Genomic DNA, 57,671 nt, shown 5'->3' on the forward strand with positions numbered 1-57,671 from the left:
GGCACCCAGCACCTCAAGACCCGCCCTCTTGAGGGAAAGCGCCATGCCAAACCCCATGGAACCGAGGCCGATCACGGCAGCGACCCTTGGCGTGCTGACAGAGTGAGAAACGGACATGTAATGTCTCCTTGAACATCGGAACATTCATCCGGCCCGGGGGGCCGGATGGGGCAGAACAGTCTAGAGCACTGCTGGAATTGGATATGCGCTCTAACCCTTTGTTTTTACAAATTTCCCGGCAGAAAATCGCTATAGACTTCTCCTGGAAATGCTCTAGTGCACTGACGCATTCACGTTGTTCATGCTAACGTGCACTAGATCTTTGTTTATGCATTGATTTTTCCAAACCAAGATGAATCCTTTGTTTGGATCAATGCACTAGCGATTCACCGTTTTCGCGGGAACACACAGCGTTGCAATGCAGCCGATCACCAGCGCGACGGCCAGGAAATACATGCCGATGGCGTTATTGCCGGTCATGTCTTTCAGGGTGCCGATCATGAAAGGCCCGAGGAAGCCCGCAAGATTGCCGAGCGAGTTGATCCAGGCGATGCCGGCGGCAGCGCCGGTTCCGGCGAGAAATGCAGTGGGCAGCGACCAGAAGAGCGGCGCACAGGAAATCGCTCCGGCGGCGGCAACAGACAGGGCGGCAATGGCCAGCGGAATACTCGGCGCCACGGTGGCTGCGACGAAGCCGATGCAGGCGAAGCCCGCCGGAACCACCAGATGCCAGCGCCGTTCGCGGAAATGATCGGCGGAGCGGCCAAGCGCCAGCATCACGATGAAGGTGCAGATATAGGGAATGGCAGAGACGAGGCCGACATTGAAATTGCCCACCACGCCGGACGCCTTGACCAGCGTCGGCATCCAGAAATTCAGGCCGTACTGGCCAAGCACGAAGCAGAAATAGATGAGGCTCATCAGCCAGACGCGGCCATCGCGAAGCGTATCGCCAAGGCTGTGTGGGCTGGACGATTTAACCCGGTTTTCCGCCTCCATATTGGCAAGAAGAACGGATTTTTCCGCCCCACTCAGCCAGCGCGCCTCCTCTATGCGGTTATCGAGATAGAAAAACACGGCAACGCCCAGCAGCACGGCCGGAAGCGCTTCGATCAGGAACATCCACTGCCAGCCCGAAAGACCGTGGGCCTTATGGAAGCTATCCATGATCCAGCCCGAAAGCGGATTGCCGAAGATTGCAGAAACCGGAATGGCCGACATGAAGGTCGCGATGATCCGTGCCCGCCGGGCCGACGGATACCACGCGGTCAGATACAGGATGATGCCCGGGAAAAAGCCCGCTTCGGCAATCCCCAACAGAAAGCGCAGCAGGTAGAAAACCGTTTCCGAGGTGGTGAAGGCAAAGGCTGCGGAAATGATCCCCCAGGTGACCATGATCCGGGCGATCCAGATCCGCGCGCCCACCCTGTTCATCAGGAGATTGCTCGGCACTTCAAATAGAAAATAGCCGATGAAGAAGATACCGGCCCCGATACCATAAGCGGCATCCGAAAGGCCAAGCTCGCTCGACATCTGCAATTTTGCGAAACCGACATTCACGCGGTCCAGATAGGCCACGACATAGCATAGCATCAGGAACGGCACGATCCGCCAGAAGACTTTTCGATAGGCAGTGTTTTCCACGGCATCGGCCACGCTCAAGGGCGCTGCCGATGCCTGTTCGAGCATCGTCATGATCATCCTCCTCCAATGAACCAACAGGCGCGCTGAACCCCCACGCGCTGGCCGCTGCCTGAAAATCCTCCGATTGGCAGCGCTGCCAATTCCTGTATCGGATTTTGGCAGCGCTGCCAAGAGTGAATCTGGCAGCGCTGCCATTGAACATCGATGAGAGGAACGTGATATGCTGGCACCACGATTCCTCCGCTTGCACGGCCCGCCCCATGGATCAGAAAACCAGCCTCATTACCCTGACGGACGTTGCCGAGGCCGCCGGTGTCGGCGAAAGCACGGTGTCACGCGTGCTGCGCAATCACGGATCCTTCTCGGAAAAAACCCGGATGCGTGTGATGGAGGCGGTGGAGCGGCTGGGTTACGTGCCGAACCGGATCGCCGGGGCGCTTGCCTCCACGGGCACGCCTCTCGTTGCCATTCTCGTGCCGTCGCTGTCCAATATCGTCTTTGCCGATCTGATGAGCGGTATCACCAGAACGCTGGAAGCGCGGCAGCGTCAGGCGGTCTTTGCCGTCACCGATTACGATCCGGAAAAGGAAGAGGCGCTGGTGGCTGCCGTGCTTGCCTGGCGGCCGGCGGCGGTGATGCTGGTTGGGCTTGAACACAGCGAGGGCACGCGCCGCATGCTGCGCGCCTCCGGTTGCCGCATCGTGGAATTGCTGGACATCGATGGCGAGCCTCTCGATATCGCCGTTGGCTTTTCCCATCGCGCCGCAGGCCGCGAAACGGCAGCACGTCTTGTTGCGGCGGGCCGGAGCAAGATTGCCTATGTCGGTCACGATCTGGAGCGTGACACGCGCAGCGCCAAGCGTTTCAGCGGCTTTTTGGAGGGCCTTGCGGCGGCAGGCCTCACCCTCGCGGCCCGGGAGATCTGTGATGCGCCCTCCTCGGTTGGCGCAGGCAAGGCCGGGCTTGCCGCCCTGCTGGCGCGGCATGCCGATCTCGACGCCGTCTATTTTTCCAATGACGACATGGCGCTGGGTGGCTATTTCCACTGTCTCGCTGTGGGCCTTTCGGTGCCGGGCGATCTCTCCCTCATCGGCTTCAATGCGCTCGATATCTGCCGCCATACGCCGCAGCCCATCGCCAGCGTGCTTACGCCGCGCATCGAAACCGGCCAGCGCGCTGCCGAACTGTTTTTGAACGACGCGCCGGCACAGACGCTCGATCTGGGCTTCACGCTGATCCCCGGCGGCACGCTGTAGTCACATCCCGCAGGCGCTGAAGTAGGCAAGCGTCTCTGCTTCCGAGACGACATCGGCATATTTGGCATTCATATCGAAAAGATTGGCTTCGTGCGGGGCGGGGTGGCGATCGCCGCAGGCATCGCGAACGACGGCGGTTATGAAGCCGTGCGACATGGAATCCACGCAGGACGCCCTGACGCAGCCGCTGGTCGTCAAGCCGGTCAGCACCACGGTATCGATGCCCATGGCCGTCAACGTGGAGGAAAGCGACGTGCCGAAAAAAGCGGAAGGATATTGCTTGGAGACGATGATATCCTCCGGGCCGGGCACCAGGCCTTCTGCGAATTCGGCGGTTTTCTCACCCTTGACGAAACAGGCAAGGGGTTTTGCCTTTTCAAAGAAGCGCCCGCCATTGCGCCCGCCGGGTTGATAGGTCACTTCCGTCAGCACCACGGGAATATGGGCCGCATGCGCCGCGGCGCGGAGCCTGAGCGCCGAAGCAAGCGCTGCGTCCACGTCGGCATAGAGCACGCAATCCGGCTCGAAATAGGCCTTGGCGAAATCAATCAGCACCAGCGCCGGACGCTTGCCGAAGCCCACCCTGTTGCCATAGGCGATGCGGTAATTTTCATCGAGATCCTGCATCAAAGCCATTCCTCTTTATAATTCCGCATAGCGCCGCTCGAATTCCCAGACATCCTCGAAGCCCAGCAGTGTGTTGAAGTCCGCAAAGGAATAGAGATCGATCTCCGGCGAGGTGATGCCGTTCTCCTTGAGGTCGCGATAGGCATTGGCGAGAGCGGCTCCCGCACTCAGGAAGCCGAGCGCCGGGTGGATGGCCACTGCATACCCGATCTCCTCCAGCCGTTTGGCCGACAGAAGCGGGGTGCGCCCGCCATTGACCATGTTGGCAAAGAGCGGTGCATCAATGCGCGCGGCAATGGTCTGCATTTCCGCCTCGCTTTCCGGCGATTCCACGAAGAGAACATCCGCGCCCGCCTGGGCATAGGCCTCGGCACGGCGCAGCGCCTCATCCAGCCCCAGACCAGTTCGGGCATCGGTGCGGGCGATGATCAGGAAATCGGCGCTGGAGCGGCTGTCGCAGGCCACCTTGATCTTGCGCACCATGTCTTCCAGCGCAATGACGCGCCGGTTGGGCGTGTGGCCGCATTTCTTGGGAAATTCCTGGTCTTCGATCTGGATGGCCGTGACGCCCGCCGCCTCATAGCCACGGATCGTATGCCGCATGTTGAGAAGGCCACCATAGCCGGTATCGGCATCGGCGATCACCGGCGTTTTCGTCATCTTCACAATCTGCCCGATGCGCTCGATCATGTCGCGATAGGTGGCAAGGCCCGCATCCGGCAGGCCGAGATAGGAGGCAACAGTGCCGTAGCCGGTCACATACAGCGCCTTGAAGCCGCTGCGGTCGGCAATCAGCGCCGAAATAAGGTCGAACACGCCGGGCGCGAGGATGAATTGCTTTTGCGCAAGCGCCTGTTTCAGCCTGGGATCGGCCATGGTTTCCTCCTGTTTTTATAGAGTCTTGAGTACAGGCAGCATACAGCGCCGTGCGTTTATCAAACGCACAAAGGACGCTGTAACACTTTAAATCTACTGCATAATTCCTTAAATCCATTCCGATTTAAGGAATTATGCAGTAAGGGGGGCGCCGACCCTTGCAAGCCGACAGGCTTCATCGGCGCGAAAGTGTAGGCCTGTTCCGGTGATGGCTGGTGAGGGATTGATAGAACATGCCGAGTGAAAGGCACAGATGATCCGCCCCCGGCGGCCCGGCGATCTGTAGACCTGTCGGCAGGCCCTGCGTCCCAAGGCCCGAAGGCAGCATCAGGGCGGGAAAACCCAGATAGTCGAAGATCATGGTGTTGCGCGAAATGATCTCCTGAAAGGGTAGCGCCGCGCCATTCACATCGACCGTCAGTGTTTCCAGTGATCCGGCCTCGCCGCCCACCCCAGGCGTGACGATCAGATCCACCGTCTCGAACACGGCCAGAAATTGCTGTTGCGCGGCCAGGCGCTGTTGCAGCGCCGTGCCGTAATCGGCAGCCGAAAGGCCCATGCCCTGTTTGAGGCGGATGAGAAGCCCGGCGTCGAAATGCTCTGCCTGATCGACATGGCGCGCCTGCAAGCTTGCCAGTTCCGAAAGCAGGATCGTCCATCCGGCAGAATGCATGCTGGCGATATCGAGCGGCGGCAGGGCGATGAGCTCGCAGCCCTCCGCTTCCAGCAGGGACAGTGCGGCCTGCCAGTTTTCCAGCACGCACGCATCGACCTTTTCGATAAACCAGTTGGACGGGATGCCGAGGCGCAAAGGTCTGCGCGGCATTTCCGGTGGCGCAGGCCTGCCTCTTGCCGTCATGAAGGGCAGGACATGGGCGAGGTCACCGACACTGCGCGCCATCGGCCCCACATGGTCCAGCGTCCAGGAAAGCGGTGCTACGCCTTTTCGGGAAACGAGGTCGCGGGTGGGTTTGAGGCCCGACGTGCCGCACCAGCAGGAGGGCACGCGAATGGAGCCGCCCGTATCGGTGCCAAGCGCCAGCGGCAGTAACCGGGCGGCGAGCGCCGCACCCGAGCCGGTGGAGGAACCGCCGGTCCAGCGCGTGTCATCCCAGGGATTGGAGACGGCGCCAAAGCGCGGATTATGCGGCCCGCCGCAGGCAAATTCCGTGGTGGCGAGCATGGCCAGCGGAATGGCCCCCGCCGCCCTCAGGCGCGCCACCACCTCTGCATCGGCAGGGGCAATGCGGTTGCCGGTCAAAAGCGACCCGCAGGTTGTTGGGGTATCGGCAACATCGATGATGTCCTTGACGCCGAAAAACACGCCCTCCAGGGGCCGTGCCGTACCATCCGCCCAGCGCCGGTCACTTTCGGCAAGGCTTTCCTCCAGCCCTGCGGTCAGGCGCAGCACCGCTTCCGTGCCTGCGCGGCTGCCGTCTATTGCTGTCTTCAGGGCGTGGAACGCGGCGGACGGGGTCAGGCCGCCGTCTGCATAGGCTGCGAGAAGATCGGTGGCGCCTGCTTCGCCAACGCTGCCTGCCAAAGCAGAGGCAGCGGGCGCGCTGGGCTGAGGGAGGCTGGCCGCTGCAAGGCCAGCCTCCAGAAGATCGAGCGATTGGCCCGGGTCGATCATCGCCAGCGGATCGATCAAGGCCATTGCCTGGGTGGTGCTGGAACCGTCCACGGGCCCTATTCCGCGGCCACCGCGCTGATCTGGCTGCGGCAGGCCATGAGCGGCTGAATATGCTGGCCGAAATGGTCGAGGCCAGCCAGGAAGTCATCGAAGGTCAGCATGATGCCCTTGGTGCCCGGTACGGACGCGGCTTCATCCAGCATACGGGCAACCTTGGCATAGGAGCCGACCAGCGTGCCCATGTTGAAATTCACAGCACCTTCGGGAAGATTGATATGGCGACCGGTGGATGTTGCATCTGCCGTCACATCCTTGCTGCCCTGATCGGCCATCCAGGCAAGCGCCTCCACATCCTGACCGGCGCGGTATGCCTCCCACTTCGCCTCCGCCTTTTCGTTGGTTTCATCGGCGATGACCATGAACAGCACGTAGGAACCGACATCGCGGCCGCTTTTGGCGGTGGCTTCCAAAAGCCGTTCATTGCCCGGAGCATAGGCGGTGGGGGTATTGATGCCTGATCCCATGACAAAGTTGTAATCGGCATAATCGGCGGCGAAGACCATGCCGCGCGGGCTCTGCCCGGCAGCCACGATTTCGATCTTGTGCTCGGGCATGGGCTTCATATGGCAATCCTTCATGGTGAAGTGCTTGCCTTCAAAGGTGCAGGCGCCAGTTTCCCAGAGCGATTTCATCACCTGCACATATTCGGTGGAATAATCATAGCGATAGCCGAAATAATCATCGCCCGGCCATAGGCCCATCTGGTCATATTCGGCCATCTGCCAGCCGGAAACGATGTTGACGCCGAACCGGCCCGGCGCAACGGAATCAATCGTGGTGGCCATGCGTGCGACGATGGCGGGCGGCAGGGTCAGCACCGCCGTGGAGGCAAAGAGTTTGATGCGCTTTGTAACGGCGGCAAGGCTCGCCATCAGCGTGAAGGATTCGAGATTGTAATCCCAGAATTCCGTCTGGCCGCCAAAACCGCGCAGCTTGATCATCGACAGCGCGAAATCGAGCCCATAGGCCTCTGCCTTCTGCACGATCTCCTTGTTCAACTCGAAGCTTGGCTTGTATTGCGGCGCAGCCGTCGAAATCAGCCAGCCATTGTTACCGATGGGAATGAAGACTCCGATATCCATTGCGGTTCCCCTTGTTGTCGGTTTCGGACCTGCTCGAAGTTTGTATGTACGAACTAATGCAAAATTTGCTCCGGCTGTCCAGAGTGAAATTGTTACAAATTTAGGCTTGATTATTTTTTAGTCATATCGCTGAAAACCATGCCAAACCCATGGCGCGAATCCTGCGCAAATGCGCAAAGCAGCGGCGATCAGGGATTGAGTTCAGAATGGGGAGGGCGTGGCCGTCAGGTTTCGGCGCGCAACGTCGTGGTGTAGGTAAACCGGTCCGCCGGCAGAATCTGGAAGGCGTATTCGATCAGCCGCCGCCCGCTGGCATAATAGCGGCGGGTCACCTGCAAGGCGAGGTCGCCTTGCTTGCAGCCGATTCGTTCGGCGATGTCTGCGGTCAGTGCCACGGGCTTGATGTCCTGCTGGATCTCATGGATCATCTCGCCGGTATATTCCTCGATCAGGTGGAAGATGGCTGACTTCGCCACTTCGACATCCTTGACGGCAGGCGCAAGCCTTGCATCGACATAGACCTCGTTCCAGGAAAACGTCTTCTGTCGCCCGGCGGTATAGCGCACGCCGGTCATGTGCAGGAAGCGGCGGCCTGCCCGGCAACCCAGTTCCACCGCAAGCCGCCCCTGGGCGGAAATTTCCTGTCGGGTGGAGATGACGAATTCCGTATTGCTGGCCACTTCGAACAGTTCGGAGCGGGAATGGGCGATAAAGTGGCGGCGGGCAACATCCATGCCCGCCTCGACCCGGGTGCCAACGCCCTTTCGCGCGGAAAGCCTGCCGCCGGAGCGCAGGGTCGCAATGGCCTGGCGCACGGTCTGACGGCTGACGCCAAGGGTCGCGGCAAGGTCGTTCTCGGTCGGCAGAAGCGAGCCCACGGGAAATTCGCCGCTGCGGATGCGCGCCTCCAGATGGTGGGCCACCTGCAGGTAGAGCGGCGCAGTGGTCAGCTCCGGCCGCCACTCCATGTCGCTGGTTTCTGCCTCGTCCGCTTGCGCCTGCCTGTCGATTGCTGTCATGCCCAGATCCATTCGATTGCTCCTATGAACAGGTTTTCAGCAAGAGAATCAAACAGTTTCCGGCAGGCCTGCTTCTGCGGCCCAGATGTTGCGCTGCATGCCGAAATCAGTTAGTACGGACAAATACCAGTTTTTCCCGATCAATCCAAGGCTCCCACCATGTCGGACATCCTTGCCGGAGAGCGGCGTCTTGCGCCGGTATCCTCGCTTTTCCAGACGCTGGCCGTCGCCACGCTCATCCAGGTGGTGGCCACGGCCAGCGTGCTGGCGCTGACGGCAATTGCGCCAACCGTGGCGGGCGACATGCAGATTGGCGCGCATTGGATCGGCTATCAGATCAGCCTGATCTATACCTCCGGCATGCTGTCTTCGGCGGTCGCGGGAAGCCTTGTGCAGCGCTATGGCCCGGTGAAAGTGGAGCAGGTGGCGCTGGCCTCAGTGGCGCTGGGCTTTGCTGGAATTGCCACCGGCTGGGTGCCGGTCATGGTGCTGGCCTCGCTGTCCATCGGACTCGGTTATGGCCTGAACAATCCGGCCTCCTCGGAAATGCTGAGCCGTGTAACGCCGCAGCATCGGCGCAATATCGTCTTTTCGCTCAAGCAGGCGGGCGTGCCGCTGGGTGGGCTTTGCGCCAGTTTTGTCTTTCCGTTTCTCACCGCGCATGTCGGCTGGCACGAGGCCTTGCTGCTCGGAGCCTTGGCGCCCATCGTCACCATGGGCCTTCTGGCCTTCATTCACGCGGCGGAGCCGAAGCAGGCGGCAAAGCCCGCCTCCTTCGGGCGCGGCTTTCTTGAGGAGCAATCAATCATCTGGAAAAGCAGGCCGCTTCGCACCTTGAGCGGGCTGGGCTTTGCCTATTCCGCCATGCAGCTTTCCGTCTCCGCCTTTGCCGTCGTCACCCTGGTGCATGATGCCGGCTGGTCGCTGCTGGCGGCAGGAGCAGTGGCGGCCGCCATGCAAAGCGCTGGCGCCTTCGGGCGGGTGTTCTGGGGCGCTGTCGCCGATCGCCTCGGCGGCGGCTTGCTGACACTGGCCCTGCTTGGCCTGCTCGGCGGCACGGGCTTTGCCTGCCTCTATTGGCTGAGTGTTCTCCCTCCTGCCGTGCAGGCAGGCCTTTTCGTGCTGATCGGCGCGGTGACCATCGGCTGGAACGGGGTTTTGCTGGCGGAAGTGGCCCATCACGCACCTGAAGCGCGGGTGGGTGCCATTACCGGTGGTGCGCTGGTCTATACCTTCATCGGCGTGATCGTCGGGCCGTCCAGCTTCGCCGCTCTTTACGCACTGACCGGGCATTACGGCGCGAGCTTCCTGGTCTTCTCCCTGTTCGGGTTTACCGGAATGGTGGCCGCCTGGCGGGCGCATTGCCTGCGGGATTGAGGCTTTCCGCGTCTTGCATGTACAGACATATGGATAGGGTCTCTGCGATTGCAGAAAGGTCTGCATGCCAGATTATGGCCTGTTTTCATTGCGAATTCCTTGTTTTTCTTGTTGTGGCCGTGAGGCGGACTGACCAGCCTTTGCGCATTTTTTGAGGGGTGAAAGCGGCAATTGCCCGCCGAATAGGCAATGTAAAAAAATAGGCAGAATCCCGTTGACGGACTTTCGTTTATGTCCGTACATTATCTTCCAACAAGGCTGAGGGATAGCCCGTGGCAACAAGGAAGGGGACTGTCGATGATGCGCCGATTTCTGCTGACATCCATGCTGGCCGGTGCGGCCATGCTGTCTTTGACGGCGCAGGGAAAGGCTGGTCCGATGGAGGATGCCAAGGCCATCGTGGCGGCGCATGAGGCCATGCCGGTCTTTACGCCGCCGGGCGAAGCCTTCGATGCCAAGGCCTGCATGGCGGGGAAAAAGGTGCTCTCCATCCCGATTTCGATGACCATTCCCTTCAGCGTCGAATTGCAGAAGGGCATGGCGGCAGCAGCCAAGGAAGTGGGCTTTACCTACACCACCTGGGACAATCAGCTGAAGGTCGACCAGTGGATCCAGGGCGTTTCTCAGGCCATTAGCCAGAAATATGACGTGCTGGACGTGGCGGGCGGCCTCAATCCGGAAGTTCTCGGCCCGCAACTGGCCGAAGCGCGGGCCGCGGGGCTGAAGATCAGCACCACCCACCTTTATGACGTGACGCAGGAGCAGTTCAAAGGCGTCGATTACACCACCAAGGTGGATTTTACCGAGGCAGGCCGGCTGCTGGCCGCCTGGGCTTATGTGAAGACCGGTGGCAAGCCGAATGTGCTGATCATCGGCTCATCCGACGTGCTGCCCTCCACGCCGTTCGTTCAATCCATCCAGTCCGAATTGAAGACGCTTTGCCCTGAATGCAAGCAGAAGCATCTGGATGTGCCGGTTTCCGAATGGGCAACGAAGATCCAGCCCGGGGTGCAATCGGCCCTGCTGGCCGATTCCTCGATCAACTTCATCCTGCCGATCTATGATTCCATGTCGCAATTCGTGGTGCCGGCGCTGCGCATCACCGGGTCGGAAGGCGCGGTGAAGATCGCAAGCTTCAATGGCACCCCCTTCGTGCTGGATATGGTGCGGGAAGGCCATGTGCAGATGGATATTGGCGAAAGCCTGGGCTGGGCAGGCTATGCGGCGGTGGACAATATCATGCGGATGATGTGCGGCCTGCCGTCTGCTTCCAAGCTGAACGTGCCGCTCCTGATCTTCGATGAGCGCAATATCAAGACCGCGGGCATTCCGGCCAATTTCAACGATGGCTATGGCGATGCCCATCTCGAAGGTTTTCGCAAACTGTGGAAGCTCAAATAAGCCGCCGCAGGATGGCAAAGGAGCCCGCCATGACTGAGAATGCCGTGCTTCACATGCGAAATATCCGAATGCGTTTCGGCAGCCATCAGGCGCTGAAGGGGGTGTCGCTCTCGGTGCGGCGCGGTGAGGTCTTCGGCCTGCTCGGCCAGAACGGTTCCGGCAAATCGACGCTGATCAAGGTGCTGGCGGGTTTTTACCAGCCGGAGCAGGGCAGCGACGTGGTGCTGTGGGGCCAGGTGATGCCGTTGCCGCTGAACCAGATGGACATCAAAAAGCGCGGCGTGGCCTTCGTGCACCAGCATCTTGGGCTGATCGCCTCGCTGACGGTGGTGGAAAACATGCGGGTTACGGCCCTGCAAACCCGCACACCCTGGTTCGTCAACTGGCGGCGCGAGGCAAGGCGGGTGGCGGCGCTGTTTGCCGATTTTGGTCTCAGCATCGATCCCTTCGCCACCATTGCCTCGCTCTCGCCGGTGGAACGGGCTTTCGTGGCGATCATTCGCGCCTTCGAGGATCTCAAAGCCTCGGATGCCGGTCATGGCGGCGAGGGGATTCTGGTGCTCGACGAGCCGACACCCTTTTTGCCCGCCGAGGATGTTGGCCGTCTTTTCACGCTGATCCGCTCTATCGTCGCCCGTGGAGCATCTGTCATCATCGTCACCCATGATATTGATGAGGTGCGCGACATCACCGACCGCGTGGCGGTACTGCGGGATGGCGAACTCGTCGATATTCTCGACACGCGGGCCAGCGAACGGCAGGCCATTCTCGACACAATCGTCGGCAGCCGGATCGAAGCCTTCAGCAAGAGCCGGGAGACGGCCTCGCGCGCGGCGGCCGTGACGGTTCGCGACCTGACGACAGGGCATGCCGCCCCCTTCGATTTCAGCATCTCCGAAGGTGAGGTGCTCGGCGTGACAGGGTTGATCGGCTCCGGTTTTGCCAGCCTTCCCTATGCGCTCTTCGGCGCGGCCCGCGCCTCCGGCACGATGACGTTGGCAGACAAGACCATCGATCTTGCCCGGCTGACGCCCGGCAAGGCGCAGGCGCTCGGTCTTGCGCTCTTGCCGGGGGACAGGCTGGGCGCGGCAGGGATCGGCAGCTTGTCGATCACCGATAACATCACCCTGCCGGTGCTTGATGAGCATCGGCGGCTTTACGGCCTGGATCGGCCCGGCATGGTGCGGCAGGCGGGCCTTTTGTCCGAGCTGCACGATGTGCGCCCGAGACGCCCGGCGCTGCCGCTTGCAGCCCTGTCCGGCGGTAACCAGCAAAAGGTGCTTCTGGCCAAATGGCTGCAAACCAGGCCCCGGCTGCTTTTGCTGGACGAACCCACCCAGGGTGTCGATTTCGGCGCGCGCCAGCAGATTTTCACGGCTCTGGATCAGGCTGCCCGCGCCGGAACCGCCATTCTCTGCGCCTCCACCGATAATGAGCAGCTCGAACAGATCGCCGACCGTATCCTCGTTTTCGCACGCGGGCGTCCGGTCGTGGAGCTGAAAGGGGCGGAGATCAACCGCCGGGCCATCACCGAAGCCTGTTTCTACAGCGAAAGCCAAACCGCGGAGGCCGCAGAATGACCACGATGGATGTGTCTGCCAAACCCCTCAAGCCCAGGAGCCTGCCGCGCCTTGCGCTGAAGCAGGAAGGCGAGCGCTTTGCGCTGGTCGGCGCCTGGCTGCTGCTGATCGTGATTTTCGGCGTGTTGATGCCGGAGTCCTTTCTGAGCTGGCGCAATTTCTCCACCATGTTCGGCTCGCAGGCTGTGCTGGTGGTGCTGACGCTCGGCATCATCATTCCGCTGACCTCGGGAGATTTCGATCTGTCGGGCGCCTCGACGCTCACGATGAGCGCCATGCTGATCGGCGTCCTCAATGCCCGGGAGGGCTGGCCGCTGGCGCCGACGCTGGCAATCGCGCTGGCGAGCGGCGTGATCATCGGCGCGGTCAATGCCTTCTTCGTTCTCTATTTCCGCATCCATTCGCTGATCGTGACGCTGGGTGTCGGCACCTTCGTCAACGGGCTCATCCTGTGGATCAGCAAGTCCCAGACCATTTCGGGCGTGTCGATGTCGCTGGTGGAATGGGTGATCATCAATCGGCTCTTCGGTATCCCGCTTGCCTTCTTCTATGCGCTGATCCTGGCCGCACTGCTCTGGTATGTGCTGGAATACACAATTGCCGGGCGCAGGCTGCTGTTTGTCGGGCGCGGGCGTGAAGTCTCAAGGCTGAACGGGATTGCGGTGGATCGGGTCCGGGCCATATCCTTCATCCTCTCCGGTCTGATCGCCGCCCTCGCCGGGGTCTTCTATGCCGGCATGACGGGATCTGCCGATCCGCTTTCCGGCCTCAACCTGCTTCTGCCTGCCTTCGCTGCCGCCTTTCTCGGGGCAACGACCATTTCGCCGGGGCGGTTCAATGCCTTTGGCGCGGTCATCAGTGTCTACTTCCTCGTGACCGGCATTACGGGGCTGACCATGTTGGGGGCGGATGCCTATGTGCAGAACCTGTTTTATGGCGGTGCACTGGTCATTGCGGTGGCGCTGAGCCAGTTGGTCCGCAATCGCCAGCCGCAGGAATTCAGCTGATGGAAGGCTGCAACGACAACTTGCCCGACCTGTTGGCACAGGCCTTTTGGGACCGTCCCGCCACGCCATCCGAAAGGATCGCCATGCTGGGGGAGGTGGCGCGGGATGCCGGGGCGATCGGCAGGCATTCCAGCGGCGACGGGCTGTTTTCCGTCGAGCCCGCGCATTTTCTGGCGCTGATGCTCAAGGAGATCACCCATGACCCTTGATCATCCGGCAAGCCTGAAGCAGGCGGCGGAGGCGATCCGCAGCGGTGCGATTTCCTCAGAGGAGATGACGAGAGCGGCGCTGTCCCGCGCCAAGGCCAGCCAGCGCCGCCTTAATGCCTTTATCGAGATCGATGAGGACCATGCGCTGAGCTCAGCGCGACAGGCCGATGCGGCACGGGCGACGGGCCGCAACACCGGCCTGCTGCATGGCTTACCGCTGGCGCACAAGGATATGTTCGATGAGGCGGGACGCATCACCGGCTGCGGATCGCTCATCCGTGCCGGTCATGTCGCCATGGGAACATCCACCGTGCTGGCCCGGCTTGGACAGGCGGGCAGCTTTTCCATCGGGCGGCTCAACATGTCCGAATTCGCCATGGGACCGACGGGGCATAACCATCACCATGGAAGGGCCATCAACCCCATCGATCCGGAGAGGATCACTGGCGGCTCGTCCAGCGGCTCGGGTGCGGCGGTGGGGGCAGGGGTGGTGCTGGCGGCGCTGGGCTCCGATACCGGCGGCTCCATCCGCCTGCCAGCGGCCTGTTGCGGCACGGTGGGCATCAAGCCCACGCAAGGCCGCGTCAGCCGTCACGGGGCCATGCCGCTCTCCTTCTCCCAGGATTGTATCGGACCTCTGGCGACGGGTGTCGAGGATGCCTGGCTGATCCTGTCGCTGATCAGCGGTCCGGATGGTCACGATCCCACCTGTCTCGATGCGCCGCTGCGCCCGCTGCTGGATGGGGTGAAAGGTCTGCGGATCGGACTTGCCAAAGGCCCTCTCCTGCAATCGCTGTCCGACGAGGTGGGAGAAGCGGTTCAATCCGCCGCCCGGGTCCTCGAAGGCGAGGGGGCGGAACTGGCCGATGCGCCGTTCTCTCATCTGGAAGCAGTGACGGAGCTTGCCAATGCCGTGGCGATGACCGAGGCGGCTGCCGTGCATTTCGACGGGATGCGCAAAGAGCCGGAACGCTTCGGACCGCAGGTGCGGATGCGGCTGTCGCAAGGGCTTGCCATTCCAGGTCCTCTTTATGTGCGGGCCTTGCAGATCCGGTCCGTCATGCTGGCGCGCTTTCTCGAACAAAGTTTTGCCGCCTCAGATGTGCTGATCCTGCCCGCCATGCCCTTTGTCGCGCCGCTGGATCGGGATGTGGATGTCGGCGCTGGCAGCCGGATGAATGAGGTGATCAGCGCCATGACCTCGCTGACCCGGCCCTTTTCCTATCTCGGCCTGCCGGTCGTGACGCTGCCGGTGGCCTCCAGCCGCGAGCGCCTGCCGATTGCGCTTCAGGTGGTGGCGCGGCCCTGGCGGGAAGATCTCGCGGTTTCGGTGGCCCGTCATCTGGAGCGGGTTTTGGCGCTTTCGCCCTTCACGTTGAAAGCCGCCGCCTGAGGAAATCCTCATTAGGCGCTTTTCGATCTGATTGAATCAGATCAGCGCTCTAACGGTTTATTTTTGAAGCATAATCTTGTCGACCCTCGTTTCACTCCGGTCGGATTATGCTCTAAAAAGGAAGTGTTCGATGAATACAATCCAGCCCCATTTCTCACCCGGTGACCAGATGGTTGACCGTGACCTGTTTCGCAGCGCCATGGCGAGCGTCGGTGCTGCCGTCCATATCGTGACGACGGATGGCGCGGCGGGCCGGGCGGGCTTTGCCGCCACGGCCATATGCAGTGTCAGCGATACGCCGCCGACGCTGCTCGTCTGCCTCAATCGCTCCAGCTCGGTCTATCAGGCCTTCAAGGAGAATGGCGTGCTGACGGTCAATACGCTGACGCCTTCGCATACCGTCCTTTCCGGCCTGTTCGGCGGCAAGACGCCGATGGAGGAACGTTTTGCCGCTGCCCGTTGGCTGAAAGGCGAGACCGGCGCGCCGGTTCTGGCCGATGCCGCCGTCTCCTTCGATTGCATCATCGATACGCGCGTCCCATCCGGAACCCATGATGTGCTGTTCTGCCGTGTCGTCATGGTGCGGGAGGGGCAGACAGATGACGTGCTGGCCTATCACCAGCGCCGTTACCATCGGCTTGGTCAGCCCTCCCTGCTGGAGGGCTGATAGATTTCTGCCCGGAGTTGGTTAAGCACAAAGGTGCCGCGCTACCAGATCTTGCGAATGAAGCTGAGCTGCAGATAGTTCCCCTCAAAGGCGTTGCGGGAATAGACATCGGTGAGAAATTTCAGCGAGATGGTGCTGCGCGATTCCGGAAAGTCCACCGCGAGGATCGGCCCGATCCGGATGGATTTGTGCCGTTGGCCGTCGGTTGCGGGAACGGCGGGTGAGCCGTCATCGTCCTGCACCTGCCATTTGATGTTTCCAGCCAGGCCGAACTGGTAGCGATTGTAACGTTCCGTCACCGCGAAATCGGCAGAAAGATAATCGCCGTCACGATAGGTGAAGCCACCGGTGGAATCGTCCCGGTCGAAATTATGATTGTAGAAGAGGCGGGCCGAAAATTCCGTGGCGTCCAGCAGAATGGGCCTTGTGCGGTAGGTGACGGCAATATTGGGAGAGAGAACCCAGTTGTTGAAGCCCGGATTGCCCACGGCGCCATTGTCGAACTTGCCGATGGGGGCGGTCACACCCACGCCGAGGCCCAGGGTGAAACCGACCGGCATGGGTGGCACGAAATCGGCGCTGGGTTGTGGCTGTCCGGGCGCCGTGGCCGGGGGGCCCTCATACCAGCTCTTCGACCAGAAGAAGAGGTCGGAATAGGCATCGAAAAAGCCGGTATTCCTGTTGGTCAGCGTCACGGGCAGGGTCTTGGTGATGGTGAGGTCGTGCTTGCCGTAAACGAAGATCAGCGAGGAGGCCACCCGGCCGCCCAACACCTCCTCCGGATAGATGAACATGCCACCCAGTTGTCCCTGGAAGAGGTGTTCATTGGTATCGGGATACATTTCATGCCCGCTGCCGTCATTGAGCCGATCCCGCCAATTGCCCCAAAGGCCGCCAATGGCGTAGAAGCCGGGCTCCGGTGGCAGCTCTGCCGCACGGATGTCGCTGGTCGCGCCCGGTGTCGAGGTCTGGTAGAATTCCGCAGCACCTGCCGGGCCAAAGGCCAGGCACAGCATCAGGCCGGATAGGCCAAGCTGAAAGCTCCATTTTCTGTTTTTCACTCTCGGGTCCCCCTTTTTTCAGCAGTTCCGGGAAAAGTGTGGTCGCGGTGTTTCCCCCGGATCGTCTCTTGATCAATGCATCGGTATTGCTGCGGTCCCCGTGGTGGCGGGTTCGCGCAGCGACCGGCCAAACATCAGGCCGATGAGCAGCAGGGCTGCGGCCAATCCTGTTGCGATGGTGAAGGACGCCATGGCCTCCACCATGCCGCCGGCGGCGGTCGAAACACCCCCCACAAGGAAGGGGCAGAGGAACTGACCGATGAAGAACATCGAGGTCCAGATGCCGGAAGCGCGGCCCCGATAGTCTTCCGGCAGCCTGCTCATGGTGAAGGCCAGCACCAGCGGCAGAGAGATGCCGCAGCCGATATTGTTGATAAACATGCCGGTGATGGCGCCGGGCAGCGAGGGTTGGGTATGGAGAAGCCAATAGCCCAGCGCCTGCAGGGCCATGGCGCCTGCCAGCAACGCACCGATGGACCTTTGCGACATGAAGCGGAAGAGAGCGGCCCCTGCCACCACCCCGAGCGAACCCATGGCGCTGGCCAGACCCAGTATGGCGGGATCGGAAAAGCCGCGCTCCGTCAGCACCAGCGAAATATGGACGGGCGTGACGTAGAAGAGGGCGCCGCAGATCAGGGTGATAAACAGACAGCCGATGAAACGAAGTGTCATCAATCGCTCCGAACTGGAAGCAGATTTCCCTTCCGGTGTGGTGTTTCGCGCGGGTTCGAAGATCAGGGCAAGGATGAGCGGCAGAAACAGGACGGTACCGCCATAGACCAGAAATGGGGCCCGCCATGTGTAGGAGCCGAGGGCGCCTGCCAGCACGAAGCATACCGTCGCCACCAAGGCTGCCGAACCGAACTGTACGGACAGCCAGTGCGCCCGTCTTTCCCCGGTGAAGTAATCGCAGATCAGCGCCGTACTCGCTGTCATCACTCCGGCCTCTGCAACGCCGACGACGATGCGCGTCAGGATGATGCCGTAGAGATTGTCGATCCAGAAGGGTGCGATGCCAGCCAGGGCATAGACCGTCAAGGCGGCCATCAGCAGCCGCCGTCGCCCGAAACGGTCGGCCAGCAGGCCAGCAACCGGCGCCAGCAGCGCCACCAGCAGAGCAGGCGTGACCAGGGCCACCGGCGCCAGCAGCGCGGCATGGGGAACTGCCGAAAAATGCTCGATCATATGGGGCAGAACCGGCGCGAACAGGGTTGAGCCGATCGGTGCCAGCCAGGCTACGGCCACCAGAAGCAGCCCCTGACGATATCCTGCATTGCGATGCTGCATGGTTTCCTCCTCCCGGGCAGCCGTCCCCGTTTGCGGGGCGCGGGCGTGCCGCACTCCTCATGAGAGCATCGGACCGAAAAGCGGGAACCGGTTTTCGGAGACATCCGACGCAAGAATGTTGATCTCGCCTGCTGAGGCTTTTCTGCTCGGCCAGCGCCCCCCTCTGGAACAAGGAGCGGGTGCCTGGCTCGATCGTGCCCGGATGATGTGACAGGGCGCTTCCTCCGCCGCCCTGCACTGCCGTGGCGCTGCAACCCTTACCGCTGGACGGTGATCAGGTGATCGGTCGTGAATTCCTCAATGATCCACTTGCCGTTGAAGCGGCCAAGGCCGGAGTTCTTCTCGCCGCCGAACATCACATGCGGATAGTCATGAATGGTGATGTCGTTGATATGCGTCATGCCCGCTTCGATGCGCTGGGCAAAGGCAAGGCCCCGGGCTTCATTGCCGGTGAACACGGCGCTCGACAGGCCGAATTCGGTGTCGTTGGCGAAAGCGAGGGCCTCCGCCTCGTCCCGTGCCCGGATGATGGGTGCGACCGGGCCGAAAATCTCGTTGCGGGCAAACTTGCTGTCATTGGTGACCTCGGCAAAGACATGGGGAGCCACCACACGTCCCTCGATCGGTCCTGAAAGGCATTCGCGGAAGCCGCTGGCCCGGGCAAGAGCAATGGCCGCGCGGACATTGCGAAGCTGATTATCATTGCAGAGCGGGCCGACCAGCGTATCCGGGGCGTTGGGGTCACCGAACTTTACCGCTTTCGCCGCCTCCGTATAGGCTTCGACAAAGCGGTCGTGGAGCGACGCATCGACGATGATGCGATTGGTGCTCATGCAGATCTGCCCCTGGTGCAGGAAACGGCCCATCAGGGCGGCATGGACCGCTTTCTCCAGATCGGCATCATCCAGCACGACCAAGGGCGCATTGCCGCCCAGCTCAAGGCCGATCCGCTTCAGCAGGGGGGACTCGCCCGCGACCCTGGCAATATGCCTTCCGACCGGGGTTGATCCGGTAAAGGTCAGCACGCGGGGAACCGGGTGACGGGCAAAGGCATCGCCGATGACGGAGGAGCTGCCGACCACGACGTTGAGCACGCCAGGTGGCAAACCGGCCTCTTCATAGATCTTCGCCAGAAGGAGACCGCCGGTGACCGGCGTATCGTTCGAGGGCTTGAGCACCACGGCGTTGCCCAGCGCCAGTGCCGGGGCGACCGAGCGGTTGGAGAGATGAAAGGGGAAATTCCACGGGCTGATCACGCCGACGACCCCGACGGGCTTCTTGTAGACGCGCGCCTCCTTGCCGGGCCTGTCCACCGGCATCAGATATCCATGGGCGGCGGCTGGCATGGTCGCGGCTTCCAGCATGCCGGCGCGGACGGCACCCCATTCTATCCCGGCCTTGATCCGGGTGCTGCCTGCTTCCTGGATCAGCCAGTCGATGATTTCATCGCGGCGGCTGTCGAGGATGGCGACGGCGCGGAGAAAGACGGATGCGCGTTCCGAAGGCGCCGTTGCCGCCCATTGGCCTTGCGCTTGTTGTGCGGCGGCGAAGGCCCGATCCAGATCGGCAAGGCCCGCCTGCGAAATCTCGGCGAGAACGGCATCGTCATAGGGATTGTGGTCGAGAAGGGCCGTCCCTTCGCTGCCCGCAACCCACTGACCGGCAATATATTGGCCTGTAAAGCCCTGATAGGCGGGAAGAAAGCGGGTGGGCATATTGACGTTCTGTTGCACGCGAGCCTCCTCATGCAAGGCTTCAGACACAGGTTCGCAGCCGCCCGGAAAGACCGGCGCCGTGGGCAACCCAATCGTGATGAAGCAATCTCCTCTGGAAAGGACCATACAGCAGGAATTTGTAGAACGTCAATATAAATTATTAGATTTTGATAATTTCGGACTTTTATATGGGCCGAATTTTTACGAAAATGCATTTCATCCAAAAGCCTGCCAGGGTCGGAGTGAGACTGGCAGGCCTTTAATCGCAATACAGGTTATCTCACATTGGTCCGCTGCCTGGTTTCAGGCAGCGCTCAGCACGTTGCCGGGTACCCAGTTGCCGTGCAGCGACATGCGAAGCCGCATGGGAAGCTTGATGGTCGCGATCGGGCCTTCATCGATATGCTGGGCATCGAGCACCAGCAGGTCGGTGCTGCGCTCGGCCAACTGGTTGCACAGGCCGATGACGTAGCCTTCGCCTTCCGGGGCATCGGCACTCTTTGGCACGAAGATCGGCTCCTGGAAACAGGACTGGTCGTCGGCAAACCAGGTCTTCGTCTTGCCGGTCACCACATTGAGATGGGCCAGTTGATTGAAGAACTGGAAGGGGCGGGGGCCGATCCGTGCCTCGTCATAGGGCTTGGTCGGATCCATGGCGAGCATGAAGCCGTGATTGTACGGCTGGCCCATGTAGCGGTCGTCGCTGCGGGGAAACTCGCAGGCAAAGCGGGTCAGGGCTGTCATCTCCAGCCCGCTGGAGCTGGATGTCATGTCGATGGTGACCCGCATCATGTTGGACGACAGCGTCTCCGGCGGCGGGACGGTGCCGTCTGCCTGCGGGAAGAAGTAGAAAATGTTGCCGCTGGTCACCGGCATGTCAATGTAGATGCGGTCCCTGTCGTCGAAGGCGTTCAAGGTATGGCCCTGGAAACCGTTGGGGGCGGTGAACCAGCGCACGTCGCGACCGTCGCCGTCCCGGCGCATCACGCCAAACAACTGGTCGAGGCCCGGCTGCCACTGAAAATGCTTGCCGCCCTGCTTCATCCGCTCCACGTCGATGGTCAGCGGCATCAGCGGGAAAACCACGTAATGTTCCGTGACGGCAAAGTCGTGGATCATTGCGGCATAGGGTGCGACGATCCAGGTTTCGCGCTTCTTGCGGCCATGCGCATCGATCTCGTAATAGACGATATCCGGCGTTGCCTCGCCCTTGGCCTCATAGCCGAAGCAGAGGAGGTCGCCGGTTGCGGGATCGATCTTCGGATGCGCCGTGAAGGTGGCGCTGGTCAACTGGCCGTTGAAATCCCAAAGACCGATGGTTTCCAGTGAGACCGGATCAAGCGCATAGGGGGCGCTGTCTTCCTTGAGTGCCAGAAGCTTTCCGGCATGGACGATGACATTGGTGTTGGCGGTGCTGTTGTTCAGATCCTGCACGCTTGGATCATTGGTATAGGGATTGCGGTAGACGCCATGCAGCGAGGCACGGGCGGCACGCTGCGCCTTCAGGCGCTCCGTCATCACATAGCGGCGCTGAAAATCCACATGACCCTTCTTGAAACGGAAGGCGCTGATGGCGCCGTCGCCGTTGAAGAACATGTCCGTGCCCAGCATGGGCGGATATTGCGGATCGGGTGCAACCTGGAAAAACGTGCCGTCGATCTCCTCCGGAACCTTTCCTTCCACCTCAAGATCGAACACCTCACCCTCGAAGCGGGCGGGGGTGTAAAGGGCGCCGGTGAATTCTGGAATGCGGGGAAACGGTGTGGTCATTTGAACCTCCTCATAACCGTACAGATAAGTACTATTATAGAGAATGATCTTTGTCAACTTAACAATACGGATCATTACGGTTATAAGGAGGTCATGCGAGTCAAGACAGACAAGAAAAGAAATGAAATCATTGCGATAGCCGGTGCCCTCTTTCTGGAGCACGGTTACGGTGCCGTTTCCATGGCCACCATCGCAGCGGCGGTGGGTGGCTCGAAGGGCACGCTTTATGGCTATTTCGCCTCGAAGGAGGACCTGTTTGCCGCCTTTGTCATCAAGGCGGGAGAACAGCGGTGGGAGGAGTTCATTGCTCTGCCGGAAGGCCCGGCGAGCCTTGAGCAAAAGCTGAAAATCCTGGGCCAGCACTATCTGCGTTTTCTGCTATCGGCCGAAATCCAGGCCGTGAACCGGCTGGTCATCGGGGAGGCGGGCCGATTTCCGGAACTGGGCGGCATCTTCTACGAAAACGGTCCCCGCACGGTGATCGGTACCTTGGCCAAGGCCCTGCAAACCTCGGCGGATGCGGGGGAACTTGCGCTGGAGGATCCGATGGATGCGGCCTGGCAATTCAAGAGCCTCTGCGAATACCGGCTCTTCGAGGAAAGCCTCTGGGGCTTCCGCACCGCAACGGGCGAGGCGGAAATCGCACGCAATGTCGATCATGCTTGCCGGATATTTCTGAAGATCTATGCTGCATGATCTCCCGATCAGCCCGCTGCGGCACGATCCTTGCCGCTGAGAGCACGCGACAGCAGGTCGGCGGCGGGCATCAGGGTCATCAGCAGCCGCCGTTCCACGCCGTCATTGCTGTCATCGGAACGGATGATCAGGCTCATGCTGGCGTGGATGGCGGCCTCGGGGCAGGACACGGCAACGGAAATGCCGACGAGACCCTTATCCACCTCGCCGCGTGTGATGGCATAACCCTGGCGACGAATAGCGGTCAGTTTCGAAACCATGTCCTGTTGCAGATCGCCGTCCTGTCCCGCAGCCTTGAGGATCTTGCCAAGCCGGGCGCGCGGCAGTTGCGCCAGAATGGCCTTGGAGGTTGCACCCTTCAGCAGCGGCATGGGCCTTCCGCGTTCATAGCTGGTGTCGATGGTGTTATTGGGCGTGCGGTGATCCACCACGCAGATCACCTCTTCGCGATAGAGCCGGGCGATGACGGCCACACACGGCACCTGTGCCGCAGCCAGCACATCCAGAAGCATCGGCTCTCCCTCACGGATCAGCGGATCGCAGAGGCGCAATCTCCGGTCGAACTCAATGAATGCGGCTCCCAGGCGGTAATGGGCCTCGATGGAGGGATCGAGAAAGCCCTGGCTCACCAGTTCCCGCACGGTGCGATAGACAGTGCTGGCCGGAACATCGACGGCGACGGCCATGTCCTGAATGGTCCAGTCCGGCTTTTCTGAGTCGAAAAGCCTCAGGATTTCGACAAACCGATCCAGTCCCGCCATGACGATGCTCTGCCTTTTTCTGCAAAAAGTCTTGCAGGTTGGCATTAAACGAAAAATCGGGCCGCTTCTATCCCCTCATTTCTCAAAGTCATGGGTGTGAGGTGCTGTCGTCGAGTCCGCTGTTGCGAGCTGGAATGCTCCAAAGCCATCAGGAGGCATTGGCAAGCGGTTGAATCCGGACCGGCGCGGGGGCGAGAGACCTCACCTTGTCGGCAAGGCTGGCGGCATCCGCAACCGGAACGGCGGCGGCGATATAACGGTCGCGCCTCAAAAGCAGGGCATGTCCCAGATAGGCCTGCATGTCCCGCCTGCTGAAAAGGCGGCTGCACTCCCGGTACACTGGAAAGCCATTTTCCACCGGGTTCATCCATTCCGGGGTAATGCCTGCCACATGAGCACCTGCGGCTTGCAGCGCTGCGACGGCGTCCTTCCCGAGAAGGCGGTCCGGATAGGGGGCGAAGACAAGCACGACCGGCCTGTCCGGCAGAACCCGATCCAGCAGCATGCGGCGGCGCGTGACATCTTCTACCTCAGGCTGGGGCACCAGCCGCCCGACCATGGTGGTTTTTTCAGGACGGCCGTCGGGCCAGAGCAGGCCCGCGCGGAAGCGTGGCTTCGGCTTGTAGCGCATCTGGGCGAAGTAATCGCGTGCAGGCGGGTAAAGGCCCAGTGCGCGAAAGGCCATGCGGGTGAGGAAGGCTTTGCGGCCATTGGTCGGCATCATTACCTGCCCCATGCGCAAGGCAAGTTCGATCATGTCCCAGGCATGGGGACGGCGTTCAATTTCGTAGCTGTCGAGAAGCTCTGCCGGCAGATCTTGAGCCCCCACGGCTTCCGCCAGTTTCCAGGCGAGATTGTGTGCATCCCGCAGGCCGCTGTTCATGCCCTGGCCGGCAAAGGGCGGTGTCAGATGCGCCGCATCTCCGGCGAGGAAGATGCGCCCCTCACGCCAGCGCTCGGCCAGCCGGGCATGAAAGGTGTAAACGCGCACGCGCCGGAATTCGCAATCCCGGTCGGGCCCGACCCGAGCGAGCATATCGCGCACAAAGGCTTCGTCGGTCACGGCACGCTCGTCCTCACCGGCATGCAGCATGAATTCATAGCGGCGAATATTGTCAGGCCCGGGCAGGGAAATGCAGGGACGCGCCGGATCGCAATGCACTTCGGTGTGCCGGAAGCGGTTTTCCGTTCTGACAAGGTCGATGATCAGCCATCGCTCGGTAAAGGTGGAGCCGACCAGCGAAATACCGAGTTTGCTGCGCGTGGGCGAACGCCCGCCATCGCAGGCCACCATATAGCGGGCCTGGATTTTCTTCTGGGAGCCCGGCCCCCTTGCGATCTCCACCTGGACGGATCGCTCGGTCTGGTGGAAGGCTTGCATTTCCCAGCCGAAAAGCTGGGTGACATTGGCAAATCGGGAGAGACCGTCGCGCAGAAGGGCTTCCAGTTCCGGCTGCTGGAAGGCATTCCGCTTGTCGAAGCCATAGTCGCGCGAGGTCGGCTCTACCGTCAGGAAAAGGCGTCCGCCTGGCGACAGATAGCGCGAGCCGTAGCCGCGCGCCACGATGGCTTCAACCGCACCGTCCAGGCCCATGGCCTGCATGGTGCGCATGGATTCGTCATCGATGGAGACGGCGCGCGGCTCCTGAACCGTCGTCAGGTTTCGCTCGATAAGCGCCACGGTCAGCCCCATGCCGCCCAGAAGATTGGCAAGGGTCAACCCGGTTGGTCCGGCGCCGACAATGGCGATATCGACCGTCAGAACAGGCTCGGCGGCAGTCATTGGCGTCTCCTCTCCGCAATTTTGCAAGTCACTTTCGCCGGTCAGCATAATATGACCGGTTTCAGGAGCGCAGGATCGCCTCGCCCCACTTGTTCAGCGTGCGGGGATGCTGGGGCCAGTCCACGGTGTCGCGGTCGTAGATCACTTCCAGTTCGGCGGAAATCTCGATCCAGTTGCCATCCGGGTCGGTGATGAAGATGAAGAGGTTGTTGCCCGGACCGTGGCGACCGGGCCCCCAGGACAGCTGGATATCGCGGGCGGCAAGGTGGTCGCACCAGTCACGAATGTAGATCCATTCGCCTGCCTCGTAGGAGTGATGGTCCACGCCCACACGGCCCGGCGTATAGAAGCAGGCAATGGTGTGATGTTCGTGATTGGAGGTGGTGAAGGCGGTGGCCATGCGTCCGTCTTCGTGCAGCACCCGGTCGGTCAGCTGAAAGCCGAGCTTGCCGACATAGAAGGCGACGAAGGCTTCGAGATCTTCCGAGGCATAGGTGAGATGCTGCGTCGGGCCCTGGATGCCTTTCAGGCCGGGCCTGTCGGGTTTGGCAACGCCGAAGCAGACGAGACGGCCATCAGGGTCGCGAACAGCAAAGGCCCCTTCCTCGAAATAGGGCGAGGGGCTGGCCAGCACCGGAATACCCTCTGCCTCCACGCGTGCCCGCAACAATGCCAGCCCCTCGGCATTGCGGCAGGCAAGACCGGAATAGGCAAGTTTCTTGTCCGCGCCGGAAACGGCGATGAAGCGGCGCTTCGGCCCTTCGCAGCGCCATTCCGCGCCGACCTGCGACACTTCCATATCCATGGCATCGGCATAAAACCGAGCCAGACGCTCGGGATCGGAGCTTTCGAAGGCAACGTGATGAAGATAGGCGCCAGCGTTAACGGCAGTAAAGGCCATAAAATCCTCCCTTGGTGGTTATGGCCATTAATTATCAAAATTTGATAATTTTACAAATGAAAAATCGCTGGCGATAGAAAAAATGAAAGAAGCGCCGATCTGGTGGGTTCAGATCGGCGCCTACATTGCTTTTGGCATTTACAGGAAAGTGCGTTGCGGTTTTGTGTTCGGAACCACTTTTAGAGCGTTTCATTGTTTCATGGAAACATTGAAACGCTCTAACTTTTTGTTTTTACGCATTTCCGGACGGAAAACCGGTTCCCACTTTTCTCGGGACAATGCTCTAATGGGCCGGATGGGCGTTGGCGTCCGGCGAGGGTTCTGATGTATGCGCCTGCTCGGCGGATCCTGCCTTGGCGATCAGCACATAGGCCACCGGCACCACGAAGAGGGTGAACAGCGTACCGATGGAGAGCCCGGAGGCAATCACCAGACCCATGTTGAAGCGGGAGGCCGCACCCGCGCCGCTGGCGGTGATCAGCGGAATGACGCCGAGCACCATGGCGGCGGTGGTCATCAGAATGGGCCGCAGGCGGATTTCGGCGGCTTCGACAATGGCCTGCCGCTTGGTCTTGCCGGCATTGCGGTGTTCGTTTGCCACTTCCACCATCAGGATGCCGTGCTTGCTCACAAGGCCCATCAGCGTCACCAGACCCACCTGGGTGTAGATGTTGATGCTGGCGCCGCCGAGGCCGAGGCTGATAAAGATCAGCGCGCCAGCGAGCGACATGGGAACCGAAACCAGGATCACGATCGGATCGCGGAAGCTGTTGAACAGGGCCGACAGCGCCAGGAAGATGATGATCAGCGCGAAGGCGAAGGTCTGTACGAAGCCGCCGGATTCCTGCTCCAGCTGCCGCGATTGGCCGCCGTAGTCGACCGAGTAACCCGGCGGCAGCGTGTCTGCCGCCAGTTGCTTCAGGGTTGCAACAGCATCGCCCATGGCCACGCCCGGCATGGCGACGCCGGAAATGGTGGCGGCGTTGACCTGCTGGAAGTGGTTATAGGACTGCGGCCCGACGGCGGTCTCGATATGGGCGATGGTCGAGATCGGAATGCTCGTGCCGTCGCTGGTCTTGATATAATAGTTCAGCACATCCTGGGCATTGAGGCGCGACATCTGCTGGACCTGCGGAATGACCTTGTAGGAGCGGCCATCGAGGCTGAAATAGCCGGTGTAGTTGCCGCCCAGCATGGTGGCCAGTGCGCTGCCGACATCCGACATGCTCAGGCCCATCTGGGCTGCCTTCTCACGGTCGAACACGATCCGCGCCTGTGGCTGGTCCATCTTCAGGTCATTGTCGAGGAAGATGAATTTGCCCGTCTTTAGAGCCTTGGCCATGAAGTCCTTGGAGACATCGTTGAGCTGGCCGAAGTCATTGGTGGTGGTCAGCACGAACTGGATCGGCAGACCGTTACTGCCCGGCAGCGGCGAGGTCTGGAAGGCAACCGTCTTGACGCCGGCAATGCTGTTCAGCTGCTGCTGGATCACCGGTTGCAGGGTCTTGGTCGTCTTGTCGCGCTGGTCCCAGGGTTTCAGCACCCAACCGGCAATGGCCTGACCGGGGGCGTCGATCTGGAAGACGATGTTCGTCTCCGGATGGCTGGCATAGATATTATAGGCCTGGTTGGCATAGAACTGCCGCTGTTTGAGCGTCGAGGTCGGCGAGGCGGTGGTCTGGGCCAGGATAATGCCCTGGTCCTCCTCCGGCGCCAATTCGCTGGTGGAGACGCTGTAGAGCCAGTAGATACTGCCCAGCACGATCACGGCGAAGACCACGACGACGGACATGGTGTTCAGCGTGCCTTCCAGCGCGCGGCGATAGCCGCGGCTCAGCCGCTCCATGAAGCGGTCGATGCCATGCACCAGCCGCGCCTCCAGCGACTTGCCATCCTTGGCGATGGGCTTCAGCAGATAGGCGCAGTTCATCGGTGACAGCGTCAGCGCAATGATGGCGGACACCGTCACCGCACCGGCCAGGGTGAAGGCGAATTCGGTAAAGAGGGCGCCGGTCAGGCCGCCCTGGAAACCGACGGGCACATAGACGGCGATCAGCACCACCGTCATGGCGACAATCGGGCTTGCCAGATCGCGGGCGGCCTGAAGGGCTGCATCCAGCGGCTTCATGCCCTCTTCCATATGGCGGTTGACGCCTTCCACGACGATAATGGCGTCATCCACCACAAGGCCGATGGCCAGAACCAGCGCCAGAAGGGTGAGGAGGTTGATGGAAAAGCCCATGAAGAGCATCAGAGCGAAGGTGCCGATCAACGACAGCGGAATGGCGACGATCGGGATGAGCACCGAGCGCCAGGAGCCGAGAAAGGCAAAAACCACCACGGTGACGATGATACCTGCCTCAAAAAGCGTATGGATCACCTCATCGATGGAACTGTTGACGAAGTCGGTGGAGTCGTAGATCACCTCGCCCGTCAGACCGGCCGGAAGCTGGGCCTTGATCTCCGGCAGCACGGCCTTGACGCCGTTGATCACGTCGAGAAGATTGGCGCTCGGCGCAACCTGGATACCGATATAGACGGCAGACTGGCCGTTGAAGCTCGTTGCGGAATCATAGTCGTCGCTGCCAAGGGTGACATTGGCCACATCCTTGAGCCGGATGATGGCGCTGTTGGTCTGCTTGACGACGAGGTTGCGGTATTCGTCCAGCGAATGAAGATTGGTCGAGGAAGACAGGTTGACCTGCACGAGCTGGCCCTTGGTGGTGCCAAGCCCCGAGATGTAGTCGTTGGTGGTGAGCGCCGTCTTGACGTCCGAGGCGCTGAGCCCATAGGCCGCCAGCTTGATCGGGTCGAGCCAGGCCCGCAGCGCGAATTTCTTCGCACCCAGCAGTTCCGCCGTCTGCACACCCTGGACCGCCTGCAATTTCGGCTGAACGACGCGGGTCAGGTAATCGGTCACCTGATTGGGGGCGAGGACGTCGCTCTTGAAGCCGAGATACATCGAGTCGATGGTCTGGCCCACCTTCAGCGTCAGCACCGGCTGCTCCGCACTGGAGGGCAACTGGTTGATGACGGAATTGACCTTGGTGTTGATTTCCGTCAGCGCCTTGCCGGAATCATAGTTCAGGCGAAGGTTGACGGTAATCGTGCTCGTGCCCGTCTTGCTGGTCGAGGTCATGTAGTCGATGCCGTTCGCCTGGGCGATGGCGTTTTCCAGCGGCGTGGTGATGAAACCGGCAATGATGTCGGAATCGGCCCCGGCATAGGTGGTGGTGACGGTAACGATGGCATTCTGCGTCCGCGGATATTGCAGGATCGGCAGCGTCGTCATCGATTTCAGGCCGAGCACGAGAATGAGGGCGCTGACCACCAGCGCCAGCACGGGCCGGCGCACGAAGATATCGGTGAAGCTTTTCATGGCGAGATCCTATTGATCCGTAACCGCGGGTGCGTCTTCGGCGGGCGGCACCTTGCTGTTGTCGACGATAACCGGCGAGCCGTTGCGCAGCTTGAGTGCGCCTGCAATCACCACCTGATCGCCGGCTTTGACACCGCTAGTGATGGCGACATTGTCGCCGCGCACGCCGCCGGTTTTCACGAAGACCTGACGCACCGCATCATGCTGCGGATCGCCCTGAGCCTTTCCATCCACCACAAAGACGCTGTCACCATAGGGATTGTAGATGATCGCGGTCTGCGGCAGCGTCACGAGCTGCTGGACCGTGCCGACGGAGATGTTGACGCGGGCAAACATGCCCGGCAGCAGCGCTTCGTCGGCATTCTTGACAGTGGCTCGAACCTGCACGTTGCGGGAGGTCGAATCCACCTTCGGATTGATGGCGGAGATCTGGCCGGTAAAGGTTCTGCCGGGATAGACATCGACGGTGGCGGTGATGTCCTGGCCAACCTTCAGGCGGCTCAGCGCCTGCTGCGGCAGGTAGAAATCGACATAGAGCGGATCGAGCGCCTGCAAGGTCACCACCGAGGTGCCCGCCGTCAGATATTCGCCGAGATTGGCGGAGCGAATGCCGAGCCTGCCGTCGAAGGGGGCTTTCAGCGTCTTCTGGCCGACCACGGCTTTCTGCTGGTCCACCAGCGCCTGGGCGTTCTTGACATTGGCAATGTCGGTATCGACCGTTGCCTGGCTGACGGCCTTGATGGCGGCCTGTGCCTTATCGCGCTCCAGGGTGATGTGATAATTGTCGAGCGTGGCCTGCAACGAGGCGAGCTTGGCGATATCTTCCTGGGCGTCGAGTTCCAGCAGCGTCTGGCCGGTGGTGACGGTATCGCCGGAGTTGAAGCTGATCTTCTGGACGATCCCTGAAACTTCCAGTGCCAGATCCGCGCCATTGACGGCGGTAAAGGAGCCGACGGCTTCCAGCTTGTCCTGCCAGTCGGTCTGGGCGGCCACGGCCGTGGACACGGTCTGGGCAGGATTGCTCATGCTTGCCATCACCTTCTGGATGATGCCGGCCTTGAAGTTCTGGAACCAGTAGAGCCCGCCAAAGACAGCGCCGGTGGCGAGCAACATGATCACCATTCGCTTGATCATTGCGTTTGGACCTTCTTGTTCTGAGAGAGTGTGGAGGATGAAAGTGCGGCAGACTGGGCAGGTCCTGCGAAATGCCCCGGCTTGATCCGCGGATAGGCTTGTTCCGTCTGGTCGTCCCGGTTCCACCAGCCGCCGCCGAGCGACTGGTAGAGCGCCACCGTGTCCGTGTAGCGGGTGGCCTGCGCCTTGACGCGGGTAATGACGGCATTCTGATAGGTCTGCTGGGCCGTGGAGACGGTGGGGTAATCCACCGCTCCGGTCTTGTACTGTTCCTGCGCCATGATCAGGCTGTCATGCGAGGCCTTTTCAGCCGTCATGTCCGCCTGCAGCGCCTTGGCGTCGTACTGGATGGCGCGCAGACTGTCGGCCACGTTCTGGAAGGCGGAGATGACCGTGCTCTTGTAGGTGGCCAGATCCTGCTCGAAGGTCGCCACACTGGCTTCCTTCGTATGGTAGAGGGTACCACCATCGACGAGCTTCTGGCTGACGGAGGCCGCCACCGTCCAGGCAATGGTCTCGGCTGAGAACAGCTTGCCGGGCGAACCGGCATTGCTGCCATAGCTGGCGCTGAGGCTGACCTGCGGCAGCATGTTGGCGATGGCGACGCCGACACTGGCGGTTGCCTCGTGCAGGGTGGCTTCGGCGGCGCGGATATCCGGCCGCTGGCGCACCAGGCTGGAGGGAAGGCTGACCGGCAGGGTGCGGGGCAGGCTGAGGCTGGCGAGGTTGACGCTTTCGCCCCTGTCCTGGTTCGGCAGACGGCCGAGATAGGCCATCAGCGCATTGCGCTGCTGGGCGCGCTGCTTCTGGAGCGAGGGCAGGGTAGCTTGCGTCTGCGCCAGCGTCGATTGCTGCGAGAGCACGTCCGAGGCAGGCACCGCGCCGAGCGCGAACTGCCGCTGGATGCGGGTCAGTTGATCCTGCTGCAGACGGACGATGTCTTCCGTCGCCGCGATCTGGGCCTGAAGCGAGGCATCGGTCAGGGCGGCGGTCACGACATTGGCCGTCAGCGACAGATAGGTCGCTTCCAGCTGGAAGCGCTGGTAATCCGCCGCCGCCCATTTCGCCTCGATCTGCCGCCGGGTGCCGCCGAACAGGTCGAGACTGTAGGACACATCCACCGAGGCATTGTGCAGCGTGTAGATGGAGGCGGGCGTACCGCCACTGGCGGAGGACCGTTCGCGGGTGGAGGTGCCGCTGGCGCTGACCTGCGGAAAGAGGCCGCCCTGTTCGGCCAGCGCCGTTTCCCGCGCGGCGCGCAGCGCATATTGTGCCGATGCCACATCCGGATGGTTGCGCACCGCCTCTTCCACGAAGGCATTGATCTGCTTGGAGTTGAACAATGTCCACCAGGCCGGATTGACATCGCTTCCCACTGCAAACCGCTGCGATTGCCCCCCGGTAATGCCCTGGGCGGCGGCCGTCTGGCCAAGTTTTTCCTTGGTATAGCCTTCCACCTTCGGGGCATCCGGCGGGTTGAAATCAGGCCCGGCGGTGCAGCCGCCAAGAAGCACGGTCAAAAGACCGAGGGCATGGGCGCCCGGGCGCAGACCGCCGAAAGCGGAACAAGGCTGGCGGACGTTCATTGTGCTGCCGAGAGACTGCAACTTTTGAGGGGAGGGGCCGGATGGCGGCAATACCGCACGGCACCTTTCCCGGAGACTGGTTGTTAAGGGGAATTGAAGCATGGCATTCCGGAAATGTGCACGATGCTTTTCCAGGGCCTGCTTGATAAGAACCGCGACACTATCCGTCATGGGCTACTACCGATTGAACCGAACCGTTCAGTTTGTTTGACGCAGATTGCAGCCTATTGTACAAATGTCAAGAGAGAACTGAACTGTTCAGTTTAGGTGCGGGGAGGCGAAAATGAAAGCGAATGTGGAAACGGAGGCCGACGGGCGGGCAGAGGCCGGTGAAGCGCGGCCTCGTGAAAGCAGAAAGCCCGATCTCATCCTGGAGGCGGCCCGTTCCATTTTTCTGGAGCAGGGCTATGACCGCAGCAGCATGGACATGATTGCCCAGCAGGCAGGCGTATCCAAGGCCACGGTCTATGCGCATTTCGAGAGCAAGGAAGCCTTGCTGTCAGCCTTGGTGGAAAATGAGTTCGACAATGACGGCCAGACGGATCTTTGGGATCGTAACGAGCCCATCACGGATATCGAGGCTTCGCTGCGGCAGCTCGCGCGAAATTTCACCCGCTTTTTCCTGACGGACAAGGGCCTTGCCTTCCACCGGCTCATCATGGCCAATGCCTCGCGCTTTCCAGAAACGGCCGAGATCTTCATGAAGGCAGGCCCGAGACGTCAGCGCGCCGAGGTCGGTGCTTTTCTGCGACAGGCCTGTTCGGAAGGATTTCTGGAGATTGCGGAGATCGAACTGGCCGTCCAGCAATTCCTGAGCCTCGTGCAGGGCGATTTGCCGCTGAACTGGGCGCTTTCCATGAAGCCGCCGGAGCAGAGCCAGTATGACGCCCTGATCGAGGGCGGCGTGCGGGTTTTTCTGGCCGCCTATGGCCACAAGAAGGCGGCATGACCCCGTTGACGACGTGACGCATTCTCAGATCTTGCCGTTTCGAGAGTTGATTCTCAAAGCGGGGATATGGTCCGCATCCTTAAGCCTTGTTATGAACGGCACATCCCAATCGGATCGACCTGCTTCGGGGGATCCGGAATTCCTGAAGAACGAGGCTGTCATGCTCCCTGACCTATCCGACCCGAGCGTGATCGAGACACCCGCAGTCCTGGTCGATCTGGATATCGTCAAGCGGAATATTGACCGTTTTCAAAGCTATGCGGACGGACACGGGCTTCGGGTCCGGCCGCATATCAAGACGCACAAACTGCCCGCCATTGCCGAAATGCAACTTCAGGCGGGTGCCTGCGGCATCACCTGCCAGAAGGTCTCGGAAGCCGAGGCGATGGTGGCGGGGAGCGAGGCGATTACCGATGTGCTCATCACCTATAATATTCTCGGTGCAGCCAAGCTGAAGCGGCTCAAAGCCCTTTCGGAAAAGGTTTGCCTGTCGGTGGTGGCAGATAGCAGGGCCGTGGTCGAAGGTCTGGCAGCCGCTTTCAAGGAAGCGGCAAAGCCTCTTGCCGTTCTTGTCGAATGCGATACCGGGGCGAACCGGTGCGGTGTCGCGTCACCGGAAGAGGCCGTTGCGCTTGCAGAGTTCATTGCCGCACAGCCGGGCCTCGTCTTTGGCGGGCTGATGACTTATCCGCCCGCCGGGGCGGAGGCCGCTGTCGAGACCTTCATGACGGCTGCCAAAGCCGGTATCGAGGCGAAAGGGCTTGCCGTACCGGTCGTCACGTCGGGAGGGACGCCTTCGATGATGCAGGCGGCCAGAGCGCCGGTTGCCACGGAATATCGCCCCGGCACCTATGTCTATAACGACCGCTCGCTCGTCTCTCGTGGGGCGGCGAGCTGGGGCGATTGCGCCCTGACCGTGCTTGCCACCGTCGTCTCCGTTCCCGCGCCCGATCGTGCGGTGATCGATGCCGGATCGAAGACCTTGACCTCCGATCTTCTCGGCTTGACCGGCTATGGTCACGTCCTGGGACGCGACGATATCGCCATCGACCAGTTGTCGGAAGAGCATGGGCGGCTGGTGAGCACCGGGCCAATCGGCCTTTGCGTGGGTGACACGGTGCGCATCGTGCCGAACCATGCCTGCGTGGTGAGCAATATGGTCGATGAGATCCTGGTGATCGGCGATGGCCGGACCGCGCCGGAGCGCTGGCCGGTGGTAGCGCGGGGCCGCATCCTTTAGTTGCGAGCATGTTCGGACGGAAAGCCGGTTCTCACTTTGCTCTGACGTTTATACCAAGGCCGAAGATGCTAGAGCATAATTCGACCGGAGTGAAACGAGGATCGATAAAATTATGCTTCAAAAATAAAAGGTTAGAGCGCCGATCTGATTCAATCAGATCGAAAAGCGCTCTAACGCATCCTCGCCTTGAAAGAATTTCGAATATCTCAAATGCATCAAGGGCTTGAGATATTCGAAAAGGGAATACGAAGAGTCATTTTCCATGACTCTTCGTATTACACCCGCGCGGCGTCGATAATAGCCTTGAAAAGCCTCAGGTCGTCGGCGGAGTCGGCGGGCGGCGTGCGATTTTCCCCGCCTTCGGTGACCGCTGCGTGGAAAGCGCGCAGTTCCACATCGAACGGATCCTGATGGAAGGGGCCAAGCCTCGTCAGGCTGTTGCCGTCCTCGCTTGAGGTCTGGAGGTCCAGCGTCATCGGCAGATTCCGGATATAGGGAGTTGGGTAATCGAAGGCGAGCCGCGTCCAGCGGGTGTTGATTTCAAAACCGGCTTCGAAGCGCACCACATCGCCAATCATGCATTCGTAGAGGGCGGTGAAGGGACCGTAATCGAACATGACCGTGATCTGCGCTCCGCCCTGCTTGATGCTTGCGGCTCTCACCGCCTTCGGGACCCCGAGCAGGTCCCGCATGGCGGAGAGAGAATGGGAGGAAAGGCCGGTGAGCACCGTATAGGCGGTGCGAAGTTCCGGTGAAGCATCGGCGCCCAGCACGCTGTCCAGCATTGATGCGCGAAGGGTGCGGCCTTCCTCCAGCAGATCCTGAGGCAAATCGTTTTGCGGTGTCACGACGTTGTCGGTCTGACGGAAATACCAGGGGCCTTCGCAGATAACGTCCCGCACCCGGACATAGGTAATGTCTTCCGCTACGGGCAGATGGGCCTTGGCCGCCAGGAAGGCCGGTGCGAAGCGGCGCATATAGCCGACCATCGCCACCTTGCCGCTGCTTTCGGCGACGGCGGTCAGCGCTTGCAGGTCGTCGAGGGTCAGGCAGCATGGCTTTTCGATCAGCACATGCTTGCCGGCCATGAGGGCCGCACGCGCGTGGGCGCCATGAAACTGGTCGGGGCTCAGCACCATCACGGCATCGATATCGGCAGCCGCAAACATGGCCTCGGGCGTTTCGTAGAGGGTCTCTATCCCCCAGCGCGCGGCAATGGCGCGGCTGACGGAGGCTGAAGGATCATAAGCGCCAGCCAGTGTGAAGAGGTGGCCCAGCCGTTGCAGAATGGGCAGATGAATGAGCTGGGCAACCTCGCCGAGCCCCAGCAGGCCGAGCCTGATCATGATCGAATTCCTGTTCCTGAACGGCGCTTCACAAGCGTGAAGGCTGTTACTGTCTGCAATGACTGCAAATAAATACATATAAAGGATTTTATCAAGGAGTTTTTGAGCGGCGCCTGCGCTTCTAGCCGTTACGGTTTATCTTCCGCTTCCGGTCTAATACCGAAATGATCAGAGATTTCGATGAAAAATCAGCGAAATCTGGTCGACGCTCTTGGGCTGGCCCTTTTCCAGCTTTTCACCTTTTCGAGAATGGATTAAAGATTGCGTTAGAGAATTAAATAAGCGGAGACAAGCGATGAAACTGGCAACGGCGCCTGATGCCTGGGGTGTGTGGTATGCGGAAGACCCGCGGCAGACGCCCTGGGAGCGCTATCTGGACGAGGTGCGCGATGCGGGCTTTACCGCCACTGAAACCGGCCCCTGGGGCTATCTGCCGACCGATCCGGCCCGGCTTTCCGATGCGCTTTGCGCCCGCAGTCTCTCGGTCTGCGGTTCAGCGCTTGTCCATCTTCTGGCGCCCCAAGATGCCATGCAGAGCTTGCGCCCCCGGCTGGAGCAGACCTGCGGGCTTCTCAAGGCCATGGGCGCAGAATGGGTGGTGCTGATGGACGACAGCGATCTGCCGCCGCCGGGACAGGAGCGGGCTCTGACCCCTGACGCCTGGAAAGGCATGATTGCCAATGTCATCGAGGCTGCGCGCTATGTCTCGGGCGAGTATGGTCTTTCCTTCGTCTTCCATCCGCATGTAGGCTCCGGCGTCGAAACTGAGGCGGAAGTGGTGCGGCTTCTGGAGGAAACGCCTGCGGATCTGGTGGGCCTGTGCTTCGATTTCGGCCATCATGCCTATACCGGCGCGGATGCCGTTTCCTTCATGAAGCGCTATGCCGACCGCATTCCCTATTACCATTTCAAGAATGTCGATCCTGTGCTGCTGGAGAAGATAAAGCGCGAAGACATCGACTTCATCACCGGCTTCCAGTCCGGCGTCATGTGCGAACTGGACAAGGGCATGGTGGATTTTCGCGCGGTTGTGGATTTTCTCAACGCGCGTGACTATCAGGGCTATGTGGTATACGAGCAGGATATGTATCCTTGTCCGCCGGACAAGCCTTTCCCGATCGCCGTCCGCAATCGGAACGCCTTGAAGGCGCTGGGGCTGTGATCGGCGGAAGCGGTTGAGATGGCGCGGGTGATTAAGGCCGACAGCAATACACATCCCGGAGTGGCTGACGAGGGCGAGGACCGTATCGCCGGGAGCCGCATAGAGCACGCCCGCATTCACAACCGCCGCCTCGTGTTCGAGACGATCTTTCAGCGCGGCCCCATCAGCCGCGTGGAAATTGCCTCGGTCATCGGGCTGAAGCCGCAGACGATCTCCTCCATCACCCGCGAATTGCTGGAGCAGGGGCTGATCGTCGAGGCGGGGCGGTCGTCCGGTCTGCGCGGCCAGCCGCAGATCTATCTGGAGGCCAATGCCGAAGCCGGATTTTCCGTCGGCGTGCATCTCGACCAGAACCTGTGCAGCATTCTCGTGCTGGACCTGACGCGCAAGGAGCGGGCGCGGCGCGTGACGCGCCTCGATACTGCCGATCCCGCCGAGGCTGTGCGGGCGCTCGCCAGTTTACTGGCGGATTTGCTCGAGGAGCAGGGGCTTCCGGGGGAGCGGGTCTGGGGCATCGGCCTCGTGCTGCCCACCTTCGGTTCGGCGGATGACGCCTTCGATTTTTCCATGCGCCACTGGCAGGCATGGCGGGATTTTCCCTTTGCGGAAGAGCTGCAAAGGCTGACGGGTCATGCCATTCTGGTCGAGAATGATGCGACGGCTGCGGCCATCGGCGAGCGCATCCACAGGCCGGATACCCAGGACGCCACTTTCGTCTATTATTATATCGGCCACGGCTCCGGCGCCGGCCTGATCATCGATGGGTACCCTTACAAGGGGGCAGGCGGCATGGCCGGTGAAATCGGTCTTCTGCCCTTTGCCGGGCTCGGCGGTTCGCAAACATGGGCCGAAGCCGCTGAGGAAACGGCAGCGCAGGGGGGGCTGATCTCCATTGGCGGGCTCGGTCTTGCCTGCGGCCTCGGTCTCAATCCCGATCCGGCGCAGGTCCTGAATCTGCTGGCCCTGCGCGACCATCGCCTGATGGACTGGCTGGCCTCGGCGGCGCGGCTCTTGCGCGATGTCGTCGCTGTCATCGAGGTGATGTATGATCCGGGCTTCATCGCCGTGGGCGGCGCCCTGCCGCAGCCGTTGATCGAGCGGCTGGTGGATCGCGCCTATCCGCTGCGGCCGACCCCAGCGGCCCGGCGCGACCGTGTGCATGCGCGCCTGATCACTGCCCGGCTGAGCGAGGATGCCGCCGTAACAGGTGCGGCGATGCTGCCGATTTTCGTCAATACCAGCCACAATTTCCGCCATCTCTATATCCGGCAGAATCTGGCGGAGATCCGGCCTTTCGAGATTGCGAGCGGGGCCGTCTGAATAGGTTTTTTGGCGCTGTCATGCAGGCTCCGAGCGAAACACCACCTGTTCATCGCGGAAAAGCTGGTAGCGGCCAATCGAGAGCGGCAGTACGGCACCCTCCGGAATGCGCGTGGATTTTGGCGCCTGCACCTTCCATTCCATACTTTCGAGCGCAACGGTCACCTTGAAATAGGAGCCGTAATTGACAATGCGCAGCACGGTCGCGCCGCCCGTTGATGCATCGCTTTCGGCAAAGGCGATGTCTTCAGGCCGCACGGCCAGCATGGCCGGGCCATCCGCCACGGGGGCGGCGAGTTCAATGCCGCCCATCGTGATGCGGCCATGGGCGACGGTGACCGGAATGAGGTTCATGTCACCGATAAAGCCAGCCACGAAAGGGGTCGCCGGTGACGCATAGATATCGCCGGGCGTGCCCACCTGCTCGATGCGCCCCATGCTCATCACCACGATACGGTCCGCTACCGAAAGCGCCTCATCCTGTCCATGGGTGACGAAGATGGTGGTGATGCCCAGCGTCTTCTGGATCTGGCGCACCTCTTCCCGCAACCGGTCGCGCAGGTGCTGGTCGAGACTGGCAAAGGGCTCGTCCATCAGCAGGATTTTCGGTTCCAGCACGATGCAGCGGGCAATCGCCACCCGCTGCCGCTGCCCGCCAGACAACTGGCTGGGGCGGCGCTGGCCGTAATCCTGAAGGCCGACAAGGGAAAGCCCCGCCTCGACCTTGCGCTTGATTTCGGCCTTGCCGAAGCCCCGCAACTTCAGCCCGAAGGCAATGTTTTCGAACACCGTCATGTGCTGCCACAGGGCGTGGCTTTGAAACACCATGGCGGTCGGGCGCTTCTCCGGCGGATCGAAGGCGACATCGACGCCATCGATCAGCACCTTGCCGGCGGTTGGCGTTTCAAAGCCGCCTATCATCCGCAGCAGCGTTGATTTGCCGGAGCCGGAAGGGCCGAGCAGGCAGACCAGTTCGCCATTGGCCACCGACAGCGACAGCGGCTCGATAGCCGTGACGATGCCATAGGATTTCTGAATGTCGATAAGGTCAAGCGTGGACATGGAGTAAACAGCCTCGAAAGGAAGAAGGAAAACTCAGAGTGTTGTCCCGAGAAAAGTGGAACCCGGTTTCCCGTCCGGAAACACGTACAAACAAAGCGCTCTAGCCGCCTAGCCCCTTGGCAAAAGCATCGCCGCCGATCACCCGACGGGCCAGCAGGATGGCGACCAGGGACGGCATCCAGAGCATGACCGAGAGCACCGCGCCATATTGCACGACGAGCTGGTTATTGATCATCGACATCATCAGGAGCGGCATGGTGCGAATGCGTGGCGCGCCTACCAGCCAGGCACCTTCCGTTTCATAAAAGGTCCAGACAAAGGTCATCAGCAGGGCAGCCGCAATGCTAGGGAAAGCCTGGGGCAGGGTGATGTGCCAGAAGACCCGAAGCGGCGAGGCCCCCACATCGCGGGCTGCTTCTTCCGTTTCGCGCGGAATGGCACGGAAGGCGGCGGTGGGCAGCCAGATCATCAGCAGCAGCGTGTTGAGAAACTGGATGATCACCACGCCCTCGAAGGTGCCAACCAGTTCCAACCGCAGGAAAAGCACGGCAATCGCCACGATCAGCGCAAAGCGGGGAAAGGCATTTGCCATGAGAAAGGACATCATGAAGGTGGAGCGGCCCGGAAACTCCATGCGGGCGAAGGCATAGGCCGCAGGCAGGCAGATCGCCGCCGAAAGCGCGGTGACCGTCAGCGACAGTTTCACCGAGGTGAGCAGGGCCTGCCACACCTCTGGCCGCGCCAGCAATTGCTCCCAGAAGCGGAAGCCCCAGCGGGTGGGCAGCACGGCAGGATAGAACCATTGCTCCGCGAAGGCCCAGAGGAAGACGGTCGCCACCGGAAGAACGATGAAAAAGATCAGGAAGATCAGGATCAGCAGTCCGAATCCATTCCGTCTCAGCGCACCTGCCATGGTTCAGCGCTCCTCTTTTCGGGCGGCGAGCGAGCGCACATAGGCAAGGCCCGCCAGCGAGCAGATCAGGAAGGTGATGGTGGCCTGGGTTGCGGCCTGCAAGGGATCGCGAACCGAGACGAAGGTGCGGAGCATGAACGGTCCCATCATTTCCGGATTGGTCGGCCCCAGCATGAAGGGCATCAGCACCTGACCGAAAAAGCCGAGAAAATTCAGCGCACAGACGATCAGGATGGAATGGGTGATCTGCGGCAGAATGATCGAGCGCAGGATGCGCAGCCGCCCCGCGCCGACATCGCGCGCAGCCTCTATGGAGGCATCCGAAATGGTGCCGAGACCCGCGATCAGGATCAAAAGCGTCATCGGCATGCCATCCCAGATCAGCCCGATCACCGGCCCCCAGGGCGTGGTGATCGGTGAAGCGTAATGGGTGAAACCCACGGCAGAGAGCAGGCTTTGCAGCCAGCCATTCGGCCCGAGATAGCGGATCAGCGCATAGCAGATGATGATGCCCGGAACGAACATCGGAAACAGCGCCAGCCCCTGGATGAGGCCCGCCAGCCAGCCCCGCGTGAAGCGCATATAGAGCGCAATCGGCAGGTTGACGGCGACGATCAGGATCAGCGCCGCCGCCGTTGTCCAAAGCGTGCGCAGCAGATTGGCGAGACTATAAGGGTCGGTGAAGAAGAAAATATAGGTGGAGAGATCGAAGCCGATGCTGCCTTCGGGACGCTTGTGAAACAGCGTCCCGAAAATCGCCATCGCGGCGGGATAGAAGAGAAAGACGATGATCGCCATCACCGGGACGGCAATAAAGCCATAAGCCAGAAAATCGATCCGTCCTGACTGGTTTCTGGCAGCCATGGCCGCTCCTAGAGCATGTCCAGCAAAAGTGCGTTAGCGGTTTTGCGTCCGGACTGCGTAAAAACAAATAGATAGAGCATTTCAGGTGATCTCGTTTTCACCGGAAATGCTCTAGTGGAATGAATTTGACATTTGATACCCATTTGCGGTGATCTCGAGGATCAAATGTCAAATTCGAAAATTCCACTAGAATCATAAAGTTGCTAGTGGTTTTCATGATTGTGACATTTGCTCTCGAGGGTGCTGCACAGGGTAGCAAATGTCACAATCAAACCACTAGCGCTGAATAGTCGAGGCGACGTTCCGATACCAGCCTTCGAAAAGAGCGGGCTCCCAGTTTCCGGGGAAAAGCGGAATGGATTTCGGCGCGACTTTGGCGAACTTGTCCTGCAATTCCTTCGAAAGATTGTCCCAGCCGATGGACGGGAAACCGCCCAGATCGGTCACCACCTTCTCCTGTATGGCAGGCGAGATAATGTAATCGGAAAGCTTGAGCGCCGCAGCCTGGTTCAGCGCCACGCTTGGAACGACAACGCCGGAAAAGCCGCCGGTAAAGGCCAGATCCTGCAATTGCGCGACCGCCGTCGTGTCCGGCACGATGCCCTGGCTCATGGCCTGCAAGGCCATGTCCGACCAGGCCACCGTCATGGAAATGGCGCCGGAGGCGAGAAGCTGGATCGAGGCCGTGTTGCCGGAGGTATATTCCCCGCCATTGAACAGCGAAGGCTGGATCTCCTTCAGCATGGGCCAGAGCTTTTCGAACATCGGCTTGGCATAGGCTTCCGTATAGTTTTCCGGCAGGAAAAGTTCGGGCTTCTGGCCAGTGACTTCCTGCAGCGCGCGCTCGATGAAGCATGCGCCGGAATCGCCGAGATCGGGGCGGGCATAGGTAAACTGCTTTGGATTGGCCTTGATCCACTCGATCAGCGCCGGGAAGGTGGTCGGCACGCTCTTCACCATGCTGGCATTATACATCAGCACGACCTGCGAGCCGCGATAGGGCAGCAGGAAGGGGCTCTGCTGCGTGACCGGATTGATCTTGGCGTAGTTCGATAGCTTCGCGGTCTCGAAATTGCTCCAGAGACCGGCTTCGATGGAGCCCGCCGGATAAAAGGGCGTGGTCGCTTCCAGCATATCCACCTGTGGATCCTTCTTTGCCTGGAAGGCGGCCATGGCGCGGTCAGCCAGCGTATTGATGCCTGCTCCGCCGCCACCGGGAACGAGGTTCAGCGTCACACCCTGATTGGCCGCCTCGAAGCCGGGCTTGATAACGTTGGTCCAGAAATCGATGATATTGGTATCGGAGTTGAAGAAGATGTCGAGCGTGCCCTGGGCTGCCGCCGCAGGGCGAACGGCAATGCCGCCTGCAGCGGCAAAGGCGGCGCCGGCTACCGAAAGCTTGAGGAAGTCGCGTCTGTCCATGCTGGAAGGCGTGGTCATCAAAAGTCCTCCATCCTGTTGCGGCCATTCGGCGGTCGCGATCTGGCCCTTGTTCCCGTCATTTCCGAGGAGCTGTGCAAAGCCAGTCCTCTTTTTTCTTTTTAAATACTTATTGAGAACTATATTAGGCCTGTCAAGCGCGCTATGGGGGATGTGAAAGGGCGTTTGCTACCGGAAAGGTCTGTGGACCTCTGCGGTGATCTTTCGCAAATGCAGCAAAATTGATGAGTTCGATCTGGAGCGAGATTACTGGAAGTTCAGGCGTTCACAGCCTGAGATGTCTTAGTATCTTGTTTTAAAAGGATTTTAGCGGAGTGTGCCAGGCCGGTGTGCGCTGATTTCGGCTCAAGAAGCAATCTGGCCTCAAGGCAATTCTGCCCTTTCAGAGAGGAATCCGATTTTTAATCATCAATATGGATTAAATAGCCCGCGCTGCCAAAGACAGGCTGAAACGTTTTCCTTTTGCCTGAGGCGACCGGGTGCCGTTGCCTTGACGGTGCGGTTGCGAAACGGGAGGATTGAGCTCCGCTGATCGGCCTCGGTGCGGCTACTGCATAATTCCTTAAATCGGAATCGATTTAAGGAATTATGCAGTAGATCTAAAGCACTACAGCGAACCTTTGTGCGCCATATATGGCGCACGGCGCTGTAGAGCATTTCAGTGGTTCACGGAAACACCGAAATGCTCCAACTCTTTGTTTTTACACATTTCCGGGCGGAAAACCGGTTTCCACTTTTCCTGGAAATGCTCTATGATCACCGGATCACTTCAAAGGACGAACAGTGCGCAAAGTTTTTAATCCCGCCTCGGTGCGCAAACCCTTCGGGCAGTATAATCACGGGTTGATGGTTCCTCCCGGTGCGGCCTTGCTCGTCACCTCCGGTCAGTTGGGCCTCACTGTTGATGATGTCATTCCAGATGATGTAACCGCACAGGCCGAGCTATGCTTCGACGCCATCGGCGCCATCCTGACGGAGGCGGGCATGAGTTTTGCCGATGTGATCCGGATTTCCGGCTTCGTGACCCGGCGCGAGGATTTCGCACCCTATATGGCCGTGCGGGATCGCTACACGCTCGATCCGAAACCGGTTTCAACCTTGATTATCGTCAACGGTTTTACCCGCCCGGAATTTCTGGTCGAAGTGGAAGTGACTGCTGCCAAGGTGCTGTGAGAGCATTTCCGGGAAAACCGCTTTCCCTGGAAACTTCTCAAAACCGCTCCATCGACGTCTTGACCTTGTCCATGAACCGCGCCCGGGTTTCCGGCGTGCAATTGTTCATGTCGTAATGGGCAAGAAAGGTGACCGGCCTCAGCGGATTGATCTGTGCTCTCAGCACGCGCTTGACGATTTTCTTTGGCGGATTGCCGGCCACGAAGGCGCGGAAGGGTGTGGCGCCATAGGTCAGGACCGCTGCAAGCTTGCGGATATGCCGCAGCCGGGATTCGACCTTGCCATCCACAAGATCGAATGAGACGCCCGGAAGCCAGACGCGGTCGAAATAGCCTTTCAGCATGGCCGGAAAACCGAAATTCCAGACGGGCGTGACGATCACCAGCCCCTCGGCTTGTCTCAGCCGCTCGACATGGGATTTCACCAGTTCCGTATTCTCCGGATAGTCATGGTAGATCAGCCGGTCGTGGCGGGAGAGAACGGGATCGAAATGTTCCGCATAGAGATCGCAGCCATCCACGTCATGACCGGCGGTCTTCAGGCTTTCCAGCGTCTGCCGGTAAAGGGCCGCCCCATAACTCGATTCAACCGGATGCGAATGCAGGACGAGAACTCTCATCTCGCCTCCGTGACGCTGGAGAGGCCGGGAAACAGGTAGTTCTTTCCGGCGGAAAAATCGAAATCGGGATTTTCCCAGGCGATCATCTTGCCCGGGTTGAGCAGACCCTTGGGATCGGTCTCCTGCTTGAAGGCAAGCTGGATCATGTCGGTCTGCTTCATGCCGCCTTCTTCCAGCGTGTAGCGATGCGGGTTGAAGATCGGGCAGCCATGATCCTCATGGATGCGAATGATTTCCTCCAGCCGCGCTTCCGTGGTGTAGCGGACGAGCGGCAGGCCGGAGCACTGGATCTGGCCGTCGAACCGCATGAATTCGAGATGGCCGGGCACTTCGTCGCCAAAGATCTCCACCATTTTCTGCACCTTGGTGACATGATCGGGTCCGGGATACTGCACCTGAAGATAGGTGAAGCTCGGGTCGACCTTCAGGGCGCGCAGGGTAGTGTGGTTCCAGGCCAGTTCATAGGCATGGGGTATGCCCTTCATGCTCTCCACTTTATCCGAGCGGAACATCACCTCTCCCTTATGGGCGGCGGTGAAGGCCAGGAAGGCATCCATGGAATGCGGCGCGATCATCAGCACCACGACCGATTGACCCTGCCGGAGAAAAGGCCGGTGCCGGGGAAAGTAATCATAAGGAATGGGTGCTGCAATCGGCGCGATTTCCTTGACGAGAATGCCATTGCATTTCGCCAGCGCATCGGAAAATCGCACCGAAGCCATGAAATCGTCATAGCCCACCAGCACATCCACCCAGTCATAGGCAGGCGCCAATGGCATCTCGATTTCCGTGATGATGCCATTGGTGCCATAGGCATGGCTGACCTTTTGCAAATCCCAGCCGGTCAGGTCGAGCACGCGCGGTTCGGCCTCCATGGTGACGACGCGAAGCCTTAGGATATTGCCGATATCGCGCAGCCCGCCCCAGGTGATCGACCCGACACCGCCGGAGCCGCCAGCAATGAAGCCGCCAATGGTGGCGGTTTGCGCCGTCGAGGGGTGAAAGCGCAGTTCCTGGCCGGAATGGGCGCGGGTCTGCTTGTCGAGCTGGGCAATGACGATGCCGGGCTCTGAGATCACCCGGCCGGGATGGATTTCCTTGACCTTGTCCATGCCCGCCATATTGAGGATGATGCCACCGGAAAGCGGCATGGCCTGCCCGTAATTGCCGGTGCCCGCCCCGCGCGGCGTGATGGCAACGCCATGCGCATAGGCCACCTTCAGCGTGCGGATCACCTCTTCCTCGGTCTTCGGCGTCACCACGATGTCGGCGGTGACATGGTCGAGTTGCGCCTTCAGAATCGGTGAATACCAATAGAAATCCCGGCTTTTCTGGCGCACCAGCGCGGGATTATCCTCGATGGCAATCCCTTCCAGGTCTTTCTTGATCTGCTGGTAATCCGGCATGTCAGGCTCCAATCATTCCCAGGTGTTTCAGGGAGGGCTCAGTGCGCTTTTCCATCCTGAAGCGCCCTATCCAGTTCACGGTAATCCGGCAGGTTGCGATCGATCATCTTGCCACGGCGCAGCACGACGCGGTCCGCCTGCGGCCGGGATAGAAACTCGCTCCAGTGGCGGGCGCTGAACAGCACCAGATCGGCTGGCGCACCGGCCGCGATCCGCGACAGGTCAGGCCGCCCGGCCATGGCTGCGGCAGACCGGGTGACGATGCGGGCGGCATCATCCAGCGGGTGATCGAGATGGAGAATGCGCACTGCCTCGCGAAACACTTCGACGGGATCGAGATCGCCATAGGCATAGAAGGGGTCGCGGCTATTATCGGAAGCGACCGCCGTCGCAATGCCGGCGGCCGCCAGTTCCTTGAACAGCGTCACACCGCGCCAGCGCGGTGTCCGCTCCGCATAGCGATCCTGCAGATACATATTGCACATGGGCAGCGAAATGACCTGTAGCCCCGCCTCGGCCACGCGGGCGATGGTGCGCTTTGCCGTTTCCTCGTCCTGACGGGCCAGCGAGCAGCAATGACCGGCGGTGACCTTTCCGGCAAAGCGATTGCGCAGCACGGCATCGGCAATCGCCAGCAGCGTCTGCGATGTCGGATCGTCCGTCTCATCGACATGCAGGTCGATATCCAGACCATGCTCGGAGGCGGTCTGGAACAGCCGGTCGAGCTGGCCGGGCAAGGCCTCGCCCATCTGCATGACGCCGCCGATCAGCCCGCCCTTGTCGCGGATCACCGTGATGAGATCGTTGAAATAGGCGCTGTCCTCCATCGCATCCAGCGGAAACAGCGCCACCGCCTGAAGGGCGATTTTTTCCTTCCAGGCATCGCGCAGTTCATCGAACACCTCGAAGGAGATGCGGTGCTGTGGCGCCAGGGCATCCAGATGGGTGCGGATCAGGCTGGTGCCATGGACATAGGCGGAGCGCAGCGAAAATTCCATGCGCTGCCGCACATCCGCCGCCGACCAATGCGCTTCCCGGTCCGCATGAACGGCTTGCAGCGCGCCCATGAAGGTGCCATCGGGATTGCTCTGGCGCTCCCAGATATGTCCCTTGTCCAGATGCGTATGAATATCGGCAAAGCACGGCCATACCATGCCGTCGCGCAGATCCGCCCGGGCCAGTTCGGGTGGCGCACCGCCCGGCGGCAGAATGGCTTCGATCAGGCCATCGCTGATGATGAGATCGGCCTTGATCAGGCCCTCTCTTGCAGAGGCTTGAAAGCCTTCCACGGCAATGGCGGGCAGGGTGGCATTGCTCAGGCAGAAGCGGGCGGCATTCGGGGGCGCGATGAAGGGATTGGGCATCAGTTTTCCCGTTTCAGACTGCTTTCATGCCAGCGATGCAGGCTCGCCCAGGCAATGAAGGAGGTGATGGCAAAGATGGCGACGCCCAGCAAGGACAGCATCAGCAGCGCTGCAAACAGCCGCGGAATGTTCAGGCGGTATTGCGCTTCCAGCAGGCGGAAGGCGAGGCCGGAACCCGCGCCCGCCGAGCCCGCGGCAAATTCCGCCACCACCGCCGCAATCAGCGCCAGCCCGCCGCCAATGCGCAGGCCCGTCATGAAATAGGGCAGGGCCGCTGGAAGTTTCAGGTAGAGCAGGGTCTGCCAGCGCGAGGCGCCATAGAGTTCGAAGAGGTTGATGAGATTGTGATCCACGCTCTTCAATCCCTGCACCATGTTCGACAAAATGGGAAAGAAAGCGACGAGAAAGGCGCAGATCAGCAGGGCGGCCTGGGTGGACGGGGCATAGATCAGAATGAGCGGCGAGATCGCCACCACCGGCGTTACCTGCAGGATGACGGCGAGCGGATAGAAGGCAAGCTCGATCCAGCGCGACTGGACGAGGAAAATCGCAAAGCCGCAGCCGCCGATCAGCGCCAGCAGCAGCGAGATAAGGGTAATTTTGGTGGTGACCCAAAGTGCGGGCGCCAGCGTTCCCCAATCGGTGACGAAAGCCTTGGCGACCGCCAGCGGGCTCGGGAAAATATAGGCCGGAACGCCGGAAAACCGCACATAGGCATCCCAGATGAACACCAGAATAGCGATCACACAGAAGGGCACGGCAATGCGAAGGGCAAGTTCCTTGGGCCGTCCGGGCCGTGCCGAGATAACAGGAGCCGAGCTCATCCCTCTTCCTTTGCAGCATTGATGGCGCCGATCAGCGCATGGGACACGGTCTCGCAGGCGGCGCGATACTCTTCCGAGGTGCGGTAATCGGCGTCGCGATCCCTGCTGGTGATCAGCGGCAGATCGGCATGGACGCGTCCGGGACGGGCCTTCATCAACACGACGCGGTTGGAGAGATAGGCGGATTCGAACACCGAATGCGTGACGAAGATCACCGTAATGCCGGTCGATTTCCAAAGCGCGAGAACATCGTCATTCAGCTTCTGCCGGGTAATTTCATCGAGCGCTGCAAAGGGTTCGTCCATCAGCAGCAGTTTCGGCCTGGTCACCAGCGCACGGGCAATGGACACGCGCATCTTCATGCCGCCCGAAAGCTCTCGCGGATAGGCCGAGGCGAAATCCGCAAGGCCGACGGTGGCAAGCACGGCCATGATCTCCTCGCGGGCTAATGCCTTTGACGTGCCCCGCAGTTTCAGCGGCAGATGCACATTGTCGAACACCGTCTTCCAGGGCAGCAGTGTCGGCTCCTGAAAGACGAAACCGATATCGCCCTCCGGCAAGCCCCTGGAATTAATGCGGGAGCTTGGCCAATCTATCGAGCCGCTGCTGACGCCCCCCAACCCCGCAATGATCCTGAGAGCCGTGGACTTGCCGCAGCCGGAGGGGCCAAGCAGGCTGACGAATTCGCCGCTCTCCACGGTCATCGACATCTCCGACAGCGCAATCGTGCCGCTGGAAAACGTCTTCGACACCGACTGCATGACCACCAGGGGCCGTGCTTTCTTCACTTCCGTCGATACTGCCTTGGCGGGCGCGGTTGTGGGCATGGGCTCGGGCTCTTCGTCATGCTGTTCAGGACGTGCGGGTCAGGCCGTGCGGGTCAAGGGCGGAGACCCCGCACACTATTTCTTCAGGGCCATTCCCTTGCCCTTGCAGACAAAGGCGGTGGTGAAAGCCTTCTTGTAATCGACCTCCGATTTCACGACCTTGATCGCCACCATTTCATCGTAGAATTTCTTGTAATGCGCATCGGTGATGCAGCCGATGCCCTTGTCCAGCGCTTCACCGGATTCGATGATGCCATATTCCTTCATCTTGGCGATCGAATAGGCGATCTGGCCATCGGTCATTTCCGGATTATCGGCCTTGATCAGCGCATTGGCCTTGCTGTTGTCGCCGTAGAGATAGTTGTACCAGCCTTCGATCGAAGCGTCGACGAAACGCTGGACGAGATCAGGCTTCTTGTCCACCATGGTCTGCGATGTGGTGATCATGGTGGAATAAGGCGCATAGCCATGATCGGCGAGCAGAAAGACCTTCGGCGACCATCCGGCCTGCTTCTCGATCTCATAGGGTTCCGAGGTCAGATAGCCCTGCTGGGCGGATTGCTTGTCGGCAAGGAAGGGGGCCGGGTTGAAGGTATAGGGCTTGTATTGCTCGTCCCTGAAGCCCTTGAAGTTGGCCTTCATCCATTCAAAATAGCTGAGATAGCCATCCTTGCTGATGAAAATCGTCTTGAGCTTGGCCAGATCTTCGAATTTGTCCACCCCGGCATCGGGATGGGCCAGCAGAACCTGAGGGTCCTTCTGGAAGATGGCGGCGACGTCGAGGATCGGAATGCCCTGCGCCACCGCAGACAGTTCTTCCTGCGGTCCACCCATGTAGAAATCGATCTTTCCGGCAATCAGCAGCGCGCTGTTGGCGGCATTCGGGCCGCCCTGGACGATTTTGACGTCCAACCCGTATTTGGCATAGGTGCCATCGGCCACCGCCTGATAAAAACCGCCATGCTCGGCCTGCGCCAGCCAGTTGGTGCCATAGGTGACATGGTCCAGTGCGTAACCGGGGGCGGCCATCGCCAGCGCAGCACCGAGCCCAAGGCTGAACGACAGGGCGGCATTCCTCAACAATTCAAGCATGATAGCATCCCCTCTTTGTCACCGGCCATGATCGCTGGCCTTTGGTTTTTGACATTTGAGCGATTGCCTTGCGCTTTGAAAAGCATCAAAATTCGCGCGCAATGATGCCTTTTCGGCATCTCAAAACCCGGCTGGCCGGTAATTGTGCGCCATGCTTAAAATTGTTGCAGGGGAGCCCGGATGCTGCACTCCAGAAAGCTGCTTTACATCAATGAAATCGCCCGCTGCGGATCGATCCGCAAGGCGGCGCAAAGGCTGAATGTCGCCTCTTCCGCCATCAACCGGCAGATTCTGGCGCTGGAGGAGGAAATCGGCGCGCCGCTGTTCGAGCGGCTACCGCGCGGCTTGCGGCTGACGGCTGCAGGCGAGCTTTGCATCGAACATATCCGCGATGTGCTGAAAAATTACGGGCGGCTTGAAACGCGCATTCGAAGCCTCAAGGCCCAGCAGGCCGGCAAGATTCGCATGGTCACGACGGTGGGTCTTGCCGCAGGCCCCTTGCCGGAGATTATTGCGCGCTTTCAGGCGCAGCATCCGAGGATTTACCTGGATTTGCGCCATGATGCCGGAACCACCACGGTCAACCCGGTGCTGACGGGGGAGGCCGATATCGGGCTCGGCTTCAATATTGCCGCAACGCCGGGTATTCGCACGCTTGCCAGTTTCGATATTCCCATCGGCATCGTCTTTCCGCCGGGCCATCCGCTGATCACGCCCGGACCGGTCAATCTTACCGATGTCGTGCAGGAACGGCTGTTGCTGGCCCAGCAAGGCACCAGCCTTCGCGAGGTCATCAACCTCATGCTCGGCCGTCTCGATGTTCATGTCGAGCCGGTGCTGGAAACCAATGCATCCGAGATGCTGAAGAAACTCGTTCGCTTCGGAGCGGGGCTGACCATGCTCAACCCGCTCGATGTCATCACCGAATGCCGGTCGGGCGAACTGGTCTTCAGGCCGGTGGCCGAGCCGCATACGCGCCATCAGCCGATGAAGCTGATCGCCCGGGCGCGGGCGCCACTGGATGCCGCCACCAGCCTCTTTGTGGAATTTCTGCTGTCGGAACTGGCCGGACTGGTGCAGGAGTTGCAGGACAAGGGGCACATCGCCGCCGATCTTTCAACGGTATAATACGAACGGTCATTGAAGATGGCAGTTCGTATTCACTTTCCGAATATCTCAAGCCCTTAATGCATTCGAGATATTCGAAATCTCTTCAAGGCGAGGATGCGTAAGCATCTTCGAGCCTTGGTATCAGATACGTAATTATTCCGAATAGAGGTTGGCGAGCGGATAGGCCTTCAGGTCCTGCAGCATCTCCACGAAGCCCTTGACCTGATAGGTGCAGATTGCCGCGCCCTTTTCGGCTGTTCCGAGCGAGGCATTGCCGACGACACCATTGGGGTTAAGGTCATGGGCAATCCAGGCCAGCGAATGTGGCGGCAGGGGTTGGAGATAGCGCGATTGCTTCTGCATCTCCTCTGCCTTCGAGAGGAAGTTCTGCGCCTTGTCCATCCGCACCAGGTCCGGGCGGAAATGCAGCATCAGCGAGGTTTCTACCTCGCCGCCATGAATGCCATAGCGCAGTTCATGATCGCCGATCAGCCCTTCGGGATACCCGAACCGGCCCCATTGCGTCGAAACTACCGCCATCCGGTGACGAACCCGCAACTCCCTGGCGACGATGCTCATGATATCGACATTCCCGCCATGGGAATTGACGATCACCATCTTGCGAAGCCCTGCCTCCGCCACCTTTGCTCCGATGGCGGTCCACATGGAAATCAGCAGCTCCGCGCTGAAGGACAGCGTTCCGCGTCCGTAGACATGTTCGTTCGCCTTGCCGATTTCCTGGGTGGGCAGCACGAGAATATCGAGATCGGCTGGCTGTTGCCGGCGTAATTCTTCAAGCATGCCTTCGGCAATCGCCACGTCGGTGGCGATGGGCAAATGCGGTCCATGCTGTTCGGTGGAGGCAATCGGCAGGATGGCAATCGTCGTTTCGGGGGAGAGGCCGGCGAAGTCATAGGTGTTCAATTCATTCCAGTAGAACGGCACTGGCATCGGACTGTCTCCCGTTTGCTAAAGCATTTTCAGGAAAAGTGCAGTTGCCGTTTTCCGTCCGAAAATGCGTAAAAACAAGGCGTTAGAGCGTTTCAGCGTTTCCGTGAAACATTGAAACGCTTTAAGCATGGTGTGTGAATTGGTTTGCACATCAAGCTCTAGGCAAATCCAGTGCGCGCGAAAAGCATCTATTTGCGCCAGCCGTGATGCCTTTTTGCGCGCCCTTGGAGGCCTTGGGGAAACCCTCGGGTCAGAGAACAACCGGACGCGAGGGCAGCCAGCATCAGTCGCTGCCAAAGGCCGAGGACCAGAACACCATAAGCAGCAGGCCTGTCGCACCGCCAACCGCCGTGCCGGTCAGCAGGTCGGTGGCTTGGGGCAGGGTAACGGAGATGGCCTCATAGGTCGTGTTCATCACGAACAGCAGTTTCTGCTGAGCATTTCCTGGAAATGCTCTAATGCGCCGGATCGTGAACCTTTTCTACGGTTTCGAACTCGGTATTGTAAAGTTCGCCATTCACGCGTTCCACCTTGCGCATGTAGATGTTCTGCACGATGTCACGGGTGGCCGGATCGATGAAAATCGGGCCGCGGGGACTGTCGATGGTCATGCCCTTGGCGGCAGCCAGGAAAGTGTCGCCGGTGGCGTCTCCCTGTGTTTTGTCCAGCGTCTTGTAGATCAACTGCAATGCGTCATAGGCGGCCACGGCGACCATATTCGGACGCATCCCGTTGTTTTCCTTTTTGAAGGCATCAACGAAGCTCTTGTTTTCGGGGGAATCGTGGCTTGTCGAGTAAGGGCCGCCGGTGATTGCGCCGAGTGCCGGATCTCCCATGCTGTTGAGAAGGTCGTCATCGGTCACATCGGCCATGGCGATGACCTTGATCCCGCTCTTGTCCAGCCCGCGCTCGACATATTGTTTCATGAAGCTGGTACCGGCGCCGGTGGGCACGAAAACAAAGAGTGCATCCGGCTTCTGGTCTGCCGCCTTTTGCAGGAAGGGCGAGAAATCCGGGCTGGCCAAGGGCACCCGGAGCTTTTCAGCCACGGTGCCGCCACTGGCCGTCAACGCCTTGTCGAACCAGGCTTCAGCATCGACACCCGGACCATAGTCCGACACAATGCTGACGAATTTTTTCGTCCCGTTTTTCGCCGCCCACTGGCCGATCACATTCGCCATCTGCGGAACGGTCCAGGAAACGCGCAGCATGTAAGGCGAAGCGTCCATGATCGAGGAGGTTGCCGCGACCATGATCACCTGCGGAATTTTCGCCCGCTTGGAAAGCTGCGCCACGGAAAGGGCTGCTGGCGTATTGCCGAAACCGGTCAGGATGGACACACGGTCCTTGGTGACGAGTTCCTGCGACAGGCGAAGCGCGTTATCGGCCGCCGAGGCGTCATCCTTCACGATGAATTCCACCTTCTTGCCACCGGCGGTTTCGCCATGGGTGGCAAGGAAAGTCTTCAAGGCCGCGCTGATCTGACGCCCATTCGACTGGAAGCCGCCGGTCAATGGGATGACCACCCCGACCTTGACCGTGTCCGCTGCCATCGTCGCGGTCGATGCGGCTGCCATGGCGATCATCGCCAGTCCACCGATTACTGTTCTGCGTTTCACTCTAGTCTCCTCCCTGAGTAAAAAATGAAGGGTTTGACAGGTCTTGTTTTTTTGTCCTGACCTGTTCGCCAGGCAAAGCAGGTGCCACCGGTCGATGACAGCTGCTCCCGGCCTGCCTCGTCCTATGTGCCGATCCCAAGGAAACGGCCGAGCGTTTCCGTGTCCGCCGCCAATGCCGCGCTGTCGCCTGAATGGGCAACCGCGCCCCTGTCGAGGATCACCGCGCGCTCGGTCATGGCGAGAATTTGCTGGGCATGCTGTTCCACGATGATGGCTGCCAGCCCTTCTTCGCGCACGATCCGCCGGATCGAGGCCAGAAGCTCTTCCACGATGATCGGCGCCAGCCCTTCGGTCGGCTCATCGAGCAGCAGGATTTTCGGATTGAGCGCCAGCGCCCGGCCAATCGAGAGCATCTGCTGCTCGCCGCCAGACAACTGGTTACCGAAATTGCGACGCCGTTCCTTCAGGCGGGGAAACAGCTCGTAAACCGCCTCCAGCGTCCAGCGGCCCGGACGAGCGGAAGCAGTGATGTTTTCCTCAACGGTCAGGGAGCGGAAAATACCGCGCTCCTGAGGCACCCAGCCAATCCCTGCCTCAACCCGGCGTTCCGGCGACAGCCGGCTCATATCCTGACCGTTCAGAAGAACTCTGCCGGAATGAAAGCGCGTCAGGCCGATCAGGCTGTTCAAGGTCGTGGTCTTGCCGACACCATTGCGCCCCAGCAGCGCCATGGCCTGCCCTTGCGCCAGAGTGAAGCTCACCTTTTGCAGAACAACCGCGCGGCCATAGCCTGCCGACAGGCTTTCGATTTCCAGAAGATCAGTCATGATGGCCGCCCCCGAGATAAACATCCTTCACCCTGGGATCATGGGCGATCTCCTGGCTGGTACCTTCGGCGAACAGCGCGCCGGAGACGAGCACGGAAATGCGGCTGGCAAAGGTGAAAACCAGGTCCATGTCATGTTCGATCAGCAGGATCGACACATCGGAGGGCAGCGCCGCCAGACGGGAGAGAACCTCCTGGCGATCTGCTTCCGGCACGCCGGCGGCAGGCTCGTCCATCAGCAGCACGCGCGGCTTGAGGGCGATCGCCATGGCGATTTCCAATAGCCTCTGCTTGCCATAGGGGAGGTCACAACAGCGGTCCTCCGCAACCGTATCGAGGCCGAAATCGCTGACCAGATCGGCGATTTCGCGATCCAGGCCCTTCAGGCGGCTCAATCCGCGAAACATGTTCCAGCCATGGCCCCGCCGTTCTGCGATCACCAGTGCGAGGCTTTCCACCACGCTGAGCTGTCCGAACAACTGGTTGATCTGGAAGGTGCGTACCAGACCCCGCTGCACCCTGCTTTCCCGCTTCAGCCCGGTAATGGGCTTGCCATCCAGCAGAATGTCGCCCGACGATGGCTTGATGAGGCCGGTCAGCAGATTGATGAAGGTGGTTTTTCCGGCGCCATTCGGGCCGATCAGCGCATGCCGCGCACCCCGTTCCAGCTTGAAACTGACATCCGAGGTGGCCTTTAATCCGCCGAAGGTCTTGTTCAGGTGGCGGGTTTCGAGAACGGCAGTCATGCCTGATCCTCCTTTGCCTTGGACCGTTCCGCCTTACCTTTCAGGCGCCGGGTGAGCGCCGCAAGGGCGCGGTGCGGGCGTTCACGGCCGATCAGAACGAAGGCCACGAGCATGAGGCCGATCCAGAATTGCCAATATTGCGGCGTGAGGTTGGAAAGTTCATCCTGAATGAGTTTGTAGACAAGCGCGCCGAGCGCGCCGCCGTAAAGATAGCCGGGACCGCCGATCGTCAGGATCATCAAGCCATCCGCCGACTTCTGGAAGGAAAGGGCGTCGAGCGAAACAAATTGCTGCGTCTGGGCAAAGAGAGCGCCGGCAATGCCCGCATAGGCGCCGCTGACCGTGTAGATGGTCACCAGGCGGGCATGCACGGGAATGCCGACGGCGGAGGCGCGCAGCGGATTGTCGCGGATGGCGCGCAGGGAGTAGCCGAAGGGCGAGGACAGCAGGACCCGGGCGATGAGCATCAGCGCGAACAGTACGACAAGGCTGTAGGCGCAGGCAGTTTGACCGAAGATATCGAAGTCGAACACACCGAAAAGCGGCTGGATCTCCATGCCGCGCAAGCCATCGGCGCCGCCGGTCAGCCAGCTTGCCTGGTTGGCGATTTCCATCACCACGGCGGCAACGCCAAGCGTCACCATCAGGCGGGTGAGATCGCCACCGCGCAGCAGCAGCGGCCCGGTCAGAAGCGCCAGCAGGGCGCCGCACGCCGCGCCCACCAGCAGGCCGCTGATCGGCTCTCCGGTAACATGGATCGAAAACAGTCCGGCAGCATAGGCGCCCAGCCCATACATGGCCGCCTGCCCGAGGGACACCATGCCCGCATAGCCAAGGATCAGATCCAGCGACAGCGCGAGAATGGCAAAGCCAGCGATTTCATTGAGGATCAGATGATAGTCCGGAAGAAAGAACCAGACCGCCACAGCCAGCAGCCAGAAGGAGACTTCAAGGGGGCTCAAACGGCGGGTGCGGCCAAGGGCGCGGGTGATGCGGTGTTGCGACGGGCCCATCAGTTACCCCTTGCCAGCAGGCCCTGCGGCCTCAGAACGAGAACAGCCACGAGGACGATGTAGATGACGAAGCCGCCGAGCGAGGGCATGTAATATTTGCCGAGCACATCCGCCAGACCAAGCAGTAGCGATGCCAGCAAGGGACCGACGAGGCTGGAGGTGCCGCCGACGGAAACCACGATCAGAAAATACACCATGAATTTCAGCGGAAAGGTGGGGTCGAGGCTGATGATCTCCGCCCCCAGCGCACCGCCCAGGCCTGCAAGACCGGAGCCGACGGCAAAGGTGATGGCGAAGAGGCGGTTGACCTGAATGCCAACGCCGCGGGCCACGCGGCGATCGTCCACCGAGGCCCGCAACTGGCTGCCGAAACGGCTGCGGCTGTTGATGAGCTGCAACATGGTCGCCAGAAGCCCGCAGACGACGATCAGGAAGGCGCGGTAAATGCCGATGCCGATACCGGCGATCTCGATCCGTCCTTTCAGAAAGTCCGGCAGGTTCAGGATCTGCTGCTGCGATCCGACCAGAAAGTCGACCCCGGCCACGGCCATGAAGACAATGCCGATGGAAAACAGAACCTGATCCAGGTGGCTCTTTTCATACATCGGCTTGTAAAGCAGCTTTTCCAGAATGCCGCCCGCCGCTGCGGTGGCCAGAAACGCCACCGGCAGCGTCGCCAGAAAGGGAATGCCGGTTCTGTTGGTCAGAAGCACCGTGACGTAACCGCCTGCCATGGCGAAGGCGCCATGGGCGAGATTGATGAAATTCATCAATCCGAGCGTTACGGCAAGGCCGCAGGAAAGCAGAAACAACAGCATGCCATAGGCAATGCCGTCGAAGATCAAGGTCAGCATCGATCCTCCAGAAGGGATGGAATTGCCCAATGGTTCTCCTCCAGCGGGCCGTCTTGCGGCCACCATGTCGTCAAGCGGGGGTCTTTCCCATTCAGAAGTGCCTGCGCCTTCATAAGAAAACGCTATATGGACGGGAAATAGACCAGCCGGACAGCAGCCGGGTCAGGATGGCCGGTCAGGATGGCCGGTCACACTTCGGTTTGACGGGCGAACACGACGCCGTCGAACAGTTTGCGGGCGGTGCGGATATTGCCTGCGCCGCGAACGCCGCCATCCTCGGCAATATCCAGAAAAACCTCCATGTCCCCGGAGGGATGCTCCACATGGAAGCGCCCGTCCGGCGGCTGGACGGCCAGTTCGGCTGCAGGTCCATTATGAAGACGGGTCGCGGTTGCCACGGTAATGGCGGCAAACACGCCGATGGAGGCGTGAACCCGGTGGGGAATGAAGCTGCGGGTGGCGATGGCCCCGCCTGCGGTGGGAGAGGAGACCAGGATCATCTTCGGGACCGAAGCCTGGCTGACATCGCCGAGCGCCATCATCGGCCCCGCCTGGAGGCGGATGGCTTCCAGCCGGGCTTTCACGGCCTCGTTTGCCTCCAGTTCCTCGCGGCTTTCACACCCCGAAAGCCCGACATCGCTGGCGCGCAGAATGACGCAGGGCATGCCGTTGTCGATCAGGGTTGCCTCCACGCCGTCGATGACATCCACGTCTCGGCCCGTCGGCAAAAGGCTGCCGCACATGGAGCCGGCGATATTGGCAAAGAGCAGCGGCACCGCCGCATGGCTGCCCGGCACCCCGGCAATCACTGCGGTCCCCCGATAGTTCACCCGCCCGCCCGGCGTTGAAATCCGGGCGATGGCGACTTCGCCGGAATTGACCATGTGAATGCGTACCTGCGTTTCCGAACCGGTCACGGGCACCAGGCCACGCTCGATGGCGGCGGGGCCGACACCGGCCAGAATATTGCCGCAGCCCTGCGCCGTGCTCACCAGCGCCTGATCGACGAAGACCTGAAGAAACAGATAGTCGATATCCGCGTCGGGA

Annotated in this window: 51 protein-coding genes (2 of these 51 cut by a window edge); 15 read left to right on the plus strand and 36 right to left on the minus strand. The window is 60.6% G+C overall.

Annotated elements, in window-relative coordinates; translation table 11 throughout:
* Together ltnD and QO005_RS15365 are read right to left on the minus strand one after the other, a co-directional pair.
* A protein-coding gene (gene ltnD, locus QO005_RS15360; protein WP_307158933.1) for an L-threonate dehydrogenase crosses the window boundary here: on the minus strand, nt 1-117 show its 5' portion. Its footprint begins 810 nt before the window's first position; only the first 117 of its 927 coding nucleotides appear in the window; the start codon lies at nt 115-117; its stop codon lies beyond the left edge, outside the window.
* A gap of 261 nt (nt 118-378) precedes the next feature.
* Nucleotides 379-1,695, minus strand: a complete 1,317-nt coding sequence (locus QO005_RS15365; protein ID WP_370878086.1) for an MFS transporter — start codon at nt 1,693-1,695, stop codon at nt 379-381.
* Between the two features lie 209 nt (nt 1,696-1,904).
* Here QO005_RS15365 and QO005_RS15370 point away from each other — a divergent pair, with 209 nt between their 5' ends.
* Nucleotides 1,905-2,900 (plus strand): LacI family DNA-binding transcriptional regulator, encoded by a 996-nt coding sequence (locus QO005_RS15370; RefSeq protein ID WP_307158934.1) that lies wholly within the window; start codon nt 1,905-1,907, stop codon nt 2,898-2,900.
* Here QO005_RS15370 and QO005_RS15375 read toward each other — a convergent pair whose 3' ends face one another.
* The 5 genes from QO005_RS15375 to QO005_RS15395 form a co-directional block, all read right to left on the minus strand.
* Nucleotides 2,901-3,527, minus strand: a complete 627-nt coding sequence (locus tag QO005_RS15375) for an isochorismatase family protein (protein ID WP_307158935.1) — start codon at nt 3,525-3,527, stop codon at nt 2,901-2,903.
* Nucleotides 3,528-3,542: 15 nt separating this feature from the next.
* On the minus strand, nt 3,543-4,403 hold the full coding sequence (locus QO005_RS15380; RefSeq protein WP_307158936.1) for an isocitrate lyase/PEP mutase family protein: 861 nt from the start codon (nt 4,401-4,403) through the stop codon (nt 3,543-3,545).
* Nucleotides 4,404-4,578: 175 nt separating this feature from the next.
* Nucleotides 4,579-6,087 carry an amidase gene (locus QO005_RS15385; RefSeq protein ID WP_307158937.1) on the minus strand — a complete coding sequence of 503 codons (1,509 nt, stop codon included), beginning with the start codon at nt 6,085-6,087 and terminating at the stop codon, nt 4,579-4,581.
* A gap of 5 nt (nt 6,088-6,092) precedes the next feature.
* Nucleotides 6,093-7,178, minus strand: coding sequence for a pyrimidine utilization protein A (gene rutA / locus QO005_RS15390; RefSeq protein ID WP_307158938.1), 1,086 nt, complete (start codon nt 7,176-7,178; stop codon nt 6,093-6,095).
* A 224-nt stretch (nt 7,179-7,402) separates the two neighbouring features.
* A complete protein-coding gene (locus QO005_RS15395; protein ID WP_307158939.1) occupies nt 7,403-8,197 on the minus strand; it encodes a GntR family transcriptional regulator in 795 nt (264 codons plus the stop codon).
* A 159-nt stretch (nt 8,198-8,356) separates the two neighbouring features.
* Between QO005_RS15395 and QO005_RS15400 the strand changes: the two genes are divergently transcribed.
* The 7 genes from QO005_RS15400 to QO005_RS15430 all read left to right on the plus strand — a co-directional run bounded on the left by QO005_RS15400 (nt 8,357) and on the right by QO005_RS15430 (nt 15,831).
* The gene (locus tag QO005_RS15400; RefSeq protein ID WP_307158940.1) at nt 8,357-9,574 is read left to right on the plus strand and encodes an MFS transporter; all 1,218 of its coding nucleotides are present in this window, start codon (nt 8,357-8,359) and stop codon (nt 9,572-9,574) included.
* 297 nt (nt 9,575-9,871) lie between these two features.
* A complete protein-coding gene (locus tag QO005_RS15405) occupies nt 9,872-10,975 on the plus strand; it encodes a sugar ABC transporter substrate-binding protein (protein ID WP_307158941.1) in 1,104 nt (367 codons plus the stop codon).
* A gap of 29 nt (nt 10,976-11,004) precedes the next feature.
* Complete coding sequence (locus tag QO005_RS15410; RefSeq protein ID WP_307158942.1) at nt 11,005-12,555, plus strand: sugar ABC transporter ATP-binding protein; 1,551 nt, start codon at nt 11,005-11,007, stop codon at nt 12,553-12,555.
* Entirely contained in the window at nt 12,552-13,562 is a 1,011-nt protein-coding gene (locus QO005_RS15415; RefSeq protein ID WP_307158943.1) for an ABC transporter permease, read from the plus strand. Before QO005_RS15410 ends, QO005_RS15415 begins: the two co-directional genes overlap by 4 nt.
* A complete protein-coding gene (locus QO005_RS15420; RefSeq protein ID WP_307158944.1) occupies nt 13,562-13,771 on the plus strand; it encodes a hypothetical protein in 210 nt (69 codons plus the stop codon). The genes QO005_RS15415 and QO005_RS15420 overlap by 1 nt, the downstream gene beginning before the upstream one ends.
* The gene (locus QO005_RS15425) at nt 13,761-15,164 is read left to right on the plus strand and encodes an amidase (protein ID WP_307158945.1); all 1,404 of its coding nucleotides are present in this window, start codon (nt 13,761-13,763) and stop codon (nt 15,162-15,164) included. Before QO005_RS15420 ends, QO005_RS15425 begins: the two co-directional genes overlap by 11 nt.
* Before the next feature lie 130 nt (nt 15,165-15,294).
* Nucleotides 15,295-15,831 (plus strand): flavin reductase, encoded by a 537-nt coding sequence (locus tag QO005_RS15430; RefSeq protein WP_307158946.1) that lies wholly within the window; start codon nt 15,295-15,297, stop codon nt 15,829-15,831.
* A 41-nt stretch (nt 15,832-15,872) separates the two neighbouring features.
* Here the strand turns inward: QO005_RS15430 and QO005_RS15435 are convergent, their stop codons facing one another.
* The 4 genes from QO005_RS15435 to QO005_RS15450 form a co-directional block, all read right to left on the minus strand.
* Entirely contained in the window at nt 15,873-16,892 is a 1,020-nt protein-coding gene (locus tag QO005_RS15435) for a SphA family protein (protein ID WP_307158947.1), read from the minus strand.
* Nucleotides 16,893-16,964: 72 nt separating this feature from the next.
* The gene (locus QO005_RS15440) at nt 16,965-18,179 is read right to left on the minus strand and encodes an MFS transporter (protein ID WP_307158948.1); all 1,215 of its coding nucleotides are present in this window, start codon (nt 18,177-18,179) and stop codon (nt 16,965-16,967) included.
* A gap of 257 nt (nt 18,180-18,436) precedes the next feature.
* Entirely contained in the window at nt 18,437-19,912 is a 1,476-nt protein-coding gene (locus tag QO005_RS15445; protein WP_307158949.1) for an aldehyde dehydrogenase family protein, read from the minus strand.
* A gap of 285 nt (nt 19,913-20,197) precedes the next feature.
* Nucleotides 20,198-21,664 carry a carotenoid oxygenase family protein gene (locus tag QO005_RS15450; RefSeq protein ID WP_307158950.1) on the minus strand — a complete coding sequence of 489 codons (1,467 nt, stop codon included), beginning with the start codon at nt 21,662-21,664 and terminating at the stop codon, nt 20,198-20,200.
* Nucleotides 21,665-21,757: 93 nt separating this feature from the next.
* Between QO005_RS15450 and QO005_RS15455 the strand changes: the two genes are divergently transcribed.
* The gene (locus QO005_RS15455; RefSeq protein ID WP_307158951.1) at nt 21,758-22,360 is read left to right on the plus strand and encodes a TetR/AcrR family transcriptional regulator; all 603 of its coding nucleotides are present in this window, start codon (nt 21,758-21,760) and stop codon (nt 22,358-22,360) included.
* A gap of 8 nt (nt 22,361-22,368) precedes the next feature.
* Here the strand turns inward: QO005_RS15455 and QO005_RS15460 are convergent, their stop codons facing one another.
* The 6 genes from QO005_RS15460 to QO005_RS15485 form a co-directional block, all read right to left on the minus strand.
* Nucleotides 22,369-23,121: an IclR family transcriptional regulator gene (locus QO005_RS15460; protein WP_307158952.1), complete on the minus strand. Its 753-nt coding sequence runs from the start codon at nt 23,119-23,121 to the stop codon at nt 22,369-22,371.
* Nucleotides 23,122-23,269: 148 nt separating this feature from the next.
* On the minus strand, nt 23,270-24,904 hold the full coding sequence (locus tag QO005_RS15465; protein WP_307158953.1) for a bifunctional 3-(3-hydroxy-phenyl)propionate/3-hydroxycinnamic acid hydroxylase: 1,635 nt from the start codon (nt 24,902-24,904) through the stop codon (nt 23,270-23,272).
* Between the two features lie 61 nt (nt 24,905-24,965).
* Nucleotides 24,966-25,805, minus strand: coding sequence for a VOC family protein (locus QO005_RS15470; protein ID WP_307158954.1), 840 nt, complete (start codon nt 25,803-25,805; stop codon nt 24,966-24,968).
* Nucleotides 25,806-26,088: 283 nt separating this feature from the next.
* Nucleotides 26,089-29,184: an efflux RND transporter permease subunit gene (locus QO005_RS15475; protein WP_307158955.1), complete on the minus strand. Its 3,096-nt coding sequence runs from the start codon at nt 29,182-29,184 to the stop codon at nt 26,089-26,091.
* A gap of 9 nt (nt 29,185-29,193) precedes the next feature.
* Nucleotides 29,194-30,306, minus strand: a complete 1,113-nt coding sequence (locus QO005_RS15480; protein WP_442476354.1) for an efflux RND transporter periplasmic adaptor subunit — start codon at nt 30,304-30,306, stop codon at nt 29,194-29,196.
* Nucleotides 30,307-30,314: 8 nt separating this feature from the next.
* Entirely contained in the window at nt 30,315-31,904 is a 1,590-nt protein-coding gene (locus QO005_RS15485; protein ID WP_307158957.1) for an efflux transporter outer membrane subunit, read from the minus strand.
* A 283-nt stretch (nt 31,905-32,187) separates the two neighbouring features.
* Between QO005_RS15485 and QO005_RS15490 the strand changes: the two genes are divergently transcribed.
* Both QO005_RS15490 and QO005_RS15495 read left to right on the plus strand, forming a co-directional pair.
* Entirely contained in the window at nt 32,188-32,853 is a 666-nt protein-coding gene (locus tag QO005_RS15490) for a TetR/AcrR family transcriptional regulator (RefSeq protein WP_307158958.1), read from the plus strand.
* Between the two features lie 160 nt (nt 32,854-33,013).
* A complete protein-coding gene (locus QO005_RS15495) occupies nt 33,014-34,093 on the plus strand; it encodes a D-TA family PLP-dependent enzyme (protein ID WP_307158959.1) in 1,080 nt (359 codons plus the stop codon).
* Nucleotides 34,094-34,368: 275 nt separating this feature from the next.
* Here the strand turns inward: QO005_RS15495 and QO005_RS15500 are convergent, their stop codons facing one another.
* A complete protein-coding gene (locus QO005_RS15500; protein ID WP_307158960.1) occupies nt 34,369-35,439 on the minus strand; it encodes a Gfo/Idh/MocA family protein in 1,071 nt (356 codons plus the stop codon).
* A 295-nt stretch (nt 35,440-35,734) separates the two neighbouring features.
* Here QO005_RS15500 and QO005_RS15505 point away from each other — a divergent pair, with 295 nt between their 5' ends.
* Nucleotides 35,735-36,601, plus strand: a complete 867-nt coding sequence (locus QO005_RS15505; protein WP_307158961.1) for a sugar phosphate isomerase/epimerase family protein — start codon at nt 35,735-35,737, stop codon at nt 36,599-36,601.
* An 18-nt stretch (nt 36,602-36,619) separates the two neighbouring features.
* Nucleotides 36,620-37,921, plus strand: a complete 1,302-nt coding sequence (locus QO005_RS15510) for an ROK family transcriptional regulator (protein WP_307158962.1) — start codon at nt 36,620-36,622, stop codon at nt 37,919-37,921.
* Between the two features lie 18 nt (nt 37,922-37,939).
* Here the strand turns inward: QO005_RS15510 and QO005_RS15515 are convergent, their stop codons facing one another.
* The 4 genes from QO005_RS15515 to QO005_RS15530 all read right to left on the minus strand — a co-directional run bounded on the left by QO005_RS15515 (nt 37,940) and on the right by QO005_RS15530 (nt 42,200).
* Nucleotides 37,940-38,983, minus strand: a complete 1,044-nt coding sequence (locus tag QO005_RS15515) for an ABC transporter ATP-binding protein (RefSeq protein ID WP_307158963.1) — start codon at nt 38,981-38,983, stop codon at nt 37,940-37,942.
* Nucleotides 38,984-39,083: 100 nt separating this feature from the next.
* The gene (locus QO005_RS15520; protein WP_307158964.1) at nt 39,084-39,896 is read right to left on the minus strand and encodes an ABC transporter permease; all 813 of its coding nucleotides are present in this window, start codon (nt 39,894-39,896) and stop codon (nt 39,084-39,086) included.
* A 3-nt stretch (nt 39,897-39,899) separates the two neighbouring features.
* Nucleotides 39,900-40,760, minus strand: a complete 861-nt coding sequence (locus QO005_RS15525; protein WP_307158965.1) for an ABC transporter permease — start codon at nt 40,758-40,760, stop codon at nt 39,900-39,902.
* Between the two features lie 276 nt (nt 40,761-41,036).
* Nucleotides 41,037-42,200 (minus strand): extracellular solute-binding protein, encoded by a 1,164-nt coding sequence (locus QO005_RS15530; RefSeq protein ID WP_307158966.1) that lies wholly within the window; start codon nt 42,198-42,200, stop codon nt 41,037-41,039.
* Nucleotides 42,201-42,983: 783 nt separating this feature from the next.
* On the opposite strand from QO005_RS15530, the gene QO005_RS15535 reads away from it, so the two are divergent.
* Nucleotides 42,984-43,373, plus strand: a complete 390-nt coding sequence (locus tag QO005_RS15535) for a RidA family protein (protein WP_307158967.1) — start codon at nt 42,984-42,986, stop codon at nt 43,371-43,373.
* 37 nt (nt 43,374-43,410) lie between these two features.
* On the opposite strand, the gene QO005_RS15540 is transcribed toward QO005_RS15535, so the two are convergent.
* From QO005_RS15540 to QO005_RS15565, 6 genes are all read right to left on the minus strand, one after another.
* Nucleotides 43,411-43,992, minus strand: coding sequence for an NAD(P)H-dependent oxidoreductase (locus QO005_RS15540; RefSeq protein ID WP_307158968.1), 582 nt, complete (start codon nt 43,990-43,992; stop codon nt 43,411-43,413).
* Nucleotides 43,989-45,398: an FAD-binding oxidoreductase gene (locus QO005_RS15545; RefSeq protein WP_307158969.1), complete on the minus strand. Its 1,410-nt coding sequence runs from the start codon at nt 45,396-45,398 to the stop codon at nt 43,989-43,991. The genes QO005_RS15540 and QO005_RS15545 overlap by 4 nt, the downstream gene beginning before the upstream one ends.
* A 38-nt stretch (nt 45,399-45,436) precedes the next feature.
* Nucleotides 45,437-46,762, minus strand: coding sequence for a cytosine deaminase (locus QO005_RS15550; protein WP_307158970.1), 1,326 nt, complete (start codon nt 46,760-46,762; stop codon nt 45,437-45,439).
* Complete coding sequence (locus QO005_RS15555) at nt 46,762-47,586, minus strand: ABC transporter permease (protein ID WP_307158971.1); 825 nt, start codon at nt 47,584-47,586, stop codon at nt 46,762-46,764. Before QO005_RS15555 ends, QO005_RS15550 begins: the two co-directional genes overlap by 1 nt.
* Nucleotides 47,583-48,413 carry an ABC transporter ATP-binding protein gene (locus QO005_RS15560; protein WP_307158972.1) on the minus strand — a complete coding sequence of 277 codons (831 nt, stop codon included), beginning with the start codon at nt 48,411-48,413 and terminating at the stop codon, nt 47,583-47,585. The genes QO005_RS15555 and QO005_RS15560 overlap by 4 nt, the downstream gene beginning before the upstream one ends.
* 75 nt (nt 48,414-48,488) lie before the next feature.
* On the minus strand, nt 48,489-49,505 hold the full coding sequence (locus tag QO005_RS15565; RefSeq protein WP_307158973.1) for an ABC transporter substrate-binding protein: 1,017 nt from the start codon (nt 49,503-49,505) through the stop codon (nt 48,489-48,491).
* Between the two features lie 180 nt (nt 49,506-49,685).
* Here QO005_RS15565 and QO005_RS15570 point away from each other — a divergent pair, with 180 nt between their 5' ends.
* Nucleotides 49,686-50,633: a LysR family transcriptional regulator gene (locus QO005_RS15570; protein WP_307158974.1), complete on the plus strand. Its 948-nt coding sequence runs from the start codon at nt 49,686-49,688 to the stop codon at nt 50,631-50,633.
* Between the two features lie 135 nt (nt 50,634-50,768).
* Here QO005_RS15570 and QO005_RS15575 read toward each other — a convergent pair whose 3' ends face one another.
* The 8 genes from QO005_RS15575 to QO005_RS15610 form a co-directional block, all read right to left on the minus strand.
* Entirely contained in the window at nt 50,769-51,566 is a 798-nt protein-coding gene (locus QO005_RS15575; protein ID WP_307158975.1) for a creatininase family protein, read from the minus strand.
* A gap of 283 nt (nt 51,567-51,849) precedes the next feature.
* The gene (locus QO005_RS15580; RefSeq protein ID WP_307158976.1) at nt 51,850-51,981 is read right to left on the minus strand and encodes a hypothetical protein; all 132 of its coding nucleotides are present in this window, start codon (nt 51,979-51,981) and stop codon (nt 51,850-51,852) included.
* A gap of 40 nt (nt 51,982-52,021) precedes the next feature.
* A complete protein-coding gene (locus tag QO005_RS15585) occupies nt 52,022-53,152 on the minus strand; it encodes an ABC transporter substrate-binding protein (RefSeq protein ID WP_307159057.1) in 1,131 nt (376 codons plus the stop codon).
* Between the two features lie 155 nt (nt 53,153-53,307).
* A complete protein-coding gene (locus QO005_RS15590; RefSeq protein WP_307158977.1) occupies nt 53,308-54,012 on the minus strand; it encodes an ABC transporter ATP-binding protein in 705 nt (234 codons plus the stop codon).
* Complete coding sequence (locus QO005_RS15595; RefSeq protein ID WP_307158978.1) at nt 54,005-54,757, minus strand: ABC transporter ATP-binding protein; 753 nt, start codon at nt 54,755-54,757, stop codon at nt 54,005-54,007. Before QO005_RS15595 ends, QO005_RS15590 begins: the two co-directional genes overlap by 8 nt.
* On the minus strand, nt 54,754-55,770 hold the full coding sequence (locus QO005_RS15600; protein ID WP_307158979.1) for a branched-chain amino acid ABC transporter permease: 1,017 nt from the start codon (nt 55,768-55,770) through the stop codon (nt 54,754-54,756). Before QO005_RS15600 ends, QO005_RS15595 begins: the two co-directional genes overlap by 4 nt.
* Nucleotides 55,770-56,624, minus strand: coding sequence for a branched-chain amino acid ABC transporter permease (locus tag QO005_RS15605; protein WP_307158980.1), 855 nt, complete (start codon nt 56,622-56,624; stop codon nt 55,770-55,772). Before QO005_RS15605 ends, QO005_RS15600 begins: the two co-directional genes overlap by 1 nt.
* A gap of 188 nt (nt 56,625-56,812) precedes the next feature.
* Nucleotides 56,813-57,671, minus strand: the 3' portion of a protein-coding gene (locus tag QO005_RS15610; RefSeq protein ID WP_307158981.1) for a 4-oxalomesaconate tautomerase. It continues 209 nt past the right edge of the window; the window shows 859 of its 1,068 coding nt (coding positions 210-1,068); the start codon falls outside the window, past its right edge; it ends in the stop codon at nt 56,813-56,815.

This window comes from Allorhizobium paknamense (genome assembly GCF_030815125.1).
Lineage (GTDB): Bacteria > Pseudomonadota > Alphaproteobacteria > Rhizobiales > Rhizobiaceae > Allorhizobium > Allorhizobium paknamense.

Coding starts and splice junctions, on each gene's coding strand:
- QO005_RS15365 (WP_370878086.1), bottom strand. CDS start 1,695: ATGACGATGCTCGAACAGGCATCGGCAGCGCCCTTGAGCGTGGCCGAT.
- QO005_RS15370 (WP_307158934.1), top strand. CDS start 1,905: ATGGATCAGAAAACCAGCCTCATTACCCTGACGGACGTTGCCGAGGCC.
- QO005_RS15375 (WP_307158935.1), bottom strand. CDS start 3,527: ATGCAGGATCTCGATGAAAATTACCGCATCGCCTATGGCAACAGGGTG.
- QO005_RS15380 (WP_307158936.1), bottom strand. CDS start 4,403: ATGGCCGATCCCAGGCTGAAACAGGCGCTTGCGCAAAAGCAATTCATC.
- rutA (WP_307158938.1), bottom strand. CDS start 7,178: ATGGATATCGGAGTCTTCATTCCCATCGGTAACAATGGCTGGCTGATT.
- QO005_RS15395 (WP_307158939.1), bottom strand. CDS start 8,197: ATGACAGCAATCGACAGGCAGGCGCAAGCGGACGAGGCAGAAACCAGC.
- QO005_RS15400 (WP_307158940.1), top strand. CDS start 8,357: ATGTCGGACATCCTTGCCGGAGAGCGGCGTCTTGCGCCGGTATCCTCG.
- QO005_RS15405 (WP_307158941.1), top strand. CDS start 9,872: ATGATGCGCCGATTTCTGCTGACATCCATGCTGGCCGGTGCGGCCATG.
- QO005_RS15410 (WP_307158942.1), top strand. CDS start 11,005: ATGACTGAGAATGCCGTGCTTCACATGCGAAATATCCGAATGCGTTTC.
- QO005_RS15415 (WP_307158943.1), top strand. CDS start 12,552: ATGACCACGATGGATGTGTCTGCCAAACCCCTCAAGCCCAGGAGCCTG.
- QO005_RS15420 (WP_307158944.1), top strand. CDS start 13,562: ATGGAAGGCTGCAACGACAACTTGCCCGACCTGTTGGCACAGGCCTTT.
- QO005_RS15425 (WP_307158945.1), top strand. CDS start 13,761: ATGACCCTTGATCATCCGGCAAGCCTGAAGCAGGCGGCGGAGGCGATC.
- QO005_RS15430 (WP_307158946.1), top strand. CDS start 15,295: ATGAATACAATCCAGCCCCATTTCTCACCCGGTGACCAGATGGTTGAC.
- QO005_RS15440 (WP_307158948.1), bottom strand. CDS start 18,179: ATGCAGCATCGCAATGCAGGATATCGTCAGGGGCTGCTTCTGGTGGCC.
- QO005_RS15450 (WP_307158950.1), bottom strand. CDS start 21,664: ATGACCACACCGTTTCCCCGCATTCCAGAATTCACCGGCGCCCTTTAC.
- QO005_RS15455 (WP_307158951.1), top strand. CDS start 21,758: ATGCGAGTCAAGACAGACAAGAAAAGAAATGAAATCATTGCGATAGCC.
- QO005_RS15460 (WP_307158952.1), bottom strand. CDS start 23,121: ATGGCGGGACTGGATCGGTTTGTCGAAATCCTGAGGCTTTTCGACTCA.
- QO005_RS15465 (WP_307158953.1), bottom strand. CDS start 24,904: ATGACTGCCGCCGAGCCTGTTCTGACGGTCGATATCGCCATTGTCGGC.
- QO005_RS15470 (WP_307158954.1), bottom strand. CDS start 25,805: ATGGCCTTTACTGCCGTTAACGCTGGCGCCTATCTTCATCACGTTGCC.
- QO005_RS15475 (WP_307158955.1), bottom strand. CDS start 29,184: ATGAAAAGCTTCACCGATATCTTCGTGCGCCGGCCCGTGCTGGCGCTG.
- QO005_RS15480 (WP_442476354.1), bottom strand. CDS start 30,306: ATGGTGATCATGTTGCTCGCCACCGGCGCTGTCTTTGGCGGGCTCTAC.
- QO005_RS15485 (WP_307158957.1), bottom strand. CDS start 31,904: ATGAACGTCCGCCAGCCTTGTTCCGCTTTCGGCGGTCTGCGCCCGGGC.
- QO005_RS15490 (WP_307158958.1), top strand. CDS start 32,188: ATGAAAGCGAATGTGGAAACGGAGGCCGACGGGCGGGCAGAGGCCGGT.
- QO005_RS15495 (WP_307158959.1), top strand. CDS start 33,014: ATGCTCCCTGACCTATCCGACCCGAGCGTGATCGAGACACCCGCAGTC.
- QO005_RS15500 (WP_307158960.1), bottom strand. CDS start 35,439: ATGATCAGGCTCGGCCTGCTGGGGCTCGGCGAGGTTGCCCAGCTCATT.
- QO005_RS15505 (WP_307158961.1), top strand. CDS start 35,735: ATGAAACTGGCAACGGCGCCTGATGCCTGGGGTGTGTGGTATGCGGAA.
- QO005_RS15510 (WP_307158962.1), top strand. CDS start 36,620: ATGGCGCGGGTGATTAAGGCCGACAGCAATACACATCCCGGAGTGGCT.
- QO005_RS15515 (WP_307158963.1), bottom strand. CDS start 38,983: ATGTCCACGCTTGACCTTATCGACATTCAGAAATCCTATGGCATCGTC.
- QO005_RS15520 (WP_307158964.1), bottom strand. CDS start 39,896: ATGGCAGGTGCGCTGAGACGGAATGGATTCGGACTGCTGATCCTGATC.
- QO005_RS15525 (WP_307158965.1), bottom strand. CDS start 40,760: ATGGCTGCCAGAAACCAGTCAGGACGGATCGATTTTCTGGCTTATGGC.
- QO005_RS15530 (WP_307158966.1), bottom strand. CDS start 42,200: ATGACCACGCCTTCCAGCATGGACAGACGCGACTTCCTCAAGCTTTCG.
- QO005_RS15540 (WP_307158968.1), bottom strand. CDS start 43,992: ATGAGAGTTCTCGTCCTGCATTCGCATCCGGTTGAATCGAGTTATGGG.
- QO005_RS15545 (WP_307158969.1), bottom strand. CDS start 45,398: ATGCCGGATTACCAGCAGATCAAGAAAGACCTGGAAGGGATTGCCATC.
- QO005_RS15550 (WP_307158970.1), bottom strand. CDS start 46,762: ATGCCCAATCCCTTCATCGCGCCCCCGAATGCCGCCCGCTTCTGCCTG.
- QO005_RS15555 (WP_307158971.1), bottom strand. CDS start 47,586: ATGAGCTCGGCTCCTGTTATCTCGGCACGGCCCGGACGGCCCAAGGAA.
- QO005_RS15560 (WP_307158972.1), bottom strand. CDS start 48,413: ATGCCCACAACCGCGCCCGCCAAGGCAGTATCGACGGAAGTGAAGAAA.
- QO005_RS15565 (WP_307158973.1), bottom strand. CDS start 49,505: ATGCTTGAATTGTTGAGGAATGCCGCCCTGTCGTTCAGCCTTGGGCTC.
- QO005_RS15570 (WP_307158974.1), top strand. CDS start 49,686: ATGCTGCACTCCAGAAAGCTGCTTTACATCAATGAAATCGCCCGCTGC.
- QO005_RS15575 (WP_307158975.1), bottom strand. CDS start 51,566: ATGCCAGTGCCGTTCTACTGGAATGAATTGAACACCTATGACTTCGCC.
- QO005_RS15580 (WP_307158976.1), bottom strand. CDS start 51,981: ATGAACACGACCTATGAGGCCATCTCCGTTACCCTGCCCCAAGCCACC.
- QO005_RS15585 (WP_307159057.1), bottom strand. CDS start 53,152: ATGATCGCCATGGCAGCCGCATCGACCGCGACGATGGCAGCGGACACG.
- QO005_RS15590 (WP_307158977.1), bottom strand. CDS start 54,012: ATGACTGATCTTCTGGAAATCGAAAGCCTGTCGGCAGGCTATGGCCGC.
- QO005_RS15595 (WP_307158978.1), bottom strand. CDS start 54,757: ATGACTGCCGTTCTCGAAACCCGCCACCTGAACAAGACCTTCGGCGGA.
- QO005_RS15600 (WP_307158979.1), bottom strand. CDS start 55,770: ATGGGCCCGTCGCAACACCGCATCACCCGCGCCCTTGGCCGCACCCGC.
- QO005_RS15605 (WP_307158980.1), bottom strand. CDS start 56,624: ATGCTGACCTTGATCTTCGACGGCATTGCCTATGGCATGCTGTTGTTT.